45 protein-coding genes (1 of these 45 cut by a window edge) are annotated in these 47,030 nt (G+C 63.3%); 28 read left to right on the top strand and 17 right to left on the bottom strand.

Translation table 11 applies throughout. From position 1 onward, the window contains the following. Positions 1-54: 54 nt before the first annotated feature. Entirely contained in the window at positions 55-1,275 is a 1,221-nt protein-coding gene (locus NTD82_RS26005) for a CaiB/BaiF CoA transferase family protein (protein ID WP_262130799.1), read from the bottom strand. Between the two features lie 14 nt (positions 1,276-1,289). Next, on the bottom strand, positions 1,290-2,471 hold the full coding sequence (locus tag NTD82_RS26000; protein ID WP_262130798.1) for an acyl-CoA dehydrogenase: 1,182 nt from the start codon (positions 2,469-2,471) through the stop codon (positions 1,290-1,292). Positions 2,472-2,636: 165 nt separating this feature from the next. On the opposite strand from NTD82_RS26000, the gene NTD82_RS25995 reads away from it, so the two are divergent. The 10 genes from NTD82_RS25995 (at position 2,637) to NTD82_RS25950 (ending at position 12,375) form a co-directional block, all read left to right on the top strand. After that, positions 2,637-3,563 carry a LysR family transcriptional regulator gene (locus tag NTD82_RS25995; RefSeq protein WP_262130797.1) on the top strand — a complete coding sequence of 309 codons (927 nt, stop codon included), beginning with the start codon at positions 2,637-2,639 and terminating at the stop codon, positions 3,561-3,563. 406 nt (positions 3,564-3,969) lie between these two features. Then, a complete protein-coding gene (locus NTD82_RS25990; protein ID WP_095159014.1) occupies positions 3,970-5,091 on the top strand; it encodes a Re/Si-specific NAD(P)(+) transhydrogenase subunit alpha in 1,122 nt (373 codons plus the stop codon). Between the two features lie 11 nt (positions 5,092-5,102). Next, positions 5,103-5,420, top strand: a complete 318-nt coding sequence (locus tag NTD82_RS25985; protein ID WP_009403440.1) for an NAD(P) transhydrogenase subunit alpha — start codon at positions 5,103-5,105, stop codon at positions 5,418-5,420. A gap of 2 nt (positions 5,421-5,422) precedes the next feature. After that, positions 5,423-6,859 carry an NAD(P)(+) transhydrogenase (Re/Si-specific) subunit beta gene (locus NTD82_RS25980; RefSeq protein ID WP_095159015.1) on the top strand — a complete coding sequence of 479 codons (1,437 nt, stop codon included), beginning with the start codon at positions 5,423-5,425 and terminating at the stop codon, positions 6,857-6,859. A 178-nt stretch (positions 6,860-7,037) separates the two neighbouring features. Continuing rightward, positions 7,038-8,531, top strand: a complete 1,494-nt coding sequence (locus NTD82_RS25975; RefSeq protein WP_262130796.1) for an acetyl-CoA hydrolase/transferase family protein — start codon at positions 7,038-7,040, stop codon at positions 8,529-8,531. 319 nt (positions 8,532-8,850) lie between these two features. Then, entirely contained in the window at positions 8,851-9,066 is a 216-nt protein-coding gene (locus tag NTD82_RS25970) for a DUF1127 domain-containing protein (protein ID WP_095159017.1), read from the top strand. A gap of 278 nt (positions 9,067-9,344) precedes the next feature. After that, on the top strand, positions 9,345-9,662 hold the full coding sequence (locus tag NTD82_RS25965; protein WP_262130795.1) for a DUF2388 domain-containing protein: 318 nt from the start codon (positions 9,345-9,347) through the stop codon (positions 9,660-9,662). A gap of 119 nt (positions 9,663-9,781) precedes the next feature. Further along, the gene (locus NTD82_RS25960) at positions 9,782-10,072 is read left to right on the top strand and encodes a DUF2388 domain-containing protein (RefSeq protein ID WP_262130794.1); all 291 of its coding nucleotides are present in this window, start codon (positions 9,782-9,784) and stop codon (positions 10,070-10,072) included. Positions 10,073-10,099: 27 nt separating this feature from the next. Further along, positions 10,100-10,420, top strand: a complete 321-nt coding sequence (locus NTD82_RS25955) for a DUF2388 domain-containing protein (protein ID WP_095159020.1) — start codon at positions 10,100-10,102, stop codon at positions 10,418-10,420. Next, a complete protein-coding gene (locus tag NTD82_RS25950) occupies positions 10,417-12,375 on the top strand; it encodes a DUF4105 domain-containing protein (protein ID WP_262130793.1) in 1,959 nt (652 codons plus the stop codon). The genes NTD82_RS25955 and NTD82_RS25950 overlap by 4 nt, the downstream gene beginning before the upstream one ends. A 3-nt stretch (positions 12,376-12,378) precedes the next feature. On the opposite strand, the gene NTD82_RS25945 is transcribed toward NTD82_RS25950, so the two are convergent. After that, positions 12,379-12,780 carry a GFA family protein gene (locus tag NTD82_RS25945; RefSeq protein WP_095159022.1) on the bottom strand — a complete coding sequence of 134 codons (402 nt, stop codon included), beginning with the start codon at positions 12,778-12,780 and terminating at the stop codon, positions 12,379-12,381. A 389-nt stretch (positions 12,781-13,169) separates the two neighbouring features. On the opposite strand from NTD82_RS25945, the gene NTD82_RS25940 reads away from it, so the two are divergent. The 9 genes from NTD82_RS25940 to NTD82_RS25900 all read left to right on the top strand — a co-directional run bounded on the left by NTD82_RS25940 (position 13,170) and on the right by NTD82_RS25900 (position 23,348). Beyond that, positions 13,170-14,477 (top strand): CitMHS family transporter, encoded by a 1,308-nt coding sequence (locus tag NTD82_RS25940; RefSeq protein ID WP_095159023.1) that lies wholly within the window; start codon positions 13,170-13,172, stop codon positions 14,475-14,477. Between the two features lie 70 nt (positions 14,478-14,547). Further along, complete coding sequence (locus NTD82_RS25935; RefSeq protein WP_095159024.1) at positions 14,548-15,324, top strand: TerC family protein; 777 nt, start codon at positions 14,548-14,550, stop codon at positions 15,322-15,324. Between the two features lie 227 nt (positions 15,325-15,551). Then, the gene (locus NTD82_RS25930; protein WP_095159025.1) at positions 15,552-17,210 is read left to right on the top strand and encodes a Na/Pi cotransporter family protein; all 1,659 of its coding nucleotides are present in this window, start codon (positions 15,552-15,554) and stop codon (positions 17,208-17,210) included. Between the two features lie 37 nt (positions 17,211-17,247). After that, positions 17,248-18,627: a M16 family metallopeptidase gene (locus NTD82_RS25925; protein ID WP_262130792.1), complete on the top strand. Its 1,380-nt coding sequence runs from the start codon at positions 17,248-17,250 to the stop codon at positions 18,625-18,627. A 124-nt stretch (positions 18,628-18,751) separates the two neighbouring features. Next, positions 18,752-19,774, top strand: a complete 1,023-nt coding sequence (locus NTD82_RS25920; protein WP_095159027.1) for a DUF5924 family protein — start codon at positions 18,752-18,754, stop codon at positions 19,772-19,774. Between the two features lie 80 nt (positions 19,775-19,854). Then, entirely contained in the window at positions 19,855-20,997 is a 1,143-nt protein-coding gene (locus tag NTD82_RS25915) for an ABC transporter permease (RefSeq protein WP_262130791.1), read from the top strand. Next, positions 20,994-21,791, top strand: coding sequence for an ABC transporter ATP-binding protein (locus NTD82_RS25910; RefSeq protein WP_095159029.1), 798 nt, complete (start codon positions 20,994-20,996; stop codon positions 21,789-21,791). The genes NTD82_RS25915 and NTD82_RS25910 overlap by 4 nt, the downstream gene beginning before the upstream one ends. A gap of 1 nt (position 21,792) precedes the next feature. Next, on the top strand, positions 21,793-22,731 hold the full coding sequence (locus NTD82_RS25905) for an MlaD family protein (protein ID WP_262130790.1): 939 nt from the start codon (positions 21,793-21,795) through the stop codon (positions 22,729-22,731). Then, positions 22,728-23,348: an ABC-type transport auxiliary lipoprotein family protein gene (locus tag NTD82_RS25900; RefSeq protein ID WP_262130789.1), complete on the top strand. Its 621-nt coding sequence runs from the start codon at positions 22,728-22,730 to the stop codon at positions 23,346-23,348. Before NTD82_RS25905 ends, NTD82_RS25900 begins: the two co-directional genes overlap by 4 nt. On the opposite strand, the gene NTD82_RS25895 is transcribed toward NTD82_RS25900, so the two are convergent. The 5 genes from NTD82_RS25895 to NTD82_RS25875 form a co-directional block, all read right to left on the bottom strand. Further along, on the bottom strand, positions 23,330-24,559 hold the full coding sequence (locus NTD82_RS25895; RefSeq protein ID WP_095159032.1) for a nucleoside recognition domain-containing protein: 1,230 nt from the start codon (positions 24,557-24,559) through the stop codon (positions 23,330-23,332). The two genes, NTD82_RS25900 and NTD82_RS25895, sit on opposite strands and share 19 nt — an antisense overlap. 195 nt (positions 24,560-24,754) lie before the next feature. After that, positions 24,755-26,086, bottom strand: a complete 1,332-nt coding sequence (gltP, locus tag NTD82_RS25890; RefSeq protein ID WP_095159033.1) for a glutamate/aspartate:proton symporter GltP — start codon at positions 26,084-26,086, stop codon at positions 24,755-24,757. Between the two features lie 728 nt (positions 26,087-26,814). Then, entirely contained in the window at positions 26,815-27,285 is a 471-nt protein-coding gene (locus NTD82_RS25885) for an inhibitor of vertebrate lysozyme family protein (protein ID WP_262130788.1), read from the bottom strand. A gap of 4 nt (positions 27,286-27,289) precedes the next feature. Then, on the bottom strand, positions 27,290-27,454 hold the full coding sequence (locus NTD82_RS25880; protein ID WP_042127667.1) for a DUF1328 domain-containing protein: 165 nt from the start codon (positions 27,452-27,454) through the stop codon (positions 27,290-27,292). Positions 27,455-27,499: 45 nt separating this feature from the next. Beyond that, a complete protein-coding gene (locus NTD82_RS25875; protein ID WP_095159035.1) occupies positions 27,500-27,772 on the bottom strand; it encodes a hypothetical protein in 273 nt (90 codons plus the stop codon). Positions 27,773-28,096: 324 nt separating this feature from the next. Between NTD82_RS25875 and algB the strand changes: the two genes are divergently transcribed. After that, the gene (gene algB / locus NTD82_RS25870) at positions 28,097-29,443 is read left to right on the top strand and encodes a sigma-54-dependent response regulator transcription factor AlgB (RefSeq protein WP_095159036.1); all 1,347 of its coding nucleotides are present in this window, start codon (positions 28,097-28,099) and stop codon (positions 29,441-29,443) included. Beyond that, entirely contained in the window at positions 29,440-31,227 is a 1,788-nt protein-coding gene (locus NTD82_RS25865; RefSeq protein ID WP_262130787.1) for an ATP-binding protein, read from the top strand. Before algB ends, NTD82_RS25865 begins: the two co-directional genes overlap by 4 nt. Before the next feature lie 6 nt (positions 31,228-31,233). On the opposite strand, the gene NTD82_RS25860 is transcribed toward NTD82_RS25865, so the two are convergent. The 7 genes from NTD82_RS25860 to NTD82_RS25830 form a co-directional block, all read right to left on the bottom strand. Then, positions 31,234-32,856, bottom strand: coding sequence for an EAL domain-containing protein (locus NTD82_RS25860; RefSeq protein ID WP_262130786.1), 1,623 nt, complete (start codon positions 32,854-32,856; stop codon positions 31,234-31,236). Positions 32,857-32,940: 84 nt separating this feature from the next. Continuing rightward, on the bottom strand, positions 32,941-33,726 hold the full coding sequence (locus NTD82_RS25855) for an N-acetylmuramoyl-L-alanine amidase (protein ID WP_262130785.1): 786 nt from the start codon (positions 33,724-33,726) through the stop codon (positions 32,941-32,943). Positions 33,727-33,790: 64 nt separating this feature from the next. After that, a complete protein-coding gene (locus NTD82_RS25850) occupies positions 33,791-35,791 on the bottom strand; it encodes a GGDEF domain-containing protein (protein ID WP_262130784.1) in 2,001 nt (666 codons plus the stop codon). Between the two features lie 23 nt (positions 35,792-35,814). After that, complete coding sequence (locus tag NTD82_RS25845) at positions 35,815-36,669, bottom strand: endonuclease/exonuclease/phosphatase family protein (protein WP_095159041.1); 855 nt, start codon at positions 36,667-36,669, stop codon at positions 35,815-35,817. A 12-nt stretch (positions 36,670-36,681) separates the two neighbouring features. Further along, positions 36,682-37,314 (bottom strand): thiol:disulfide interchange protein DsbA, encoded by a 633-nt coding sequence (gene dsbA / locus NTD82_RS25840; RefSeq protein ID WP_095159042.1) that lies wholly within the window; start codon positions 37,312-37,314, stop codon positions 36,682-36,684. 171 nt (positions 37,315-37,485) lie between these two features. Beyond that, positions 37,486-38,103: a c-type cytochrome gene (locus NTD82_RS25835; RefSeq protein WP_262130783.1), complete on the bottom strand. Its 618-nt coding sequence runs from the start codon at positions 38,101-38,103 to the stop codon at positions 37,486-37,488. A 46-nt stretch (positions 38,104-38,149) separates the two neighbouring features. Then, positions 38,150-38,440, bottom strand: coding sequence for a c-type cytochrome (locus NTD82_RS25830; RefSeq protein ID WP_110969918.1), 291 nt, complete (start codon positions 38,438-38,440; stop codon positions 38,150-38,152). A 193-nt stretch (positions 38,441-38,633) separates the two neighbouring features. On the opposite strand from NTD82_RS25830, the gene yihA reads away from it, so the two are divergent. Then, positions 38,634-39,266 (top strand): ribosome biogenesis GTP-binding protein YihA/YsxC, encoded by a 633-nt coding sequence (yihA, locus tag NTD82_RS25825; protein ID WP_095159045.1) that lies wholly within the window; start codon positions 38,634-38,636, stop codon positions 39,264-39,266. Between the two features lie 302 nt (positions 39,267-39,568). On the opposite strand, the gene polA is transcribed toward yihA, so the two are convergent. Further along, complete coding sequence (gene polA, locus NTD82_RS25820) at positions 39,569-42,382, bottom strand: DNA polymerase I (protein WP_262130782.1); 2,814 nt, start codon at positions 42,380-42,382, stop codon at positions 39,569-39,571. A gap of 74 nt (positions 42,383-42,456) precedes the next feature. Between polA and NTD82_RS25815 the strand changes: the two genes are divergently transcribed. Together NTD82_RS25815 and NTD82_RS25810 are read left to right on the top strand one after the other, a co-directional pair. Continuing rightward, complete coding sequence (locus NTD82_RS25815) at positions 42,457-42,744, top strand: DUF2782 domain-containing protein (RefSeq protein ID WP_262130781.1); 288 nt, start codon at positions 42,457-42,459, stop codon at positions 42,742-42,744. 63 nt (positions 42,745-42,807) lie between these two features. Next, positions 42,808-43,758 (top strand): homoserine kinase, encoded by a 951-nt coding sequence (locus NTD82_RS25810; protein WP_262130780.1) that lies wholly within the window; start codon positions 42,808-42,810, stop codon positions 43,756-43,758. A gap of 54 nt (positions 43,759-43,812) precedes the next feature. Here the strand turns inward: NTD82_RS25810 and NTD82_RS25805 are convergent, their stop codons facing one another. After that, positions 43,813-44,757, bottom strand: coding sequence for a zinc ABC transporter substrate-binding protein (locus tag NTD82_RS25805; RefSeq protein WP_262130779.1), 945 nt, complete (start codon positions 44,755-44,757; stop codon positions 43,813-43,815). Between the two features lie 57 nt (positions 44,758-44,814). Here NTD82_RS25805 and zur point away from each other — a divergent pair, with 57 nt between their 5' ends. The 4 genes from zur to NTD82_RS25785 form a co-directional block, all read left to right on the top strand. Then, the gene (zur, locus tag NTD82_RS25800; RefSeq protein WP_262130778.1) at positions 44,815-45,297 is read left to right on the top strand and encodes a zinc uptake transcriptional repressor Zur; all 483 of its coding nucleotides are present in this window, start codon (positions 44,815-44,817) and stop codon (positions 45,295-45,297) included. After that, positions 45,297-46,076, top strand: a complete 780-nt coding sequence (gene znuC, locus NTD82_RS25795) for a zinc ABC transporter ATP-binding protein ZnuC (RefSeq protein ID WP_175652522.1) — start codon at positions 45,297-45,299, stop codon at positions 46,074-46,076. The genes zur and znuC overlap by 1 nt, the downstream gene beginning before the upstream one ends. Continuing rightward, the gene (znuB, locus tag NTD82_RS25790; RefSeq protein WP_262130777.1) at positions 46,069-46,851 is read left to right on the top strand and encodes a zinc ABC transporter permease subunit ZnuB; all 783 of its coding nucleotides are present in this window, start codon (positions 46,069-46,071) and stop codon (positions 46,849-46,851) included. The genes znuC and znuB overlap by 8 nt, the downstream gene beginning before the upstream one ends. Positions 46,852-46,986: 135 nt before the next feature. Beyond that, a protein-coding gene (locus NTD82_RS25785; protein WP_262130776.1) for a PA5502 family lipoprotein crosses the window boundary here: on the top strand, positions 46,987-47,030 show its beginning. 673 nt of this gene lie beyond the right edge of the window; 44 of the gene's 717 nt are visible here — the first part of the coding sequence; it begins with the start codon at positions 46,987-46,989; its stop codon lies beyond the right edge, outside the window.

The following is a 47,030-nucleotide window of genomic DNA, read 5'->3' as shown; positions in this document are numbered from 1 at the left end:
CCAAATCAGCTTTTGAGGCCCCGTTTTATTGCTTCTATATATAGAAGCGCTGCCTTAAAGAACCTTGGCCTCGCGCAAACGCAGGATATCGTCCGCCCCCAGCCCCAATACGCTGCTCAGGACCTGCTCGGTATGTTCGCCCAACAGCGGCGGAGCATTGCGGTACTCCACCGGTGTCTCGGACAGTCGAATAGGACTGGCCACCTGCGGAACGCTGCCCCCCAACGGATGAGGGATATCGATGGCCAGACCTCGAGCCTTCACTTGCGGGTCCGCGAACATCTGCGCCAGGTCGTTGATCGGCCCACAAGGGACACCTGCCTGCTCCAACTGACTAACCCACTCGGCCGTAGTCTTAAACACCGTGGCCTGGCGAATCAGCGGGATCAGCTCGGCGCGGTTGGCTACCCGCAGCTTGTTGGTAGCGAAACGCGGATCGTCCGCCCACTGAGGCTGACCCGCAACCTCAGCGAACTTGCGGAATTGGCCGTCATTACCCACCGTCAGGATGAAGTCTCCATCTGCCGTGGGAAAGTCCTGATAAGGCACGATGTTCGGGTGTGCGTTACCCAGCCGCCGCGGAGGCGTACCCGTGGTGAGGTAGTTCATTGCCTGGTTGGCCAGACAAGCCACCTGCACATCCAGCAACGCCATATCGATGTGCTGCCCGCCGCCATGCTGATCGCGGTGGGCGAGGGCGGCCAGGATGGCGACCGTGGAATACAGCCCGGTGAGGATGTCCGTCAGCGCTACGCCGACCTTCACCGGCCCGGCGCCATCTTCGCCCTCGGGGCGCCCGGTCAGGCTCATCAGCCCGCCCAGGCCCTGAATCATGAAGTCGTAACCGGCGCGCTTGGCATATGGCCCGGTCTGGCCGAAGCCGGTGATCGAGCAATAGATAAGCTGCGGGTTCACCTGACGCAGGCTTTCATGATCCAGCCCATAGGCTTTCAGCCCGCCCACCTTGAAGTTCTCGATGACGATATCGGACTTCGCTGCCAGCTCGCGCACCAGGCGCTGACCCTCTGGCTGGGTGAAGTCGATGGTCACCGAGTGCTTGTTACGGTTGGCGGACAGGTAGTAAGCCGCTTCGCTGGTGTTCTCGCCGTTGACGTCCTTGAGGAAGGGCGGGCCCCAGGCCCGGGTGTCATCGCCCGCACCCGGACGCTCGACCTTTATTACCTCCGCCCCCAGGTCCGCGAGGATCTGGCCGGCCCATGGCCCGGCCAACACCCGGGACAGATCCAGCACCCGCAAATGAGAAAGCGCGCCCATGGGCTGGCTCCTTATTAATAGAAGGCCTGGATACCGGTTTGTGCGCGACCGAGGATCAGCGCGTGCACGTCATGGGTACCCTCGTAGGTGTTGACCACTTCGAGGTTGACCAGGTGACGGGCAACACCGAACTCGTCGGAGATGCCGTTGCCGCCCAGCATGTCCCGCGCCAGACGGGCAATCTCCAGCGCTTTGCCGCAGGAGTTGCGCTTCATGATCGAGGTAATCTCCACCGCAGCGGTACCTTCGTCTTTCATGCGGCCCAGACGCAGGCAGCCTTGCAGGCCCAGCGTGATTTCGGTCTGCATGTCGGCCAGCTTTTTCTGGATCAGTTGGTTGGCCGCCAGCGGGCGACCGAACTGCTGACGATCCAGGGTGTATTGACGAGCGGTGTGCCAGCAAGCTTCGGCGGCACCCAGGGCGCCCCAGGAAATGCCGTAACGCGCCGAGTTCAGGCAGGTGAACGGACCTTTCAGGCCGCGCACGTCCGGGAAGATGTTCTCTTCCGGCACGAACATGTTGTCCATGACGATCTCACCGGTGATCGACGCCCGCAGGCCAACCTTGCCGTGAATCGCTGGCGCGCTCAGACCTTGCCAGCCTTTCTCCAGGACGAATCCACGGATATCGCCGGCATCGTCCTTCGCCCAGACCACGAACACGTCAGCGATCGGACTGTTGGTGATCCACATTTTGCTGCCGCTCAGGCGATAGCCGCCGTCGACTTTCTTCGCCCGGGTAATCATCGAGCCTGGGTCGGAGCCGTGGTTCGGCTCGGTCAGGCCGAAGCAGCCAATCCATTCACCGCTGGCCAGCTTGGGCAGGTATTTCTGTTTCTGTGCTTCAGTACCGAACTCATTGATCGGCACCATCACCAGCGAGGACTGCACGCTCATCATCGAGCGGTAGCCGGAATCGATACGCTCCACTTCACGCGCGATCAGGCCGTAGCACACGTAGTTCAGGCCACTGCCGCCGTACTGCTCGGGGATGGTCGCACCCAACAGGCCGACTTCGCCCATTTCGCGGAAGATCGCAGGATCGGTCTGTTCATGACGGAAGGCTTCCAGCACGCGTGGCGCCAGCTTGTCCTGGGCGAAGTGGAAAGCGCTTTCACGCACCATGCGCTCTTCTTCGGTGAGCTGCTGATCGAGCAGCAGCGGATCGATCCAGTTGAAGCTTGCTTTGCCGGCCATGAGGGAATCCTCGAAGTAGGGAAGGGAGATGTTTTTGTCGTGCATTGATCCTAGGCCTGAACGGGCAGGGCGACAAACGAGGATTGCGCATACTCTTGTGATGTTTTCTCACTCCGTGGCAGGCTGAGAGGCCATTTCCACCGGTGATTAGTGAGGTTGACGTATATGCGGCGCAAGATCCCCAGCACTACGGCCCTCGTCTGCTTCGAGGCCGCGGCCCGCCACGAGAGCTTCACCAAGGCGGCGCAGGAACTGTCACTCACCCAAGGCGCCGTCTGCCGACAGATCGGTGGCCTGGAGGAGTTCCTCAATGTCGAACTGTTCCGCCGTTCGCGGCGCGGGGTGAAGCTCACTGAAGCGGGTTTGTCCTACAGCCGGCGAGTGGCGACACAACTGGATGCGGTGGAGCGCGACACCCTGTCGGTGATGGGCCAGCAAGGTGCCAACGTGATCGAGCTGGCGGTCGTGCCGACCTTTGGCACGCAATGGTTGTTGCCGCGACTGAAGGACTTCCAGCAGCGCCACCCGGAGGTGACGGTCAACCTCACGAACCGGACGCGGCCCTTCCTGTTTGCCGACACCCATTTCGATGCCGCGATCTACTTTGGCGATGCCGACTGGTCCGGTACGCAATCCCACCGCCTCATGGGAGAAAACCCGGTGCCGGTGTGCAGTCCGTCGCTGCTCGGCCCGCATCCTCACCTGACGCCACAAACCATCGCGCAATTGCCCTTGCTGCAGCAGACCACCCGACCCTACGCATGGCGCCAGTGGTTCGACAGTGTGGACATGAATGTCGCCCGGGACATGACAGGCCCACGCTATGAACTATTCTCGATGTTGGCCCAGGCAGCGATGCATGAGATGGGTGTGGCGCTGATTCCACCCTTCCTGATCCAGCGCGAACTGGGGGAGGGCAGCCTGGTGATCGCCAACCCGCACGCGCTGTCCAGTATCAAGGCGTATTACCTGATGATCCCGGAAAGGAAGGTGGAATCGGCTTCCTTGCGTGCTTTTCGCGATTGGCTGGTGAGCGAGGCTCAGCGCTACGCCGCGGCCCACAAGGACGAAACAGGATTACTGACCCAGTAGTCAATAAACACGAGGCCCTACAGATGTATGTAAATGTCGCATAGGCGACAACTGTTTCAGTCACGTTCAAAACCCCGTCAAACCCCACTGTTTTCGGGGCTTTCCTGCCATTCAAACGACGTTTTTCATGGCCAACATGAAAATTGTCAGAAAATTTTTAATTTTTCTTTTAATGTCGCTAAAGCCCGTATTTGACGGGCTGGAGCCGAATCGTTGCGACATACGGTCACAGGGTGACTTGTAGTTTGTTTGTCGTTTCCATTCAGAACCCATTGAAGCGATTAAGGATCGCTTGCAAAATGCCGCGCCCCGCCTCGTTCAGGCGGGATCGTGCTGATCGGCCGCCCAGACGCACCATCCGTAGTGCGCTGGTTCAACTACAAAAGATCACGCAGGAGAATACGACGTGCACATTGGTGTTCCTCTCGAAACGCAGACGGGCGAAACACGGGTCGCTGCCACTCCCGAAACCATCAAGAAACTGGTGGGACAGGGTCATCAGGTCACTGTGCAACGTGGAGCCGGCCTGAACGCCAGCATCCCGGACAGTGCCTATGAGGCTGCCGGCGCCGTCATGGGAAGCGCCGCCGATGCGTTTGGCGCGCAGCTTGTCCTGAAAGTTGTAGCGCCCGACGACAGCGAACTGGGCCAGATCAAGAGCGGTACCGTGCTCGCGGGCATGCTCAACCCGTTCAACAACGAACTCATCGCCAAGATGGCCGAATGCGGCATTACCGCCTTCGCCCTCGAAGCCGCGCCACGCACTTCCCGGGCCCAGAGCCTGGACGTGCTGTCCTCGCAGGCCAACATCGCCGGCTACAAGGCTGTGTTGCTCGCCGCTCACCACTATCCACGCTTCATGCCGATGCTGATGACCGCCGCCGGTACGGTGAAAGCCGCCCGCGTGCTGATTCTCGGTGCCGGTGTGGCCGGCCTGCAGGCCATTGCCACGGCCAAGCGCCTGGGTGCAGTGATCGAAGCCTCGGACGTGCGTCCGGCGGTGAAGGAGCAAATCGAATCGCTCGGTGCGAAGTTCCTTGATGTGCCGTATGAAACCGACGAAGAACGCGAATGCGCCGTAGGCGTCGGCGGCTATGCCCGACCAATGCCAGCCAGCTGGATGCAGCGCCAGGCGCAAGCCGTACACGAACGCGCGAAGCAGGCCGATATCGTCATCACCACCGCACTGATCCCGGGCCGCAAGGCACCGACGCTGCTCAGCGCCGAGACCGTGGCGCAAATGAAGCCAGGCTCGGTGGTCATCGACCTCGCCGCAGCGCAGGGTGGCAACTGCCCGCTGACCGTCGCCGACCAGGTGGTACAGGTGAACGGCGTCACCATCGTCGGCCCGACCAACCTGCCCGCGCAGGTCGGTGCCGATGCTTCGGCGCTGTACGCCCGCAACCTGCTGGACTTCATGAAGCTGCTGTTCGACAAAGACGGCGCGCTGACGATCAACCTCGAAGACGACATCGTCGCCGCGTGCCTGATGTGCCGCGACGGCCAGGTCATCCGCAAGAACGGATAAGGAGCCAGACAATGGAAGACATGCTGATCTCTCACGGCGTCTATAACCTGATCATCTTCGTGCTGGCGATCTATGTCGGTTACCACGTGGTCTGGAACGTCACGCCCGCGCTGCACACCCCGCTGATGGCCGTCACCAACGCCATCTCCGCCATCGTCATCGTCGGCGCCATGCTCGCCGCCGCCCTGACCGTCACCCCGCTGGGCAAGGTCATGGGCACCCTCGCGGTCGCCCTGGCAGCGGTGAACGTATTCGGTGGATTCCTCGTCACCCGGCGCATGCTGGAGATGTTCAAGAAGAAGGCCGCGAAGGCTGAGGGGCAGAAGTAAAAATGAGCATGAACCTGGTAACTCTTCTCTACCTGGTCGCTTCGGTGTGCTTCATCCAGGCCCTGAAAGGCCTGTCGCACCCGACCACGTCCCGCCGCGGCAACCTGTTCGGCATGCTCGGCATGGCGCTGGCGGTGGTCACCACCGTCGGCCTGATCTACAAGCTTGGCGCCGAGCTGGCCACCGACGGCATCGCCTACGTGCTGGTCGGCCTGCTGGTCGGCGGCAGCGCTGGCGCGATCATGGCCAAGCGCGTTGAAATGACCAAGATGCCGGAGCTGGTGGCGTTCATGCACAGCATGATCGGCCTGGCGGCGGTATTCATCGCCATCGCCGCGGTGGTCGAGCCGCAATCGCTGGGCATCGTCAGCAGCATCAGCGACCCGATCCCCGCCGGTAACCGCCTGGAGCTGTTCCTTGGCGCGGCCATCGGTGCGGTCACCTTCTCCGGTTCGGTCATCGCCTTCGGCAAGCTCTCGGGCAAGTACAAGTTCCGCCTGTTCCAGGGCGCACCGGTACAGTTCGCCGGCCAGCACAAGCTCAACCTGGTGCTGGGCCTGGCCACTATCGGCCTGGGCCTGGTGTTCACCTTCACCGGCAACCTCACCGCCTTCGCGGTCATGCTGGCCCTGGCGTTCGTCATGGGCGTGCTGATCATCATCCCGATCGGCGGCGCGGACATGCCGGTGGTGGTGTCGATGCTCAACAGCTATTCGGGCTGGGCGGCGGCCGGTATCGGCTTCTCGCTGAACAACTCGATGCTGATCATCGCAGGCTCGCTGGTGGGTTCGTCCGGTGCGATCCTCTCGTACATCATGTGCAAGGCGATGAACCGTTCCTTCTTTAATGTAATCCTCGGCGGTTTCGGTGGTGCGGCGGATGCCGGCGGCCCGGCCGGCGCGCAGGAGGCCCGTCCGGTGAAGTCCGGTTCGGCCGACGACGCGACCTTCCTGCTGAGCAACGCCGACACCGTGATCATCGTTCCCGGCTACGGCCTGGCCGTGGCCCGTGCCCAGCACGCACTGAAGGAACTGACCGAGAAGCTGACCCACAACGGCGTGACTGTGAAGTACGCGATCCACCCGGTGGCGGGCCGTATGCCTGGCCATATGAACGTGCTGCTGGCGGAAGCCGAAGTGCCGTATGACCAGGTGTTCGAGATGGAGGACATCAACTCCGAGTTCGGCCAGGCCGACGTGGTGCTGGTGCTCGGCGCCAACGACGTGGTCAACCCGGCGGCGAAGAACGATCCGAAGTCGCCGATCGCCGGCATGCCGATCCTGGAAGCCTTCAAGGCCAAGACCATCATCGTCAACAAGCGCTCGATGGCCAGCGGCTATGCCGGCCTGGACAACGAACTGTTCTACCTCGACAAGACCATGATGGTCTTTGGCGACGCCAAGAAGGTCATCGAGGACATGGTCAAAGCGGTGGAATAAGCCCCTCGCGGTACTGTGACAAAAAGCCCCAGCGCGGTAACGCCTGGGGCTTTTTCGTCCCCGGCCCGCCGACGGAAGGCTCTATTTCCGGGCTTCGCCTACGACCTTGGTCGCGCGACGAACATTTGCGAAATCACTAGACTGCGCATCTAGCTTCAGTAGCCCGAGATAACAATCCATGTACCGTGATCGCATTCGCTTGTCCTCGCTGCACAGTAAAGTCATGAGCGCGGAAGACGCCGCCGCCCTGATCCAGGACGGCATGACCGTCGGCATGAGCGGTTTCACCCGTGCTGGTGAAGCCAAGGCCGTTCCCCACGCGCTGGCCGAACGGGCCAAGCAGTCGCCGCTGAAAATCAGCCTGATGACCGGCGCCAGCCTGGGCAATGACCTGGACAAGCAACTGACCGAAGCCGGCGTATTGGCCCGGCGCATGCCGTTCCAGGTCGACAGCACCCTGCGCAAGGCCATCAACGAAGGCAAGGTGATGTTCATCGACCAGCACCTGTCGGAAACCGTCGAACAACTGCGCAACGCCCAGCTCAAGCTGCCGGACATCGCCGTCATCGAAGCCGTGGCGATCACCGAGCAAGGCCACATCGTGCCGACCACTTCCGTGGGCAACTCGGCCAGCTTCGCGATTTTCGCCAAGCACGTGATCATCGAGATCAACATGGCGCACAACGCCAACCTCGAAGGCCTGCACGACATCTATATCCCGACCTACCGCCCGACCCGCACGCCAATCCCGCTGGTCAAGGTCGACGACCGCATCGGCAGCACCGCGATCCCGATCGACCCGGCGAAGATCGTCGGCATCGTCATCACCAACCAGTCCGACTCGCCGTCCACCGTGCTGCCGCCGGATGAAGAAACCCAGGGCATCGCCAACCACCTGATCAACTTCCTCAAACAGGAAGTCGATGCTGGCCGCATGACCAACAAGCTCGGCCCGCTGCAGGCCGGTATCGGCAACATCGCCAACGCGGTGATGTGCGGCCTGATCGAGTCGCCGTTCGAAGACCTGACCATGTACTCCGAAGTGCTGCAGGACTCGACCTTCGACCTGATCGACGCCGGCAAGCTGAGCTTCGCCTCGGGCAGTTCGATCACCCTGTCGAGCCGCCGCAACGCCGACGTATTCGGCAACCTGGAGCGCTACAAGGACAAGCTGGTACTGCGTCCGCAGGAAATCTCCAACCACCCTGAAGTGGTCCGTCGCCTGGGCATCATCGGCATCAACACCGCGCTGGAATTCGACCTGTACGGCAACGTCAACTCCACCCACGTCTGCGGCACGCGGATGATGAACGGCATTGGCGGCTCGGGCGACTTCGCCCGCAACGCGCACCTGGCCATCTTCGTCACCAAGTCGATCGCCAAGGGCGGCGCGATTTCCAGCGTCGTTCCGATGGTCAGCCATGTGGACCATACCGAGCATGACGTCGATATCCTGGTGACCGAGCAGGGTCTGGCCGACCTGCGCGGCCTGGCGCCACGCGAGCGAGCCCGGGTGATCATCGACAACTGCGTGCACCCGGATTACCGCGAGGCGCTGAACGACTACTTCATCCGCGCCTGCGAGCGTGGCGGTCATACCCCGCACATCTTGCGTGAGGCCTTGGCCTGGCACGAAAACCTGGAAGAAACCGGTCGCATGCTCGCCGGTTGATCCATGACAGTTGGCAGCCGGTGACGCGCAATGCGCACCGGCTGTACAGTTGCCTCATTCAAATCCACAAAAACTGTTCTACTGTACCGGTAATGTCCCACAGCTTTTCCACCTCACGACCCTCCCCTTGACTATAAATGCACCAAAAGTGCGCAGACCAGTACAGTTGCGCGTATTTTGAGTGCAACAGCACCCTTAAACAGTTAACTGGACCCTCACAATCAAGGTGAACTGTATCTACTGTTATGGACGGCGGAGGAGGATCATTGGCATCAGTTAAACCACTAGCCAATGCCGCCATAAGCGGAAGGAAGACATCATGGAACGTACCCTCAGTTCCGATCTGATTTTCGAAAACAACGCTCAACAATCCCAAGCCGCTCTGCCTCTGCGCCTGCTGGCTAACCTGATGCTGTGGCAGCGCCGCATCTCCAGCCGCCATCAACTGGCCCGTCTGGATGCCCGCCTGCTGGCCGACGCCGGTATCAGCGAAGCACAGCGCTACGAAGAGCTGAGCAAGCCTTTCTGGCGTTAAGCCAGGAGCGCCGGCCAATGCCGGCACCGAATTCCGAGAAACCCGTCGCAGGTAACTGCTGACGGGTTTTTTCGTTCTGGAAGGTGCGAAATAGAGCGCCTAGCCCCAAGAGCAGTACAATTTACACAAATCAAAAAAAGACCATAACAGTTACATCCGACGCCGTTTCGCTTACCCCGTGTTACGCTTGCTTCACGCAGCTTGACTCACCCGTAGCGCAATAAGCTGAGCGCGCGTCTGACATTCAGATGACCAAAGCCCTACTCAGGAGATCGACCATGTTCCGTACCCGCTTGCTGGGCGCCGCCGTCTTGCTGGCCCTGGCCTCGACTGCCCAGGCCACCAGCTTCGTTGTCACCACCGACGCCGTTGTAGGTGCCGTGGCCGCTTCCACCGATGCCACTTCCGATGTGTCCTCCTCGTTCCGCGACGACAAGATCGTCCGCGCCGCGCGTGACGACGCCGCAAGCTTCGTTGCCAGCAACGGCGATATCCGTGGTGCGAAGCTGGAAAGCGCCTTCATCCACATCCGCCAGCAACAGCCAACGCTGCAGGCCAGCGACGCACAACTGGCCCAGGCGATTCTGGCGATCTGATCCGACACGGGTCGTCCGCCCTCGAAACACCAGGCAAAACACCCGGGCCAGCCGCTCTGGCCCGGGCTTGCACATTGGGATAGCCTTTGCCGCCTCGATTCCGAAGGCACTGTTTCCCCATGCGTTATCTGCCATTGCTGCTTGTGCTGTTCGGGCCCGGCACCGCCCTGGCCTTCGATATGACCACCGCCACACTCGTCGTCAGCGGCTATGCCACCAGCCAGGTGACCACCGCGCCGTTCGACCGCAAGTGGATTCTGGCCGCCCGCGATGACGCCGCGGCCTTCATTGCCAGCGACGGCCAGTTGCGCGGCGCGCAGTTGGAGGCGGTCATCCAGCGATTGCGCCATGAAAACCCCGAACTTCATGCTGGCGACCTTGAACTGGCGCAGGCAATTCTCGTCCAATGACCACACCTGTTTTTCCGGAGATGTTCCATGCGTAATCCGCTGATTGCCGCCACCCTCGGCTTCCTGCTGCTGGCCGACGTAGCCCAGGCACACACCGTGGTCGCCACCAGCAACATCATCGTCCGCGCCTTTGGCCGTTCGATCGATTTCACGTCCGACACCACCACCTCGATTCGCGACTCGAAAGTCGTCCGCGAAGCCCGCGACGATGCCGCCAGCTTCGTCGCCAGCAACGGCGACATCCGTGGCGCGCAACTGGAAGCCGCTTTCGACACCCTGCGCCAGCGCGTCCCGGAAGCGCGCCAGGCCAGTGATCAGGTCCTGGCCGAAGCCATCCTGGCCCTGTGAAATCCCTGCGTAACTGGCTGCTGAGCGGTGCACTGGCACTGTTCAGCGTCCCTGCGTTGGCCGACCTGCAACTGGTGTTGCAGGACGACAGCCTGACTTCATCCCAGCGCCAGGCCACCCAGGCGCTGCTGGATGAAGCGATGGAGAAACTTCCGCCCAGCTTCAAGACCCGCCTCGACCGCACCATCACGGTCAGTTGGGACGCGCGCATGCCCGAAGACGCCTACGGCCAGGCCTCGCTGGTGTCCACACTGGCGCTCAATCGCCGCCTGCTGCCCAGCCTCACCGACGGCAGTGCCGTCACACAGAAGACCGGTCGCCCCCATGGCACCGTGCGCCAGGAATTGCTGGCCACCGTCCTCCACGAAACCACCCATATCTACGACCGTGCCCGGCTTTGGCCCGACGACGAGCGGCGACTGATCGTCCGCTGCAAACGCCAGAATGACAGCCAGGGCAAGGTGGGGCTGCGTGATGAATGCCGCGGCCAGCCCGAACGCCGCTTCACCCTCAGCGATGATCCGCGCCTGCTCGACCTTGCCGGCTGGCCGCAATACGTTGGCCGTCGCGGCGAACGCGAGCAGCACAATCGCCAGATCGCCCGCAGCCCGGACAGCTATGAGCTGAGTAGCCCCAAGGAATTCATCGCGGTCAACATGGAGTACTTTCTCCTCGACCCGAGCTATGCCTGCCGCCGCCCGGCCTTGCAGGCTTACCTGAGCAAGCACTTCGGCTGGGCGCCGGCGCATCCGGCCTGCGAACCGGCGCTGCCGTTCCTCAATGCCGGCAACGACTTCGCCAAGCAACCGCTGGGGCAGATCGACCCGGAGCGCGTCTATGCGGTCGATTACCTGCTGGCCGAAGCCAACCAGAACTGGGTCAGCCGCTGGGGCCACAGCATGCTGCGCCTGGTGATCTGCGCCCCTGGCCGGCCACGCGGGCCGGACTGCCGTCTCGATCTGGACCAGCATCTGGTGCTGTCGTATCGGGCGTTCGTCAACGATGTTCAACTGTCCAGTTGGGATGGCCTGGTCGGTGCCTACCCGTCGCGACTGTTCGTACTGCCGCTGGGACAGGTCATCGATGAATACACCAAGACCGAGCTGCGCAGCCTCGCGTCGATCCCGCTGAAGCTGTCCCGCGAGGAGCTCGAGGCCCTGGTGCGTCAGGCACTGGAGATGCACTGGAGCTACGACGGCAACTACTTCTTCCTGTCCAACAACTGCGCGGTGGAAACCCTCAAGTTGCTGCGCAGCGGCACCGCCAACCCGCGCCTGACCAGCCTCGACAACATCATGCCCAACGGCCTGCTGGAAGTGCTCAGGGGCCGCGGTCTGGCCGATACCAGCGTGCTGGACGACCCGCGCGAGGCGCTGCGCCTGGGCTATCGCTTTGATTCCTACCGTGATCGCTACCAGGCGATGTTCCAGATTCTCAAGAAGCAGTTGCCGGTCCCCGCCGACAGCGTCGAAAGCTGGCTGGAACAGAGCGCCGAACAGCGTCGCCCGTGGTTCGACCGCGCCGACCTGCGCACCAGCGCCGCCTTGCTGCTGCTGGAACAGGCCGGACTGCGCCGGCAGTTGCTGCTGGCCCAGGACGAGGTCAAGCAACGCTACCTGACCGGGCGCGCGCTGGAGGACGGCAGCGTGGCCAAGGCCAACAACACCTTGCAGCAGATCCTCGCCAACAGTGGCTTCCTGAGCAAACCGGCGGAATTGCTGGGGGAGGGCGGCTATGGCCTGCCGCAGCCCGCCGAGCGCCAGCAACTGGAGCAGAGCAGCAGCCAGCGCCAGCAACAGTTGCAGGCGTTGAGCGTGGACCTGGACACGGAAGTGCGCGCCTTGCTCGGGCCGGAGCGGGCGGCGCAGATCAAAGCGGTGGAGGCCAATATCAAACAGCTCGGCGAGCACCTGCGGGCCTTGCACAAGGCCGCGGGCGGGCTAGAACTGCCTTAGGCCTCAGAGTGATTCGTGCCGCTCGCTGGGCAACTGTTCGTCCAGGTGCAGCCAGGGCAAGCGGCTCTCGGTCCAGATATGCCGGTTTGGCGGCACGGATTCCGGATCATCCAGCGTGGTGACGGTGATATCGATGGTTTCCGGGCTCAGGTCGGTGGTCAGGGCCAGATGCGCGCCACAACGGCTGCAGAAATAACGCACGCAACTGGCGGACGAGTCGTAGCGCTGCGGGGTTCCGGTCAACCACTGGAAGCCACCGCAGGGCACGGTGACCCAGGTGACCAGCAAACCGCCGGTGACCCGTCGGCAGATCGAGCAATGACAGTGGGCGACATCGGTGAGCGGGCCTTCGGCCCGGTAGCGCAGGGCGCCGCAGTGGCAGCCGCCCTCGTGGAATTGAGTCATTTGTTCAGCACTCCTTGTTGATGCAGATTCAGCCGTTGTTCTTGGGGCCTCATCGCGAGCGAGCTCGCTCCTACAGGGTAACCATTGCCTTGTAGGCGCGAGCTTGCTCGCGAAGGCAGTCCCGAAAAATACCTCTCGTCACCTTTCAACCCTCGAAAGCTGGCTGAAAGCTTAGCCCCTTAGCATCGCCTCACCACCGGCATAGCGACCGGCGCGCCAGGGCATCCGATTTACCGAGCCCGGCCCAATCAACAAGAACAATGGTGATTCTGATGTCCTTCCGTACCTTCCTGCGCCCTGATTTCCCCCCGCTACTCCAGACACAGCGCCTCGCCCGCTGATCCGTCCGTCACGTCCCTGTCCCGACGCACTACGCCTGGAGTACCCCCATGCTGACCTTCCTCGGCTTCGCCATGGTCATCACCTTCATGTACCTGATCATGACCAAGCGCCTGTCGGCCTTGATCGCGCTGATCCTGGTACCGATCCTGTTCGCCCTGTTCGGCGGCTTTTCCAGCAAGATCGGCCCGATGATGCTGGAAGGCATCAGCAAGCTCGCCCCAACCGGCGTGATGCTGATGTTCGCCATTCTCTATTTCGCCCTGATGATCGACTCCGGCCTGTTCGACCCGGCCGTGCGCAAGATCCTCAAGCTGGTCAAGGGCGACCCGCTGAAAGTCTCGGTCGGCACCGCGGTGCTGGCCCTGGTCGTCTCGCTCGACGGTGACGGCGCCACCACCTACATGATCTGCTGCGCCGCGATGTTGCCGCTGTACAGCCGCCTGGGCATGAGCCCGCGGATCATGGCCGGCCTGATCATCCTCGCCGGCGGGGTGATGAACATGACCCCGTGGGGCGGCCCGACCGCCCGTGCCGCCAGCGCGCTGCACGTGGACCCTTCGGACATCTTCGTGCCGATGATCCCAGCCATGCTCGCCGGTGTCGTGGCGATCCTGGCCATTGCCTACATGTACGGCAAGCGCGAGCGCGCCCGTCTCGGCGAGTTGCACCTGCCGGGTGACGAGATCGACCACAGCGAAATCACCGTTTCCCAATACCCGGACGCCCGCCGCCCGAAACTGCTGTGGTTCAACGGCGCCCTGACCGCCGCGCTGATGGTCGCGCTGATCGCCGGCCTGCTGCCGCTGCCGGTGCTGTTCATGATCGCCTTCAGTATCGCCATGATCGTCAACTACCCATGCCTGCAACAGCAGAAAGACCGCATCGCCGCCCACGCCGGCAGCGTATTGGCGGTAACCGGGCTGATCTTCGCCGCCGGTATCTTCACCGGCATCCTGTCCGGCACCGGCATGGTCGAGGCCATGTCCAAGAGCCTGCTGGCCGTGATCCCGGACGCGCTGGGCCCGTACCTGGCGGTGATCACCGCGATCGTGAGCATGCCGTTCACCTTCTTCATGTCCAACGACGCCTTCTACTACGGCGTGCTGCCGGTACTCTCGGAAGCCGCCAGCCACTACGGCATTTCGCCAGTGGAAATGGCCCGCGCCTCGATCGTCGGACAGCCGGTTCACCTGCTCAGCCCGCTGGTGCCGTCGACCTACCTGCTGGTCGCCCTGGCCGGCATCGAGTTCGGCGACCACCAGCGCTTTACCCTGAAGTGGGCAGTGCTAGTCTGCCTATGCATAATGCTCGCCGCGCTGCTCATGGGAATTTTCCCGCTGTTCAGTAGCCTCTAGTAAACAGATCCACCCAACCCGTTTGCGCGCCTGATCCGGCGCGCAACGTCATACACCTGAAGGAACAAACATGGAATGGCTGACCAACCCGGAAATCTGGGTTGCCCTTTTCACCCTGACCGCACTCGAAATCGTGCTCGGGATCGACAACATCATCATGATCTCGATCCTGGTCAGCCGCATGCCCAAGCACATGCAGCAGCGCACCCGGATCTTCGGCCTCGCCCTGGCGATGGTCACCCGCATCATGTTGCTGCTGTCGATCACCTGGGTCATGCGCCTCACCGCCGACCTGTTCGAAGTCTTCGGCCAGGGCATTTCCGGCCGTGACCTGATCCTGTTCTTCGGTGGCCTGTTCCTGCTGTGGAAAAGCTCCCAGGAGATCTACCACGGCCTCGAGGGCGAAGACGAAAGCGCCGACGAGACTACGACGAGCGCCGGCGGCAAGTTCCTGTACACCATCATCCAGATCGCCATCATCGACATCGTGTTCTCCCTGGACTCGGTGATCACCGCGGTTGGCATGGTGTCCCACGTGCCGGTCATGGTCGCGGCAATCATCATCGCCGTACTGGTGATGATGCTCTGCGCCAAGACCATCAGCGATTTCATCGACAAGCACCCGTCGCTGAAAATGCTCGCGCTGTCGTTCCTGATGGTGGTCGGTACCGTGCTGATCGCCGAAGCCTTCGACGTGCATGTGCCGAAGGGCTACGTCTACTTCGCCATGGCCTTCTCGCTGGCCGTGGAAGCCGTCAATATCCGCATGCGCACGGCGATGGCGAAGAAACGCAAAGAAGCACAGAGCGAACCGGTGAAACTTCGCAAGGACATCCCGGGTCAGTAATACTGGCCAGTTGCTGAATCAAGGCCCCTTCCGGGGCCTTTTTTCATTGTGGCGGCAACAGCGGCGGTTTCTCGGCTTTATCTGCCAGAACCCGCCAACCCTGCTGGCGCCAAGGCCTCTGGCGAACTAAAGCTTAAGTGAGCACTGGAAAAAACCGCCGTTGCCAACGGCCAGGCTCCGCGCACATTCATTGGCCCCGCTGGGGCAGACACACAGGGGGCCCGTTCATGCTGACCCTGCTCAATCTATTGTCAGCCGTCGCCCTGCTGATCTGGGGCACACACATCGTCCGTACCGGCATCCTGCGGGTCTATGGTTCAAACCTGCGCCGGGTAATCAGCCAGAACATGTCACGCCGGCCACTGGCGTTCATCGCCGGCATTCTGGTCACCGCCATGGTGCAAAGCAGCAACGCCACGGCGATGCTGGTCACTTCGTTCGTCGGCCAGGGCCTGATGGCGCTGACCCCGGCCCTGGCGATCATGCTCGGCGCCGACGTCGGTACCGCGCTGATGGCGCGGGTGCTGACGCTCGACCTGTCGTGGCTGTCGCCGCTGCTGATCTTCCTCGGGGTGATCTTCTTCCTGTCGCGCAAACAGACCCGCGCCGGTCAGCTCGGGCGCGTGGGCATCGGCCTTGGGCTGATCATCCTGGCGCTGCAATTGATCGTCGAGGCGGCGACGCCCATCACCACCGCGCAAGGAGTGAAAGTCCTGTTCGCCTCGCTGACCGGCGACATCCTCCTCGATGCCCTGATTGGCGCGATGTTCGCCATGATTTCCTACTCCAGCCTCGCCGCCGTGCTGCTGACCGCCACCCTGGCCGGCGCCGGGGTGATCGGCCTGCCGGTCGCCATCGGCCTGGTCATCGGTGCCAACATCGGCAGCGGCCTGCTGGCCTTTATCAGCACCAGCATGCGTAACAGCGCCGGGCGCCAGGTGGCGCTGGGCAGCCTGCTGTACAAGCTGATCGGCCTGCTGGTGACCATTCCGCTACTGACCCCGCTGGTCGCCTGGATGGACAGCCTGACGTTCAGCCCGGCCGAACTGGTGATCGGTTTCCACCTGCTCTACAACAGCCTGCGCTGCCTGACCCTGCTGCCCACGGTCAAGCTGATGGCCAGGGCCTGCAGCTGGCTGCTGCCCGAACGCCCGGAAACCAACGGCCACACCACCCCGCGCCACCTCGACCCGACCGCCCTCGCCACACCCAGCCTGGCCCTGGCCAACGCCGTGCGCGAAACCCTGCGCCTGGGCGATCTGGTGGACACCATGCTCGAAGCCATGAACAGCGTGCTGCGCGGCACCCAGACCGCCGTGACCCAGGAAATCCGCGTCCTGCATGACGATGTCGAGTCGCTGTACAACGCCATCAAACTGTACCTGGCGCAAATGCCGCGGGAAGACCTCGGCGAACAGGACAGCCAGCGCTGGGCCGAGATCATCGAGCTGGCGATCAACCTGAAGATGGCCAGCGACCTGATCGAACGCATGCTGCGCAAAATCCAGCAGCAGAAAACCTCGCAGCGCCGCGAGTTCTCCGAAGTGGGCCTGGAAGAACTGACCGGCTTGCAGGGCCAGTTGCTGGCCAACCTGCGCCTGGGGCTGTCGGTGTTCCTCAGTGCCGACCCGGAGAGCGCCCGCCAGCTACTGCGGGAAAAACGCCGCTTCCGCGCCCAGGAGCGGCGCCTGGCTCACGCCCACGTCAGCCGCCTGCAACGCAAGGTGGTGCAGAGTATCGAGACCAGCTCGCTGCACCTGGAACTGATCGCCGACATGAAACGACTGAACTCATTGTTCTGCAGCAGTGCCTATGTGGTACTGGGTGGACACGACACCGGCGGCTTGCTGATCGACGCCGTGCCGGACGAGATCCACTCGCCGTGACCCTTTACTGCGTCGACACTCTGCAAGGAAGCCCTGCATGCGTTGCCTGATGTTCGTTTGCCTGTTGCTGGGCGCCATGCCCGGCTTTGCCCTGGACCGCACGCAAGTCGAGGGCTATCTGCTGCCCAATGGCCTGCAAGTGCTGCTCAAACCGGGCTACGAACGGGACCATGTGTCGATCCGCCTGGTGGTCGGCATCGGCTTCGATGATTTTCCCTGCGACCGGCAAGAACTGCCGCACCTGCTCGAACACTTGCTGTTCAGCGGCATTGACGACAGCGGCGAAGGCGGCCTGGAACAACGCCTTCAGGCCCTCGGCGGGGAATGGAACGCCTACACCAGCAGCGCCGACACCACCTTCGTCATCGAAGCGCCGGCCCGCAACCAACGCAAAGTGCTCGACCTGCTGCTCGCCTTGCTGCAGCAGACCCAGTTCGATGACGACGCGCTGGCGCAGTCCAAGCGCATCATCGAGCGCGAAGACGGTGGCCACTACTCCCACCTGCAACGCTGGCTCGACCGTCAGGCCATCGGTCACCGCGCCAGCGACCAGTTGGCGGTGGAGCTTGGCCTGAAATGCGCCGAGCGCTCCGATCTGGACGACATGACCCTGGAACAGGTCGACGAGATCCGCCAGCGCTGGTACGCGGCCAACAACATGACCTTGATCATCGTCGGCGGCCTCGACCGTCTGCTGCCGGCTTATCTCGAGCGCTCCTGGGCTGAGCTGGAGCCCGTGGAGCCGGCCGAGCGGCGGGCGCTGGATGGCGTCAGCCGGCAGGCCGAGGAAAACCGCACGCTGGTGCGCGGCCTGCTGGGCAACGGCGCGCGGCTGAGTTGGTTGTTCCTGGAGCCGGTGCTGGACAACGAGCACGACCAGACCCTCGATCTGGTCCAGCGCTATCTGGACTGGGCGCTGTACAGCGAACTGCGCCTCAAGCACGGCCTGTCCTACGGACCGTGGAGCCAGCGTGAGACCTTTGGCGACAGCGGCATGCTCAGCTTGAATGCCGACCTGGAGCGCGATCAGGTCGAAGAAGCGGAAGAGGTGATGCAGGACCTGATCAAGCGCCTGCGTGACGAGGGCCTCGACCCGTCTACCTTCGAACGGATCAAGGCGGCGGCCATCGACCGCGAATCCTGGACCACCCAGGGCAACAGCGCGTTGGCGGACTATTACTGGGGCGCGTTGAACACCTATGCCGATGGGCATTTCGTCGACCCGAAACAGCGCCTGCGCGGGGTGAGCCTGGAAGAGGCGAACCAGGCGATGCGGGAATTGTTCAAGACCACCGGGTATGTGCGGGTGGAGAAGCCGTTGCTGGGGTATGACGAACTGTTCTGGTGGGGCGTGTTGGGGTTGGTTGTGGTGGTGGGTGGCGGGGTTGCCTGGTATCGGCGCAGGTCCGCTGGATAGGCGGGCATCCATCGCGAGCAAGCTCGCTCCTACGCGCGTCTTTGTATGCCGCTCTGCCGCCCCAAAATCGACCAAACCGGAGTATTCTTGTAACCGTTTCTTACAGCCCTCTGCGAATGTCCCCATGCCTATCTACGTCCAGCGCCTCATCGAACTGATCAAGCGCTATCCCGGGGTCATCGCACTCGGTGGTTTCCTCTCCGGTATCGGCAGCTTCATCCTGGTCGATCGCCAGGAAAGCCTGGCCAGTTGGGTCGCGATCCTGATGCTGGTGAGCTGGGTCTGGCTGATGCTGGAAAACAGTTTCACCCAGTTGTTCGCCCGCCTGTTCAAGCGCGAAATCCCGCAACCGCTGCTGCGCTACGCGACGCAGATGATCCACCAGGAAAGCCTGTTCTTCGTCCTGCCGTTCTTCTTCGTCACCACCACCTGGAACAGCGGCCAACTGATCTTCACCGGTCTGCTGGGCGCCGCCGGGCTGGTGTCGATCATCGACCCGCTCTACTACCGCTGGGTCGCGCCCCGGCGCTGGCTGTTCCTCGCCCTGCACACCCTGACGCTGTTCGCCGCGATGCTCACGGCGCTGCCGATCATCCTCCACCTGACCACCGCCGAGAGCTTCAAGCTCGCGCTGGGGGTGTCGATGTTGCTGTCCTTCCCGAGCCTGGCCAGCAGCTTCCCGATCAACAATGCGCGCCGGGCGATCGCGTTGGTGCTGGTGACCCTCTCGATCGGCGGTGCCGGCTGGTTGCTGCGTTCCTGGGTGCCGCCGGCGACCCTGTGGATGACCGAGGTGGCGATCAGCAGCCAACTGCAGAACCGCACCCCCGGCGACAGCCTCAAACAGGTCAGCGCCAGCCAGATCCGCAGCGCCGGACTTTATGCCTACACCGCGATCAAGGCGCCGCGCGGGCTGAACGAGCGCATCTATCACGTCTGGCAATTCAACGGCAAAGAGGTCGATCGCATCGCCCTCGATATCAATGGCGGGCGTAAGGAAGGCTACCGCGCCTGGACCCACAAACAGGTGTTCCCGGCCAACCCGGTGGGGCGCTGGCAGGTCCGGGTGCTGACCGAGGATGGCCAGGTGATCGGCGTCCTGCGCTTCCGCGTGGTTGATGATGGTCAAGCATCCGCCACACAGTGACGCTATGCTCAGGGCTTTGTAGGAAAAGTGCCTGCGCGACGATCAGGCTGCGTTCAAGCGCCCATGGACCTCCGGAGCCTATGACCCGTATTACCAGCCCCGCCAGCGCCATTCTCGACACGAGCCAAAGCCCGCCGCGCTTGCGGCTCAGCGGTGATTGGACGCTGGCCAACTACGCCAGCCTCAAGCAGAGCACTGCGGCCCTCAGCGGCCAGTACGACAGCAACACCCCCGTGGACCTGGACCAGCTCGGCAAGCTCGACACCGCCGGCGCCTCGCTGCTGGTGGAGTTGCTCGGCCCCGAGCGTCTCGCGCAACTGGAAAGCGAAAGCCCGCTGCCGGCCGCCAGCCGCCACCTGCTGCACAGCGTGCAAGCCTCGCTGACTGAATTCTGCATCCCGCCGCGCCACACCCAACTTCCGGTCCTGACCCAACTGATGGCGCGCATCGGCGCGGCGGTGGATACCCTCTGGCAGGACAGCCGCCAGTTGCTCGGTTTCATCGGCCTGATCATCACCACCCTGGCCCGGCGCGCGCTGCAGCCCAAGCGCTGGCGCATCACGTCGGTGGTTGCGCACATCGAGCAGACCGGCCTCGACGCCGCGCCCATCGTCGCCCTGCTGACGTTCCTGGTGGGCGCGGTGGTGGCCTTCCTCGGCGCCACGGTGCTGGCCAGCTTCGGCGCCAGCATCTTCACCGTCGATCTGGTCGCCTTCTCCTTCCTGCGCGAATTCGGCGTGCTGCTGACCGCCATCCTCATGGCCGGCCGCACCGCCAGCGCCTTCACCGCGCAGATCGGCTCGATGAAGGCCAACGAGGAAGTCGACGCGATCCGCACCCTCGGCCTGGACCCGGTGGAGCTGCTGGTGATCCCGCGCGTGCTGGCGCTGCTCATCTCCCTGCCGCTGCTGACGTTCCTGGCGATGCTCTGCGGCATCGTTGGCGGTGGGGTGGTCTGCGCGCTGTCGCTGGACATCTCGCCGGCGATGTTCCTTTCGCTGCTGGAAGACGACATCGGTGTGCAGCACTTCCTGGTGGGGATGGCCAAGGCGCCGTTCTTCGCCTTCCTGATCGCCGCGATCGGTTGCCTGGAAGGCTTCAAGGTCAGCGGCAGCGCCGAGTCGGTGGGCGCCCACACCACCTCGGCGGTGGTCCAGTCGATCTTCGTGGTGATCGTCCTCGACGCCGTGGCCGCGCTGTTCTTCATGGAGATGGGCTGGTGAGCCGGCCCGACGCCCGCGAGGCGGTGATCGAAGTACGTGGCCTGTGCAACCGCTTCGGCAGCCAGAGCGTGCACGAGCAGCTCGACCTGGACTTGTACCGCGGCGAGATTCTCTCGGTGGTCGGTGGCTCCGGCAGCGGCAAGTCGGTGCTGCTGCGCAGCATCATCGGCTTGCGCCGGCCCAACGAAGGCACGGTGCGGGTGTTCGGCCAGGACTTGTCCAACGCCAACGCGAACGAGCGCTCGCTGATCGAACGGCGCTTCGGCGTGCTGTTCCAGAAGGGCGCGCTGTTCTCCTCGCTGACCATCACCGAAAACGTCGCCCTGCCGCTGATCGAACACGCCGGCCTGAGCCGCGACGACGCCGAGCACCTGGCCGGGGTCAAGCTGGCCCTGGCCGGCCTGCCGCAATCGGCGGCGGACAAGTTTCCCGCCTCGCTGTCCGGCGGCATGATCAAGCGCGCCGCCCTGGCCCGCGCGCTGGCGCTGGACCCGGACATCCTGTTCCTCGACGAACCCACCGCCGGCCTTGATCCCATTGGCGCCGCGGCCTTCGACCAATTGATCCTGACCCTGCGCGATGCCCTCGGCCTGAGCGTGTTTCTCATCACCCACGACCTGGACACGCTCTACACCATCAGCGACCGGGTCGCGGTACTGGCACAGAAGAAAGTGCTGGTGGCCGCGCCCATCGACGAAGTGGCCCAGACTGACGACCCGTGGATCCACGAGTATTTCCATGGCCCGCGTGGCCGGGCGGCGTATCAGGCCGCCACAGCGCTGAAGGAGAAGTGAAATGGAAACCCGCGCGCACCATGTGCTGATCGGTATGGTCACCGTCCTGGTGGTGGCCGGCGCCATGCTGTTCGGCCTGTGGCTGGCCAAGTCCAGCGTCGACAGCACCTTCAAGGACTACGAGGTGGTGTTCAACGAGCCGGTCACCGGCCTGTCCAAAGGCAGCGCCGTGCAATACAGCGGGATCAAAGTGGGCGATGTCACCAGCCTGCACCTGGACCCCGCCGATCCGCGCCGGGTACTGGCGCGCATCCGCCTGAACGCCGAAACCCCGGTGAAACAGGACACCCAGGCCAAGCTGACCCTGACCGGCGTCACCGGCACCTCGCTGATCCAGCTCAGCGGCGGCACCCCGGAAAGTCCGCCGCTGGTGGGCAAGGGCGGCAAACTGCCGGTGATCATCGCCTCGCCATCGCCCATCGCCCGCCTGCTGACCAACAGCAGCGACCTGGTGACCAACATCAACCTGCTGCTGCACAACGCCAACCGCCTGTTCTCCGAAGAAAACGCCACGCGCCTGGGCTCGACCCTGGAACACCTGGAGCAAACCACCGGCGCCATCGCCGCGCAGCGCGAGGACATCAGCCATGCCATCCGCGAACTGGCGACCATCGGCCAGCAGGCCGGCGCCACGCTGGAGCAGACCAGCGAGCTGATGCGCAACGCCAACAAGCTGCTTGGCAGCCAGGGCCCGCAGATCGTCAACAGCGCCGACCAGGCGATGCGCTCGCTGGCGCAGAGCACCGCGACGCTCAATGCGCTGCTGGAAAGCAATCGCGACGCCATCGACAGCGGTGCCCAAGGCTTCCGCGAGCTGTCGCCGGCGATCCGCGAACTGCGTGACACCCTCAACTCGCTCAAGGGGATTTCCCGTCGCCTTGAAGCCAACCCCAGCGGCTACCTGCTCGGCCGTGATCAAAACAAGGAGTTCGAGCCATGAGCCTCGCCAGCCGCCTGACCCTGGCCCTGCTGATCAGCCTGAGCAGCGCCTGCTCGATCCTGCCCCAGGCCGAGAACGCCGAGGTTTATCGCCTGCCGGCGGCGGTCGCCACGCCGTCAGCCAGCACGCCGGTGAGATGGTCGTTGCGGGTGAACAAGCCGCTGGCCAGCGACGTCTACAACGTCCCGCGCATTGCCGTGGTGCCGCAGGGCGACCAGATCAGCAGCTACAAGGGCGCGCGCTGGACCGACCCGGCCCCGACCCTGCTGCGCAATCGCATCCTCGATGCCTTCCAGCGCGATGGCCGGGTGCCGCGTCTGAGCGCCGACGACAGCAACCTGCAAGCCGACTACGAACTGGTCGGCGAGCTACAGGCATTCCAGAGTGAATACAGCGCCCAGGGCATCAGCGTGGTGATCCGCCTGGATGCGCGGCTGGTGGAGGGGCGCACCCAGCGCATCCTCGCCAGCCGTCATTTCGAAGTCCGCCAGCCACAGGCCAACAAGGAAATCCCGGCGGTGGTCAGTGGCCTGGGCCAGGTCACTGACCGGTTGATGGCGCAGTTGCTCGACTGGACCGTAGCCGAGGGCAACCGCTATCAGGCGAAGAACCAGTAGCAGACCGCAATGGCCGACAGCACGCCGGCCAGTTCAGCCAACAGCGCACAACCCACCGCGTGGCGGGTGCGCTGGATACCGACGGCGCCGAAGTACACCGCCAGCACGTAGAAGGTGGTTTCGGTGCTGCCCTGCACCGTCGCCGCTACCAGCGCCGGGAAGCTGTCCACGCCGTGGGTCTGCATGGTTTCGATGAGCATGGCCCGCGCCGCGCTGCCGGAGAACGGTTTGACCAGTGCGGTGGGCAGGGCATCGACGAAACGGGTGTCCCAGCCCAGCCATTCGACCGTATGGCGAATCCCGTCCAGACCAAATTCCAGCGCGCCGGACGCCCGTAGCACGCCAACCGCGCACAGCATCGCCACCAGATACGGCAGGAGGTTCTTGGCGACGTCGAAGCCTTCTTTCGCGCCTTCGACGAAGGTTTCGTACACCTTCACCTTCTTCAGCGCGCCAACCAGCAGGAACAGCATGATCAGGCCGAACAGGGTCAGGTTGCCGAGGATCGACGACAGGTTGGCCAGCGCGGTGGCGGACAGCCCGGCCAGCAGTGCCATGAACGCGCCCAGCAGCAAGGCGCCGGGCACCAGATAGGCGAGCACCACCGGATCCCACAGGCGCAGGCGCTGCATCACCGCCACCGAGAGCAGGCCGACCAGGGTCGAGCCGGTGGTGGCGATGAGGATCGGCAGGAACACCAGGGTCGGGTCCATCGCGCCTTGCTGGGCGCGGTACATGAAGATGGTCACCGGCAACAGGGTCAGCGACGAGGCGTTGAGCACCAGGAACAGGATCTGCGCGTTACTGGCGGTGGTCGGGCTGGGGTTCAGCTCCTGCAAAGCGCGCATGGCCTTGAGGCCGATGGGCGTGGCGGCGTTGTCCAGGCCCAGGCCGTTGGCGGCGAAGTTGAGCGTAATCAGGCCCAGCGCTGGATGGCCGGGCGGGACTTCCGGCATGAGCCGGCGGAACAGCGGGCCAAGCACCTTGGCCAGCCACTCGACGATCCCGGCTTGCTCGGCGATCTTCAGAAAGCCCAGCCAGAGGGTGAGGGTGCCGAACAGCAGGACCATGACCTCGACCGACAGCTTGGCCATGGCGAAGATGCTCTCGACCATCGCCGCGAAGACCCCGGCGTTGCCGCCCACCAGCCATTGCACCAGGGCCGAAATGGCCGCCACCACGAAAAAACCAAGCCAAAGGCCGTTGAGCATCCGTTAACTCCCCCAAAGATGGGCTGAATGATAGCGGCCGGCAGAACCAGTGTCCTCTGTTGCGACCCCTTCAGGGCCTTATCGCGAGCAAGCTCGCTCCTACCGATACGCTGCCTCGCGATAAGGCCCCTACAAACTCACAGAAAACAAAAAGCCCCGACGAATCGGGGCTTTTTCATTCAGCAGGAAAACGACTCAGGATTTGACGGCCTTGCCAGCCACCGCCACTTCCTTGCTGCGCCAGTGCGGCAGCGAATCCCAGTACTTCTTGCCCTTGGCATCGTCGTACATGCCTTCCCAACGGGAGATGACCAGGACCGCCAGAGCGTTGCCGATCACGTTCAGGGCGGTACGCGCCATGTCCATGATGCGGTCGACACCGGCGATGAATGCCAGGCCTTCCAGCGGAATGCCAACGCTGCCCAGGGTGGCCAGCAGGACCACGAAGGAAACGCCCGGCACGCCAGCGATGCCCTTGGAGGTGACCATCAGGGTCAGCACCAGCAGCAACTGCTGGCTGATGGACAGGTCGATGCCGTAGAGCTGGGCGATAAAGATCGCCGCGATGCTCTGGTACAGGGTCGAACCGTCGAGGTTGAACGAGTAACCGGTCGGCACCACGAAGCTGCAGATGGCCTTCGGCGCGCCGTAGGCTTCCATCTTCTCGATCACTCGCGGCAACACGGTTTCCGAGCTGGCGGTGGAGTAGGCCAGGACCAGTTCGTCCTTGAAGATGCGCATCAGCTTGATGATGGAGAAGCCGAACAGGCGCGCCACCAGGCCCAGCACCATGAAGGCGAAGAAGGCGATGGCGAAGTACACCAGCAGCACCAGCTTGGCCAGCGGCAGCAGCGAGGCGAAGCCGAAGTTGGCGACGGTCACGGCGATCAGGGCGAACACACCGATCGGGGCGTAGTTCATGATCATGTGGGTGACCTTGAACATGGCTTCGGAAACGCCCTGGAAGGTCTTCACCAGCGGGTCGCGGATTTCCGCGTTGAGGCTGGACAGGCCCAGGCCGAACAGTACCGAGAAGAAGATGATCGGCAGCATTTCACCGCGCATCAGCGCCGCGAAGATGTTCGATGGAATCAGGTTGAGGATGGTCTCGATGAACGCGTGTTCATGCTGCACCTCGGCCGCGGTGGCCTGGTACTTGGAGATGTCCACGGTGCCCAGGGTGCTCATGTCGATGCCGGCGCCCGGGTGGAACAGGTTGGCCAGGACCAGGCCGACGACGATGGCGATGGTGGTCACCACCTCGAAGTAAATGATGGTCTTGAGGCCGATACTGCCAAGTTTCTTCGCATCGCCAACCCCGGCGATACCCACGATCAGCGACGAAATCACGATCGGGATGACGATCATCTTGATCAGGCGAATGAAGATGTCACCGGCTGGCTGCAGCACATTGCTGATCCACCATGCCTTTTCTGCACTGAAATGATTCAGCAGTGCTCCGATGGCGATACCCAGTACCAGACCGATGAGGATCTGCCAGGCGAGGCTCAGTTTTGCCTTCTTCATGTCATTACCTTTTTGTTCAAGTGGACACGGGCATTGCGCTGTAACCAGCATTCCAGAGCTATTAAAAGGGGTCTGGAAGACTTCTTCGGCAACAGTCAAAGGCACCGCAGAAGGTCATCGCGAGCGAGCGGTAATGAGCGCTGGCAGGCGAAAAAAGGCGCAACTATTCAGGCGTGGAGGGGCCTAGTCTAATGCCGGAAACGAGTACCCCATGCCGAATCGGCATGAGTTTTTCGGCAAAAAACGGTCGTCAAGGAGGGTTGCGAAAGGGGTGTTCGGGATTCCGAATACGATCAATCCGCCATATTGCGGCAGATTCGGAGGGTAATCGGCAGGTGCGGAAGGCAGGTGTTCGACAATCCGAATGGATGAAAATCGCATCGGCGCATGTAGGAAAAAGCCGAAAATATTTTTTCCGGACAGACGAGCGGGTGGCGGATTTGCCATCTGTCGGGAAGAAAGGGCTGCCGGAATGGATACGGCCGGGAGAGCCCGTCAAAGGTATCCCGGATTACGGGACACCCTGACAGACCACTCCCGGCGTTGCTTCCTGACCCGGCCCTCGACGGAGGCACTCCTTGTACCCCTAGGCCCCTCCGATCCTGTAGCAATCAGAGCAGCCCGGCCCCTTGGTCATGCGCCTGCCCTCCTCGAGTGGGCGCAACATAGAAGCTTGAACGGTGAAAAGGTTCAGCTTCTGTCTCTGTCCCGAAGCACCCGGCGGCGCGTCAGTACCAGTTCGGATCACGCTTGAGTTGTTCCTTGAGCATGGCCTGCATGCCCGGGTCGGGGTCACCCAGCCAGCGATAATCGGCGTGGCGGGTCGGTGACTTGTCACCGGGCAGACCCTCAGGCACCTCAACCAGCATTCCGTAGGCTTTTTCCTTATCCCAACGGAAGGCCACGATCAGACGCTTGTTCAGGCATTTGCCTTCGCTTTCGCACAACGGTCCGACCAGATACTTGTCGCCGTCTTCCTCGACCGCTGACATCTGTTGCTCGGAAACGCCGCTGAGGTTGAGCACCCACTCGGGCAACCGCTCCTCTTTTTTGACCATGTCCTGCCAGGTTTCCCGATACTCGGGGTCCGCACCGAGAATGTCGGTGGCCCGGACCTGGCCGTCATTGGCCGCCATTGCCGCCGTGCAGCCGCCCAGCAACAGGGCGGCGGCCAGGGCGTTGCGTATCACGCCTTTCATTGGTTCAACCTCGACCGCGACGTCCGAAGAAGAAGGAAGCCACGAACAGCACCAGGAAGATAATGAAGAGGATCTTCGCGATACCGGTAGCGGCGCCGGCGATACCACCGAAGCCCAGCACGGCAGCGACAATGGCGATAATCAGGAAGGTAATGGCCCAACTCAACATGGTGATTCTCCTTCTGTTATGGAAAGGGTCCTTGGCCGTTCGCCGTTAAAACACCCAGCGTTCTTGTGGAACATGGGCAGCGGCGGTGGCGGCTGGCAGCGCTTTGGAGCGCATCAGCGGAGCGGTTTGCAGGGGCACGGCACGGCTTTCATGCAGGCGCTCGACCTGGATTGCGAGTTGGCTGTCGACCTGTTTGACCTGCCAGGCGTGATACACCTGGCCGGCAATCAGTGTCAGCAGCAGCGCCAGCGAGAGAAACAAAAGCTGGCGCAGATGTAATGGCGATATAAGCACCAGGGCGGCGGGTGTGCGGTTCATGCCGGGCTCCTCTTGCTGCATCTTGTTATGACCTGGAAGGGTCATTGCAGCCTGCATGCCAGCCCGCATCTAATAATATTTTCTATATAAATCAATAATTTACGTATGTGGCAAATACCATTGGGAAAGCATCCTGCACGATGCCCCCTGGCGGCGTCGTGCTTTTTGCATGGTCAGAGACTATTTTTCCGTAGGAATTTTCCCAAATTTAGGTCGGCAAGCAGGGAGCTAGCATGCAAGGAAAGGAATGAATCAGAATTGACCATGCAACTTGCCCGATTTTTCCGACACTAACCAAGATAATTCCTAAGGAGCGCATGGAAAATGGAGTCAGCCCCAGATCCTCAAGGCCGCATTCTGCTGGTGGACGATGAGTCCGCCATCTTGCGTACCTTCCGTTATTGCCTGGAGGACGAGGGCTATACCGTCGCCACCGCCAACAGCGCTGCGCAGGCCGAAACCCTGTTGCAGCGCCAGGTGTTCGACCTGTGCTTCCTCGACCTGCGCCTGGGCGAGGACAACGGCCTCGACGTCCTCGCACAGATGCGTATTCAGGCCCCGTGGATGCGCGTGGTGATCGTCACCGCCCATTCGGCGGTGGATACCGCCGTTGACGCGATCCAGGCCGGCGCCGCCGATTACCTGGTCAAGCCTTGCAGCCCCGACCAGTTGCGTCTGGCCACCGCCAAGCAACTGGAAGTGCGCCAGCTTTCGGCGCGCCTTGAAGCCCTCGAAGGCGAAATCCGCAAGCCCAAGGACGGCCTGGACTCCCACAGCCCGGCCATGATGGTGGTGCTGGAAACCGCCCGGCAGGTGGCGACCACCGACGCCAACATTCTTATCCTCGGCGAGTCCGGCACCGGTAAGGGCGAGCTGGCCCGGGCCATCCATGGCTGGAGCAAGCGCGCGCGCAAGGCCTGCGTCACCATCAACTGCCCGTCCCTGACCGCCGAACTGATGGAAAGCGAACTGTTCGGCCATAGCCGCGGCGCCTTCACCGGCGCCAGCGAAAGCACCCTGGGCCGGGTCAACCAGGCCGACGGCGGCACGCTGTTCCTCGACGAAATCGGCGACTTCCCCCTGGCCCTGCAACCCAAGCTGCTGCGGTTCATCCAGGACAAGGAATACGAGCGGGTCGGCGACCCGGTCACGCGCCGCGCCGATGTGCGCATCCTCGCCGCGACCAACCTCAACCTTGAGGACATGGTCCGCGAAGGCCGTTTCCGCGAAGACCTGCTCTATCGCCTCAACGTCATCACCCTGCACCTGCCGCCGTTGCGCGAGCGCAGTGAGGACGTCCTGACCCTGGCCGACCGTTTCCTCGCCCGCTTCGTCAAGGAATACTCGCGTCCGGCGCGGGCCTTCAGCGAAGAAGCGCGGGCCGCGCTGCTCAACTACCGCTGGCCGGGCAACATCCGCGAGCTGCGTAACGTGATCGAGCGCGCGAGCATCATCTGCCCGCAGGAAAAAGTCGAAATCGTCCACCTCGGCATGGCCGAGCAACCCGCCAGCAATGCACCGCGCATCGGTGCCGCGCTCAGCCTGGACGAACTGGAACGCGCGCATATCGGCGCGGTACTGGCCACCAGCGACACCCTCGACCAAGCCGCCAAGACCCTGGGGATCGACGCTTCGACGCTGTACCGCAAGCGCAAGCAGTACAACTTATGAAATGGGCGATGAAGTTGCGGACAAGGCTGTTTCTCAGCATTTCGGCGCTGATCACCGTCGCCCTGCTCGGCCTGCTGCTGAGCCTGGTCAGCGTTCAGCAGATGGCCAGTTCGCAGGAAGCGATGATCCGCAACAACACCTATGTCCTCGACATGGGCCTGAAGATGCGCCAGAACCTCAGCGAGCAACTGACGCAGATTCTCGACGAGAACAGCGATGCGTCGGTCCTGAGCCAGTTGCAGAGCGAGTTCCAGCGGTTGCTGGACGAGGGCCTGAGTCATGAGCAGCAGGCCGACGGCTTCGATGACTTCACCCGCGCCAACAGTGAGTTTCAGCACTTCCTCCGCGAACTGCGGGCTACCTCGGCGCCGGCGCGCAACCTGAGCGTCGATCAGCCACTGGGGCAAGCCTTCAGCGCGCTGCGCAGCAGCCTGATCGAATCCCACAAACAGGCCGTCGAGCAGATTCGCGGAGCGGAGAAAGTCTCGCGGGAAAAAGCCGTGCTGATGTCCGGGGTGCTGGGCTTCGTTGGCCTCGCCGTGCTGGGGCTCGGCTTTCTCACCGCGCACGGCATCGCCCGTCGCTTCGGCCAGCCGATCGAGGCGCTGGCTACCGCCGCCGACCAGGTCGGGCGCGGTGATTTCGAGGTGACCCTGCCGGTGACCTCGGCACTGGAAATCAACCAACTGGCCCGGCGCTTCGGCCTGATGGCCGAGGCGTTGCGCCAGCATCAGGCGACCAATGTCGATGAACTGGTCGCTGGCCAGCAACGCTTGCAAGCCGTGCTCGACAGCATCGACGACGGCCTGCTGATCATCGACCGCCAGGGTCGCCTGGAGCACCTCAACCCGGTGGCCCAGCGCCAATTGGGCTGGGACGACTCCCGCGCCGGCAGTCGCCTTGGCGAAGCCATGCAGCGCCCCGAGCTGGACCAGCAACTGCATCTGGTCCTGCGCGGCGGCAATCTGGAGCGGGTGCCGGAAGACCTGCACCTGGAGATCGAAAAGGAAAACCGCGTGCTGACCTACAGCCTGACGCCGGTCTGCCGCCCGGACGGGCAGATCCTCGGGGCGGTGATGGTGCTTCACGATGTGACGGAGCAGCGCGCGTTCGAGCGGGTCCGCAGCGAGTTCGTGCTGCGCGCCTCCCACGAACTGCGCACGCCGGTGACCGGCATGCATATGGCGTTCGGCCTGTTGCGTGAGCGGGTCAAGTTTCCCGAGCAGTCCCGCGAGAGCGACCTGTTCGACACCATTGGCGAGGAAATGCAGCGCCTGACCCAACTGATCAACGACCTGCTGAATTTCTCGCGCTATCAAAGCGGCCAGCAGAAGCTGGAGCGCAGCCTCTGCCCCCTTGATGAATTGCTGGAGCGGGCGCGAGCGCGTTACGCCAGTGCGGCGGCGGCCAAGCAGATCGACCTGCAACTGGAGCTGGGCAACCCGTTGCCGCGGATTCAGGCCGACGTCGCCCAGCTCGACCGGGTGTTGGACAACTTGCTGGACAACGCCATTCGCCACACCCCGTCGGGCGGGCGAATCCGCCTGCAGGCGAGGCGACATGGCGAGCGGGTAATCATCAGCGTCGAAGACAACGGCGAAGGCATTGCCTACAGCCAGCAGGGCAGGATCTTCGAGCCTTTCGTCCAGGTCGGACGCAAGAAAGGCGGCGCCGGCCTCGGCCTGGCACTGTGCAAGGAGATCGTCCAGTTGCATGGCGGGCGCATGGGGGTTTATTCGCGGCCCGAGCAGGGTACCCAGTTCTACATGGCGCTGCCGGTCTGAGGCGTTTCAGGCTTCGTCGTCGATGCGCCGTGGGCCCAGGCGCCGACCGCGAGTAATCAGCTCGACGAACTGGCGAGCGCTCAGCGGATGGGCGAACAGCCAGCCCTGGCCATAATTCACGCCCTCGCTGTTGAGCAGCAGCGCCTGGTCTTCGTATTCGATGCCCTCGGCGATCACCCGCAGTTGCAGGGCATGGGCCATGCGGATGATGTGCGGGGCGACGCCACTGCTGGCGGCGTCATGGCCCAGGGCATCGATGAACGCCTTGTCGATCTTCAGGCAATCCACCGGCAGGGTCTGCAAATAGGCGAGGCTGCAATAGCCGGTGCCGAAGTCGTCGATCAGCACTTGATGGCCCATCGCCCGCAGCGCCTGGAGGTTGTCCCGGGCCACTACCACGTCTATCAGCCCACGCTCGGTCACCTCGAACGCAATCTGGCTCGCCGCCACATGGTGCGTGGCCAACAGCCGCGCCGCCACCCGGCCGATGCGCGGCACCATCACGTCGCAGGCGGCAAGGTTGACCGAGATGTACAGCTTCGGATTGGCGCGCAAGAGCTGGGCCAACTGGTCGAACACCCGTTGCAGGACAAAGTCGGTGATCTGGCGAATCTGGCCGGTGTTCTCGGCCAGCGGGATGAACAGGTCGGGGCTGGTCAGCGAGCCGTCCGGACGGCGCCAGCGCACCAGCGCCTCGGCGCCCACGCAGTTGCGGCTGGTGAGTTCGAAGATCGGCTGGTAGAGCACCTGCAATTCACCCCGGCGCAAAGCGCCTTGCAGTTCCGAACTCATGGAGCGGCTCTGCCGCACCAGTTGCAGCACCGCCCAGCCGATGCACCAGGCCAACAGCAGGCTGCCGGGGAACAGCAGCCAGAGCACTCCGTTCATTTTCAACGGCAGACTGGCGCGCGGCGCGATCAGCACCAGCTGGTAATCCGGCGACTTGGTCGGCATGCGGTAAACCAGGCGATCCGGCAGTTCCACCAGCGCTTTCGTGGAAACCGGCGGCCAGACGTCTCCGGGCGGCGGCCATGCCTGCACCGGGCCCAACACCGGCACGGCGCGGGCGCCGCGGTCGAGCACCACCAACAGGCTGCCGCCGGCGGGCAGGTCGACCACATCGGTGAGGTGACCGCGCGACGTGGACACGCGAAACGGCCCACGCCCCAGCACCAGGGCGGCGCGGTTGTCATCGGGTTCGGTGCTGGTGTTGAGCCAGTAACTGTAGGTGGGGCCCTGAATGTCCGGGGGCGGCAGGGATTCGAAGGTGCGATCGCCAAGACGGTTGGAGCAGGTTTGCTGGCCGTCCACATAGGCGGCCTCGAAGACGAAGCGATTGTTGAAGGCCACCTGCTGCAAGGCAGCGAGCATAGTGGCGTCGCAACCGCGCGCCGGCTGCGCCTGGAGTTCATCGACGCCTTCACGCAATTGCCCGAAGATCTGCTCCAGCCGGTCGAGGAAGCGCTCGCCGCGGGCATTCATCTGCTCGCTTTCGTTGACCTGCAACTGATGCATCGCCACGCCGAGGCTGGCCAGCAGCAACAAGATCGCACTCGCCGAGGCCGCAAGCGTGGCCAGTAGCCAGGGACGATAGAGCAGGCCGCGCAACATCAGGAGGGCAGATGACATCAAAAATATCCCGTCGAGTACCAAGAGGTATAGCAACAGGAGGACGACTCAGCCTGCCCGTTGGGCGGCGGCCTTCAGGCCCCATCAGCGGGCGTTGTTGAGCACCTGCAGGATCGCCGCCGTCTGCGCGTCGGGCTGGCCGTCGAAACGCTGCGCACGGAAGCGCATCTGGAAGGCGGCAAGGACATGACGGGTGGCGACATCCAGCTCGCCGCTCTGCTCGATCGCATAACCGAAGCGGGCGAGTTGCTGCTGATACCAGGTCACGCTGGGCGGATTGACCGCGAAGCGCGCTTGCACCTGCGCCACCGCCCGCGCGTCGGGCCAGATGCCCAGACCGGCATCAGCCAGGCGTTTCCAGGGGAACAGCGGGCCGGGATCGAGCTTGCGCAGCGGGGCAATATCGCTGTGGCCAATGATGTGCCGCGGCTGGATGTTGTTGCGTTGGACGATGTCCTTGAGCAAGACGATCAGCGACTGGATCTGCGCCTCGCTGTACGGGTGCCAGACCCGCCCGGTTGGCGTGTCGGTAAAGCCGGGATTGACGATTTCGATGCCGATGGAGGTGGAGTTAAGCCAGGTGCGGCCTTCCCACTGGCTGTCACCGGCATGCCAGGCCCGGCGGCTTTCATCGACCAGTTGGTAGATGGTGGCGTCGCGATCATCGCCGATCAGGTAGTGGCTGCTGACTTCGCCATGGGTCAGCAGTGCCAGCGAGCGGTCGAGTGAGGCATTGGTGTAATGCAGCACGACGAACTGGATGCGGCTGTCCTGGTTGGCCGAGACATGGCTGCGATCGATGCGCAGTTGCGGGCCGCTGCTGCAACCTGCCAGCACGGCCAGCAGGAGGAGGGAGAAAAACGCTTTCATGAAAAAGGGGCGACGCCTGGGAAGTCTGTAATGCAATAGCATAACGTACCTCACTGAAGGCCGCTCACCCCTGTTCGACGCGGTTGCGACCCTGGTGTTTGGCCCGGTAGAGCGCTTCGTCGGCCCGCTTGAGCACCGCGTCGCTGCGTTCACCGGAGCGGAATGCAGTGATGCCCACCGACAGGGTGATGGTGACCCGCTCGCCCTTGAAGTGGAACGGGCAGGCTTCCACCGCCGCACGCAAGCTCTCCGCCAACTGTAGACCACCGGCGATGCCCGTCTGCGGAACCAGCAGGACGAACTCCTCGCCGCCGAAGCGGGCGATGAAGTCGCGAGTGCGCAGGCGCTTGCGCAGTTCGTTGGCGACGATCTTCAACACCTTGTCGCCCGCCAGGTGGCCGTAGTTGTCGTTGATGCGTTTGAAATGGTCGAGGTCGAGGATGGCCATCAGCAGGTGACCGCCTTTTTCCTGCCAGTCGGCGACTTCCAGGTCCAGCCGCTCGGACCACGCCGCACGGTTCGGCAAGCCGGTCAGCGGATCGATCAAGGCTTTCTGCCGCTGCTCTTCGAGGTGCTCGCGGTAGCCCTGGGCTTCCTGCTCCATGTGCGCGACACGCTCGGCCAGGCCCTTGAGGCGGGTGGACATTTCCTGCTCGCGCTTGTCGCGCTCGCTCTGGTGCTCGTCCATGGTGCCGAGCAGGCCTTCCAGGCGGTTTTCCAGAATGTGCTTGAGGCTGTCGACGTCTGCCGCACCCTGAACGCTGGTTTGCAGGCCGTCGACCTGTTCGCGCAACTGGCTGTTCAGGTCGCGTTCGGCGGTCTGGTTGTCGGCGTGCCCTTCGCTGGCTTCCTGCAGATGGCTCTGGAATGACTCCAGGCGCTCGTTGAGCTGTTGCAGGTACGCCTCGAATTCGTGCTGGCCACTGTCGGTGATGGCCAGCATCAAGACGGCCAGGTCGTCCAGCACCGGCAGCAGTTCGTACCAGTTCAGCCCGTGTTCGAGACGATCACGCACGGACTGCGCCTGCGGCTGGTGGCGTTCGGGCAGCGTCAGGTCGTCGAGCAGGCCAAGCAGGGTTTCTTCGATGTGCGTGGCGACCGAACTGTAGGTCGGCTCGGTGCCATCGGGGAGCGAATACAAAAGCTCTTCCGGGGTCAGCTCCTGAGCGGGCTCTTCGGTCGTTTCCGGGGTTTCGTCCGTGGGACGTTCCGCTTCCGGGCTTTCGACGGGCTCTGCAGGTGCTTGCGGCTGATCCTCGGCCGGGGCTTCGGCGGCCGCAGTGACCTCGACAGGCTCGACTACGGCGACAGGCTCGGCGGGCGTCTCGATCTCGGCAGTTGGCGGCGGCGCTTCGACAGGCGCAGGTTGCGGCGCGGGTGTCGGGGCGCGGTGCTCCGTCACCTCAGCGGCAACCGGAAGCGGCCGCAGCTCATCAACATCCGCCAACGGCGCGTCTTCGACCTTCCGCGCCGGCGGTGGCGCAGCTTCGACAGGGCGCTCATCGGCGACGGCCGGGGCGACATCCGCTTCGGCCTCGGCATCGCGGCCACCGAACAGGCGCTGCAACAAGCCCGGCTGCTTGTGCTCCTCGGGATTGTTCAGCAATTCCAGCGCCTGGCCTTGCAGCTTGCTCAGTTCGCCGAGGAGCAACGGCACCTCGCGCGACTGGCTGGCGCGGGCTTCCACCTGCTTGGCGAACTTCTTCAGCGGACGGCGCACTTCGCTGGGCAGCGACAGCGACTGCAACTGGTTGACCAGCGCGGTGAGCGCAGTGCTGACCTGGGAAACCCGGGTGGCACGGCGCTGCTCGGAGTCGAGCACAGCTTTTTCCAGGCGCGGGATCAAGCCGGCGAGGGCGGCGTCCATGTTGTCGGTGCGGATGACGTCGCGCATTTCCTTCATGCACTCGTCCACCACGCGGTCGCTGCCTTCAGCGGCGAGGGTGCTGCGCACGAGGCCACGGCGCAGCAAGTCGAGGCGGGCATCCCAACGGCGCTCCAGCTTCTCCTGCTGCTCGATACTCTTGAGGTACTTCTCTTTCCAGCGCTGGGCTTCGTCGGTCATGCCTGGGTCCGCAAAGGAGGGGACTAACGCAAAACCGGAAGCGTATCCACAGTCAGTGCATCAGGCAAACGAATCTCAACGGCCACCGGCAAATGATCGGAAATTGGCTGGGAAAGGACTTCGACCCGTTCCAGGGTCAGGGTCGGACTGAGCAGAATGTGGTCCAGACAGCGCTGCGGGCGCCAACTGGGGAAGGTCGCCTCGACCTGCGGGGCGATCAACCCAAGGTCACGCAGCGGCGAGTGTTGCAGCAGGTCAGTGGCGTGGGTGTTCATGTCGCCCATCAACACCTGATGGCGATAACCACTGATCAGTTCACGGATATAGGCCAGTTGCCGCGCCCGGGTCTTGGAACCGAGGGCCAGGTGCATCATCACCACGACCAACGCGTCCTCGCCTTCGCCAAAGCGCACCAGGATCGCGCCGCGCCCTGCCGGGCCGGGCAGCGGGTGATCTTCCAGCAACTGCGGCTTCAGCCGGCTGAGTACGCCATTGCTGTGCTGGGCGAAACGCCCTAGGTTGCGGTTGAGCTGCTGGTACCAGTAGGGAAAGGCACCAAGGTGGGCGAGGTGTTCGACCTGATTGACGTAGCCCGAGCGCAGGCTACCGCCATCGGCCTCCTGCAGTGCCACCAGATCGAAGTCGCTGAGCAGGTCGCCGATCTTCTGCAGGTTTCCGGCACGCCCGGTGTGCGGCAGCAGGTGTTGCCAGCCGCGGGTCAGGTAGTGCCGGTAGCGCTCGGTGCTGATACCGACCTGGATGTTGAAGCTGAGCAGGCGCAGACGACCGTCTTCCGGGAGACTGTTCTCCACCAGATGATTTTCGTTGACCCGTGGATCACACAGGCCGGCAATCCGCTCGCTTCTCCAACGTCTCATGGTGATCGCCGCTTACTTGGCGGCACGCTCCTTGGCGATCAGTTGATCGGCAACGTTCAGCACGCCTTCCGGGCCGCCAGCAGTGCCCAAGTCGAAGCGGTATTTGCCGTTGACCACCAGGCTCGGAACACCGGTGATTTCATACTTCTTCGCCAGTTCCTTGGCCTGGTTGATCTGGCCTTTGATCGCGAAGGAGTTGAAGGTCGCCAGGAACTTGTCCTTGTCCACGCCTTGGGTTGCCAGGAAGTCGGCCATTTCGTCCGGCTTGGTCAGGTGTTTCTTCTGGTTCTGGATGGCATCGAAGACGGCGGCATGAACCTTGTGTTCCACGCCCATGGCTTCAAGAGTCAGGAACATCTGGCCGTGAGCATCCCACGGACCGCCGAACATGGCGGGAATGCGCTTGAAGTTGACGTCGGCCGGAAGTTTTTCGGACCACGGATTGATGGTCGGCTCGAATGCGTAGCAGTGTGGGCAGCCATACCAGAACAGCTCAACGACCTCGATCTTGCCCGGCTGGGACACCGGCACCGGGTTGCTCAGCTCGATATATTGCTTGCCCGCCTCGATTGGCTCGGCAGCCTGTGCAGTCATACCGAAAGCGCTGGCAGCCACCAACGCGGCGCTGAGAATCAGTTTACGCATGCTTTACTCCTGAGCAGTCATGGGTCGCCCTGAAACGACCTATCTTCTGACAGGCCAAGGCGGGTGCGAGTTCGTAAGTGTAACGGCAGTAGAACGAAAAAAGGGCGGCCGAAGCCGCCCTTTTCATGTTCGTGACGCACCATTAACCCAGCGTTAAGGTGCGTCCCCGGATCAGTGCAGACCCTGGATGTAGCTGGACAGCGCTTCGATGTCCTTGTTGCTCAGCTTGGCGGCGATCGAGCGCATGGCCATGGCGTCGCCGTCGTTGGTGCGCTCGCCTTCGCGGAACGCGGTCAGTTGCTTGGCCACATAGCTGGCGTGCTGGCCGCCCAGGTGTGGGAAGCCGGCGGCTGCGATACCCGAGCCATTCGGCGAGTGGCAACCGGTGCAGGCCGGCAGGCCCTTGCTCAGGTCACCGCCGCGGAACAGTTCTTCGCCACGCTTGACCAGTTTCGGATCGGCGGCACCCACGCTGCCTTTCTGGCTGGAGAAGTACGCGGCGATGTCGGCCAGGTCCTGATCGGAGAAGGCGGTGAGCATGCCGGTCATTTCCAGCACCGTGCGCTTGCCCGCCTTGATGTCGTTGAGTTGCTTCAGCAGGTATTTGTCACCCTGGCCTGCGAGCTTCGGAAAGTTCGGTGCCAGGCTGTTGCCGTCCGGATTGTGACAAGCGCCACAAACAGCGGTTTTGCTCTGACCGGCAGCGGCATCGCCAACGATAGTGCCTGCGGCATTGGCGCCGCCTGTAACGCCCAAGGTCAACAGCAGACTCACGAGTAGTTTGTTCATCAGCTAATCCAACTACGGCTAAGGGTGAAAGAGTTATGTATCGGGCCTACTGGCTCATCCAGAGGATGATTGCCTGGTAGTCCTCGGCACTGCAGTCCATGCACAATCCACGCGGCGGCATAGCCTTGAAACCCTGGGTTACATGCCCGACCAACATCTCCATACCCTGCGCCAGTCTTGGCTCCCAAGCCGCACTGTCACCCGCTTTCGGTGCCTGTGGCAGCTGCCCGGCGTGACAAGCCGCACACGTGCGGTTGTACAACGCCTCGGGATCCTGTGTAGCCTGAGCGCTGAAAAACGGTATCAAGACACCGAATGCAAGCAGCCATTTCGTCATGCGAACGACCTTTCAGGGTTGGGGGTTGCACTGCGTTCTGTCGCGCAATCTGTAATTCTAGGCCCCCGTGCACATCGTCCTACGCTGGGATAATGCGCACACAAAATCTAGGGCATTATATACTCCCGTTACCGAAACGGAAACGACACCGCTTGCCGAGCCAGCCTCTGGCAACACCCAAACCGGACATCCCATGCAAGTCAAAAACCCCATCCTCGGACTTTGCCAAACGGCGAAATTCGCCATCAGCGCGGCAAAAGTCGATCAATGCCCGCCCGATGCAGGTTACGAAGTCGCCTTCGCCGGGCGTTCCAACGCCGGCAAATCCAGCGCCCTCAACACCCTGACCCACGCCAGCCTGGCCCGCACCTCGAAAACACCGGGGCGTACCCAGTTGTTGAACTTCTTCAGTCTGGACGACGATCGGCGTCTGGTCGACCTGCCGGGCTACGGATATGCAAAGGTTCCGATCCCGCTCAAGCAGCACTGGCAGCGCCACCTGGAAGCCTACCTGGGCAGCCGCGAGGCCCTGAAGGGCCTGATCCTGATGATGGATGTGCGTCACCCGATGACGGACTTCGACCGGATGATGCTCGACTGGTCGATCGCCAGCGGCATGCCGATGCACATCCTGCTGACCAAGGCCGACAAACTGACCTTTGGCGCAGCCAAGAACACCCTGCTCAAGGTGCAGTCGGAAATTCGCAAGGGTTGGGGCGAAAGCGTCACGATCCAGCTGTTTTCGGCGCCCAAACGCCAAGGCCTGGAAGAGGCCTACGCGGTGCTGGCACGCTGGATGGAATTGGCTGACAAGCCCGCAGAATAAGGCTTCGGTGGCTTTTGCCCGGCAAACGCCGGGCAAAAAAAACCCCGGACTTCGTATGGGGAGGGGGAAGTTCGGGGTTCAAGTTCCGAACCGCTAGGGCGGGGTCCGGATATCTGCCAACACTTAACACAACATAGGAGCATTGAAGGGCTTCACCAGCCATTCAGTACCTCTGAGTAGCGATTCACCGGTTTAGTTCCTGAGCCGTGAAAACTATTTGCGATAAGTAGGAAAATTCTTAAGACCAACCCCGCCAGCGAGACAAATGCCGCGACCTTATGCCGCAGCATTTCCCTGCATTTTCAATGCGCTTCGTCCCAATTCGCGCCAATTCCGACGTCAACCAGCAGCGGAACATCCAGTTGCGCAGCGCCGCTCATGTGCGGGCGAATTTCTTCACGAACCTGTTCCACCAGGTCTTCGCGCAACTCCAGTACCAGTTCGTCGTGTACCTGGAGGATCACCCGGGCATCCAGCCCCGAGTTTTGCAGCCAGTTGTCCACAGCAACCATGGCGCGCTTGATGATGTCGGCGGCCGTGCCCTGCATCGGCGCGTTGATCGCGGTGCGCTCGGCGCCGGCACGTTCCTGCGGGCGGCTTGAATTGATGGCCGGCAAGTACAACCGGCGGCCGAACAGGGTTTCCACGTAGCCCTGTTCCGCGGCCTGCTTGCGGGTGCTCTCCATGTATTCGCGAACGCCGGGGTAGCGGGCGAAATAGGCATCGATGTAGGCCTTGGCCTGCTTGGTTTCGACGCCGATGTCCTTGCCCAGCTTCTTCGCGCCCATGCCATAGATCAGACCGAAGTTGATCGCCTTAGCGCTGCGCCGTTGGTCGGAAGTCACCGCCTCCAGCGGCACGTTGAAGACTTCCGCGGCGGTGGCGGTGTGCACGTCCAGGCCGTTGCGGAAGGCGTTCATCAAGCCCTCGTCGCGGGACAGGTGCGCCATGATGCGCAATTCAATCTGCGAGTAGTCCGCCGCCAGCAGCTTGTAGCCCTTGGGCGCGACGAACGCCTGGCGAATACGCCGGCCTTCGGCGGTGCGCACCGGGATGTTCTGCAGGTTCGGATCGCTCGACGACAGCCGACCAGTGGCAGCCACCGCCTGCCCGTAGGAGGTATGGATGCGACCGGTGCGCGGGTTGATCTGCTCCGGCAGGCGGTCGGTATAGGTGCTCTTGAGCTTGCTCAGCGAGCGGTACTGCATCAGCACCTTCGGCAGCGGATAGCCTTCCTCGGCCAGTTCGTCCAGAACCTCTTCGGCGGTGGACGGCTGGCCCTTCGCGGTCTTTTTCAGCACCGGCAGGCCGAACTTGTCGTAGAGGATCGCGCCAAGCTGACGCGGCGAACCGAGGTTGAACTCCTCGCCAGCCAGTTCGATGGCTTCGCGTTCCAGCTCGGCCATCTTGTCGCCCAGCTCCTGGCTCTGGATTTTCAGCAGCTCTGCATCCACCAGCGCACCCTGGCGCTCGATCCGCGCCAGTACCGGCACCAGCGGCATCTCGATGTCGGTCAGCACGCTGGCCAGGCTCGGGATGGCCTGCAGTTGCGGGAACAGCGCCTGGTGCAGGCGCAAGGTCACGTCGGCGTCTTCGGCGGCGTAAGGCCCGGCCTTCTCCAGCGGGATCTGGTCGAAGGTCAGTTGCTTGGCGCCTTTGCCGGCGATGCCCTGGAAGGTGATGGTGGTGTGTTCCAGGTACTTCTTCGCCAGGCTGTCCATGTCGTGACGGATGGCCGTGGAATTGAGCACGTAGGATTCGAGCATGGTGTCGAACGCCACGCCGCGCACTTCGATGCCATTGGCCTGATCACCCTCGATGGCGCAGTTGGCGAGGATGTTCATGTCGAACTTGGCGTGCTGGCCGACCTTGAGCTTGGCCGGGTCTTCCAGCAACGGCTTGAGCGCACGCAACACCTGACTGCGGTCCAGTTGCACTGGCGCGTCGGGGTAGCTGTGGGTCAGGGGGATGTACGCCGCTTCATGCGCCTTCACCGCGAACGAGACGCCGACCAGTTGCGCCTGGTGGGCGTCGATCCCGGTGGTTTCCGTATCGAAGGCGAACAGCGGGGCATCCTTGAGTTTCTGCAGCCAGACGTCGAAACGCGCCTGGTCGAGGATGGTTTCGTACTCTGGAGCGGCCGGCGCTACGACCTCGGCAGCGACCGCCGCCTCGGGCGTGGCAGCCGCCGCCGTCAGGTTCAGCGCAGCCGCTGGCGCTGGTTGCGCTGCACGGCGGACTTCCCGGTCGAGGTCGTCGATCCAACCCTTGAACTCCAGCAGGGTGTACAGCTCCCGCAGTTTCTCGCGGTCTGGCTCGCGCAGGTGCAAGTCGTCCAGGCCCACGTCCAGCTCGACGTCGCACTTGATGGTCGCCAGTTGATAGGAGAGGAAGGCCATCTCCTTGTGCTCCAGCAGCTTGGCCGGCAGGGTCTTGGCCCCGCGGATCGGCAGGGCCGGAACCTGGTCGAGATTTTCATAGAGTTCTTTCAGGCCGCCGTTCACCCCGACCAGCAGGCCGACGGCGGTCTTCTCGCCGACGCCCTTGACCCCGGGAATGTTGTCGGCGGTATCGCCCATCAGCGCCAGCAGGTCGATGATCTGCTCCGGCGCGACACCGAATTTCCCTTTTACGCCTTCGATGTCGAGCACGGTTCCGGTCATGGTGTTGACCAGCGTAATGTGCTCGTCGACCAGTTGGGCCATGTCCTTGTCACCGGTGGAAACCACCACCGGACGGGACGCCGCCGCACTGCTGCGGGCCAGGGTGCCGATCACGTCGTCAGCCTCGACGCCTTCCACGCACAGCAGCGGGAAACCCAGGGCGCGGACCGCGGCGTGGAGGGGCTCGATCTGCACGCGCATGTCGTCGGGCATGCTTGGGCGATTGGCCTTGTAGTCGGCGAACAGTTCATCGCGGAAGGTCCCGCCCTTGGCGTCGAACACCACCGCGAACGGGCTTTCGGGGTATTGCTTGCGCAGGCTCCTGAGCATGTTCAACACCCCCTTGACCGCGCCGGACGGCATGCCTTTCGAGGTGGTCAGCGGCGGCAGCGCATGGAAGGCGCGGTAGAGGTAAGAAGAACCGTCCACCAGGACGAGGGGGGTTTGGCTCATGAGCGGAATCAACCTTTTCGACGGGCCCGGCGCTAGAATGTCCGGAACATTGACGACAAAGGGACAAGGTTATCATGGGTACATTAAATCGCCTGTTGTTGCTCGGCCTGCTCGCTGCCGCTCCTGTCGCGGCCATTGCAGCAGACGACGCGCCCTCCGCCGACCCGGACGTAACCATTCGCCAGGAAGGTGACAAAACCATTCAGGAGTACCGTCAGAACGGGTTCCTGTACGCAATCAAGGTCACACCGAAAGGGGGCAAGCCCTACTTTCTGGTGCGCGCGGACGGCACCGATGCCAACTTCATCCGCTCCGACCAACCCGACATGCTGATTCCGGCCTGGAAGATCTTCGAGTGGTAACGCGGACCTTTAACATCCACCCGGTACGTCGATACGACGTGCCCGTATGAGCAGTTTTTGACCATGTCTGTCTTCACCCCCCTGACCCGGCCCGAGCTGGAAACCTTTCTGGCCCCTTACGGACTGGGTCGCCTGCGGGACTTCCAGGGCATTGCCGCCGGCACCGAGAACAGCAACTTCTTCATCAGCCTCGAACAGGGTGAGTTCGTGCTGACGCTGGTCGAACGCGGGCCGATCCAGGACCTGTCGTTCTTCATCGAACTGCTCGACGTGCTGCACGAAGCCGACCTGCCGGTGCCCTACGCGCTGCGCACCACCGATGGCGACGCCCTGCGCGAACTGGCCGGCAAGCCGGCGCTGCTACAACCCCGCCTGGCCGGCAAGCACATCAAGGTCACCAACAACCAGCATTGCATCCAGGTCGCCGCGTTCGTCGCGCATGTTCACCTGGCAACCTGCGGCAAAGTGCTGGAGCGCAAGACCGACCGCGGCCTGGACTGGATGCTGGAAACCGGCAACGAACTGATGGGCCGGCTGACGCCAGAGCAGCAGGCGCTGCTGCAGGCCAGCCTGGACGAGATCGTCGCCCACCAGCCACAGATCATGGCGCTGCCACGGGCCAACCTGCACGCCGACCTGTTCCGCGACAACGCGCTGTTCGAAGGCACACACCTGACCGGCGTGATCGACTTCTACAACGCCTGTTCCGGGCCGATGCTCTACGACCTGGCGATCGCCCTGAACGACTGGTGCTGCGACGAAGCCGGCGAAATCGACCCGGCCCGCGCTCGCGCCTTCCTCGGTGCTTACGCGGCGTTGCGGCCGTTCACCGCGGCCGAAGCCCAGCTCTGGCCGGTGATGTTGCGGGTGGCGTGCGTGCGGTTCTGGCTGTCGCGGCTGATTGCCGCCGAGTCCTTTGCGGGGATGGATGTGTTGATCCATGACCCGGCGGAGTTCGAGGTGCGCCTGAAGGCGCGGCAGGAAGTGGGGCTGGCGTTGCCGTTTGCGCTTTGAGCCTCTAAAAGCATCGCTGCGGTTCGGGGCGCCGAACCGCAGCGATTGCAGCCGCTACAGACTTTCCAGACACCCCGCCAACCCATTCCCCAGGTTATCCAGCAACTGCTCATACCCCTGAGCAGTCACCGGCAGCGTGCCGCCCAGTGCATCCAGTTCCGCCAGTTTCACCGGCAACCCCGCCGTCAGGGTCTCGGCCAGACGCGGCCGCAGCGGCGGTTCGCTGAACACGCAGGTCTTGCCTGCTTCCTGAAGGCGCTTGCGCATCGCCGCGACATGCTGGGCGCCCGGCTGGACTTCCGCCGCCACGCTGAACACGCCCGCGTGCTTCAGGCCATACGCCGACTCGAAGTAATCGAACGCCTCATGGAAGACGAAGAACGGCTTGCCCGCCACGCCCGCAACACGGTCTTTCAAGCGCTGGTCCAGCGCGTCGAGGCGCTGTTCGAAGGCATTCAGGTTGCTCTGGTAACGCGCGGCGTTGGCCGGATCCGCAGCACTCAGGTCGGCACTCATGCGCCCGGCGATCACCCGCGCATTGACCGTCGAAAGCCACAAGTGCGCATCGAGGCTACCGGGGCGGTGGTCGTGATCGTGCTCATCGGCATCGTCGCCGTGTTCTTCGTGCTCGTCATGTGACTGGCTGTCCTCGCCAAAATGGCGCAGGTGCATGCGCGGCAGGCTCTGCACCGCGACGGTCGGCTTGCTGCGGCCATTCAGCACCCGCGGCAGGAAACCTTCCATGTCCGGGCCGATCCAGTACAGCAGGTCGACCTCGGCCACCCGCCGCACATCCGACGGACGCAGCGCGTAGTGATGCGGCGACGCCCCCGGCGGCAACAGCACTTCAGGCTTGCCGACACCGTCCTGGACCGCCGCGGCGATCAGTTGCAGGGGCTGGATGCTGGTCAATACACGGACCTCGGCGTGCACCGGGAGGACGACCAGGGTTGAGACAAAAGCGACAAAAAGGGCAAAAAATCGGGACACGATGACCACTCAATGAGGCAAAGACAGGTAACATAATAACGTCTCTCCTCAAAACCGTCGCCGCCCATGCCCAATACTCCGCTGGCCAACCGCCCACACGACCATTCCCATTGCGTCCACACCGCCCTGGCCGAAGCCGATGCGCTGTGCGCGCGCCAAGGGGTGCGCCTGACCGCCCTGCGCCGTCGCGTGCTGGAGCTGGTCTGGCAAAGCCACAAGCCGCTGGGCGCCTACGACATCCTCGGCGTGCTCAGCGAGCAGGACGGCCGCCGCGCCGCGCCACCGACCGTCTATCGGGCGCTGGATTTCCTGCTGGAAAACAGCCTGGTCCACCGCATCGCCTCGCTCAACGCCTTCATCGGCTGCAACCACCCCGAGCACGCCCACCAGGGTCAGTTCCTGATCTGCCGCGAATGCCACGTGGCGATCGAGCTGGAACAGGCCGTGATCAGCGATGCGATCATCGACAGCGCCAAGGATGTCGGCTTCAGCGTGGAAGCGCAGACCGTCGAAGTGGTCGGCCTCTGCGGCAACTGCCGGAGCGCCTGATGAGCAACGCCTTGATCCGCCTGCAGCAGGTGGGCGTCTCGTTTGCCGGGCAGACCATCCTCGACAGCATCGACCTGACCGTCGAGCCCGGCCAGATCGTCACCCTGATCGGCCCCAACGGCGCCGGCAAGACCACCCTCGTGCGCGCCGTGCTCGGCCTGCTCAAGCCTGGGACCGGCAGCGTCTGGCGCAAGCCGAAGCTGCGTATCGGCTATATGCCGCAGAAACTCCAGGTGGACGCCACGCTACCGCTCTCGGTGCTGCGCTTCCTGCGCCTGGTGCCGGGTGTGGACCGCGCCGCCGCGATGAGCGCGCTGGAAGAAGTGGGCGCCGAACAGGTCATCGACAGCCCGATCCAGACCATCTCCGGCGGTGAAATGCAGCGCGTGCTGCTGGCCCGGGCGTTGCTGCGCGAACCCGAGCTGCTGGTACTCGACGAACCAGTGCAAGGCGTCGATGTCGCCGGCCAGGCCGAGCTGTACAGCCTGATCACCCGCCTGCGCGACCGCCACGGCTGCGGCGTGCTGATGGTGTCCCACGACCTGCACCTGGTGATGAGCACCACCGACCAGGTGGTCTGCCTCAACCGCCACGTCTGCTGTTCCGGGCATCCGGAACAGGTCAGCGGCGATCCGGCCTTCGTCGAGCTGTTCGGCAAGAACGCGCCCAGCCTCGCGATCTATCACCACCATCACGATCACAGCCACGACCTGCATGGCTCGGTCGTCGCACCCGCCAAGGGCGGACATGTTCACGGAGACAACTGCAAGCATGGCTGATTTCCTGCTTTACGCCCTGCTCGCGGGCCTGGCCCTGGCGCTGGTCGCCGGCCCCCTGGGATCGTTCGTGGTCTGGCGGCGCATGGCCTATTTCGGCGACACCCTATCCCACGCCGCGCTGCTCGGCGTCGCCCTCGGTTTCATGCTCGACATCAGCCCGGCCCTGGCCGTCACCGTCGGCTGCCTGCTGCTGGCGCTGCTGCTGGTGACGCTGCAACAACGCCAGCCGCTGGCCTCGGACACGCTGCTGGGGATCCTCGCGCCCAGCACGCTGTCGCTGGGCCTGGTGGTGCTGAGTTTCATGCACGACGTGCGCATCGACCTGATGGCCTACCTGTTCGGCGACCTGCTGGCGATCAGCCCCAGCGACCTGGCCTGGATCCTCGGCGGCAGCGCCGCAGTGCTGCTGTTGATGGTCGTGTTGTGGCGGCCGCTGCTGGCGGTCACCGTGCACGAGGAACTGGCCCGGGTCGAAGGCCTGCCGGTCACCGGCCTGCGCCTGGCGCTGATGCTGCTGATCGCCGTGGTGATCGCCGTGGCGATGAAGATCGTTGGCGTGTTGCTGATCACGTCGCTGCTGATCATTCCCGCCGCCGCGGCCCAGCGCCACGCCCGCTCGCCCGAGCAGATGGCCCTGGGCGCCAGCCTGCTGGGCGTGCTCGCGGTGTGCGGCGGACTGGCCATGTCGTGGTTCAAAGACACCCCGGCCGGCCCGTCGATCGTGGTCTGTGCCGCGGTGCTATTCTTGCTGAGCCTGGCCATTCCCAAGCGTTGACCGGCGTCCGGACGCCACCTGCGCGACGGGCGTCCGGCAGCACGATTTACCCGCCAGCCTTCGAAGGAATGATGTTCGACGCCATGGACTGGGTGTAGACTTGCTCGTTTTTTGCGCAAATAGAGAGTCGTAGGAATGAAGCCGTTCGCGTCCCGTTATCTGCTCCTTGCCGCGTTTTC

Origin of the sequence: Pseudomonas sp. 5P_5.1_Bac1 (assembly GCF_025466015.1) — a bacterium.
GTDB lineage: Bacteria > Pseudomonadota > Gammaproteobacteria > Pseudomonadales > Pseudomonadaceae > Aquipseudomonas.
Note: the sequence above shows the minus strand (reverse complement) of the source record. Positions and strands in the feature narration are given on the sequence as shown.

Bases quoted from the DNA above. Each gene is read 5' to 3' on its own strand.
- NTD82_RS26005 (WP_262130799.1), bottom strand. From the start codon at position 1,275: ATGGGCGCGCTTTCTCATTTGCGGGTGCTGGATCTGTCCCGGGTGTTG.
- NTD82_RS25945 (WP_095159022.1), bottom strand. From the start codon at position 12,780: ATGACTCAATTCCACGAGGGCGGCTGCCACTGCGGCGCCCTGCGCTAC.
- NTD82_RS25925 (WP_262130792.1), top strand. From the start codon at position 17,248: ATGCGTTGCCTGATGTTCGTTTGCCTGTTGCTGGGCGCCATGCCCGGC.
- NTD82_RS25845 (WP_095159041.1), bottom strand. From the start codon at position 36,669: ATGAGACGTTGGAGAAGCGAGCGGATTGCCGGCCTGTGTGATCCACGG.
- NTD82_RS25850 (WP_262130784.1), bottom strand. From the start codon at position 35,791: ATGACCGACGAAGCCCAGCGCTGGAAAGAGAAGTACCTCAAGAGTATC.
- NTD82_RS26000 (WP_262130798.1), bottom strand. From the start codon at position 2,471: ATGGCCGGCAAAGCAAGCTTCAACTGGATCGATCCGCTGCTGCTCGAT.
- yihA (WP_095159045.1), top strand. From the start codon at position 38,634: ATGCAAGTCAAAAACCCCATCCTCGGACTTTGCCAAACGGCGAAATTC.
- NTD82_RS25885 (WP_262130788.1), bottom strand. From the start codon at position 27,285: ATGAAAGGCGTGATACGCAACGCCCTGGCCGCCGCCCTGTTGCTGGGC.
- NTD82_RS25855 (WP_262130785.1), bottom strand. From the start codon at position 33,726: ATGAAAGCGTTTTTCTCCCTCCTCCTGCTGGCCGTGCTGGCAGGTTGC.
- NTD82_RS25965 (WP_262130795.1), top strand. From the start codon at position 9,345: ATGTTCCGTACCCGCTTGCTGGGCGCCGCCGTCTTGCTGGCCCTGGCC.
- NTD82_RS25810 (WP_262130780.1), top strand. From the start codon at position 42,808: ATGTCTGTCTTCACCCCCCTGACCCGGCCCGAGCTGGAAACCTTTCTG.
- NTD82_RS25980 (WP_095159015.1), top strand. From the start codon at position 5,423: ATGAGCATGAACCTGGTAACTCTTCTCTACCTGGTCGCTTCGGTGTGC.
- NTD82_RS25960 (WP_262130794.1), top strand. From the start codon at position 9,782: ATGCGTTATCTGCCATTGCTGCTTGTGCTGTTCGGGCCCGGCACCGCC.
- dsbA (WP_095159042.1), bottom strand. From the start codon at position 37,314: ATGCGTAAACTGATTCTCAGCGCCGCGTTGGTGGCTGCCAGCGCTTTC.
- NTD82_RS25995 (WP_262130797.1), top strand. From the start codon at position 2,637: ATGCGGCGCAAGATCCCCAGCACTACGGCCCTCGTCTGCTTCGAGGCC.
- polA (WP_262130782.1), bottom strand. From the start codon at position 42,382: ATGAGCCAAACCCCCCTCGTCCTGGTGGACGGTTCTTCTTACCTCTAC.
- zur (WP_262130778.1), top strand. From the start codon at position 44,815: ATGCCCAATACTCCGCTGGCCAACCGCCCACACGACCATTCCCATTGC.
- NTD82_RS25915 (WP_262130791.1), top strand. From the start codon at position 19,855: ATGACCCGTATTACCAGCCCCGCCAGCGCCATTCTCGACACGAGCCAA.
- NTD82_RS25955 (WP_095159020.1), top strand. From the start codon at position 10,100: ATGCGTAATCCGCTGATTGCCGCCACCCTCGGCTTCCTGCTGCTGGCC.
- NTD82_RS25865 (WP_262130787.1), top strand. From the start codon at position 29,440: ATGAAATGGGCGATGAAGTTGCGGACAAGGCTGTTTCTCAGCATTTCG.
- NTD82_RS25905 (WP_262130790.1), top strand. From the start codon at position 21,793: ATGGAAACCCGCGCGCACCATGTGCTGATCGGTATGGTCACCGTCCTG.
- NTD82_RS25930 (WP_095159025.1), top strand. From the start codon at position 15,552: ATGCTGACCCTGCTCAATCTATTGTCAGCCGTCGCCCTGCTGATCTGG.
- NTD82_RS25970 (WP_095159017.1), top strand. From the start codon at position 8,851: ATGGAACGTACCCTCAGTTCCGATCTGATTTTCGAAAACAACGCTCAA.
- NTD82_RS25830 (WP_110969918.1), bottom strand. From the start codon at position 38,440: ATGACGAAATGGCTGCTTGCATTCGGTGTCTTGATACCGTTTTTCAGC.
- NTD82_RS25835 (WP_262130783.1), bottom strand. From the start codon at position 38,103: ATGAACAAACTACTCGTGAGTCTGCTGTTGACCTTGGGCGTTACAGGC.
- NTD82_RS25815 (WP_262130781.1), top strand. From the start codon at position 42,457: ATGGGTACATTAAATCGCCTGTTGTTGCTCGGCCTGCTCGCTGCCGCT.
- NTD82_RS25940 (WP_095159023.1), top strand. From the start codon at position 13,170: ATGCTGACCTTCCTCGGCTTCGCCATGGTCATCACCTTCATGTACCTG.
- NTD82_RS25935 (WP_095159024.1), top strand. From the start codon at position 14,548: ATGGAATGGCTGACCAACCCGGAAATCTGGGTTGCCCTTTTCACCCTG.
- NTD82_RS25860 (WP_262130786.1), bottom strand. From the start codon at position 32,856: ATGTCATCTGCCCTCCTGATGTTGCGCGGCCTGCTCTATCGTCCCTGG.
- NTD82_RS25975 (WP_262130796.1), top strand. From the start codon at position 7,038: ATGTACCGTGATCGCATTCGCTTGTCCTCGCTGCACAGTAAAGTCATG.
- algB (WP_095159036.1), top strand. From the start codon at position 28,097: ATGGAGTCAGCCCCAGATCCTCAAGGCCGCATTCTGCTGGTGGACGAT.
- znuC (WP_175652522.1), top strand. From the start codon at position 45,297: ATGAGCAACGCCTTGATCCGCCTGCAGCAGGTGGGCGTCTCGTTTGCC.
- NTD82_RS25880 (WP_042127667.1), bottom strand. From the start codon at position 27,454: ATGTTGAGTTGGGCCATTACCTTCCTGATTATCGCCATTGTCGCTGCC.
- NTD82_RS25920 (WP_095159027.1), top strand. From the start codon at position 18,752: ATGCCTATCTACGTCCAGCGCCTCATCGAACTGATCAAGCGCTATCCC.
- gltP (WP_095159033.1), bottom strand. From the start codon at position 26,086: ATGAAGAAGGCAAAACTGAGCCTCGCCTGGCAGATCCTCATCGGTCTG.
- NTD82_RS25895 (WP_095159032.1), bottom strand. From the start codon at position 24,559: ATGCTCAACGGCCTTTGGCTTGGTTTTTTCGTGGTGGCGGCCATTTCG.
- NTD82_RS25985 (WP_009403440.1), top strand. From the start codon at position 5,103: ATGGAAGACATGCTGATCTCTCACGGCGTCTATAACCTGATCATCTTC.
- znuB (WP_262130777.1), top strand. From the start codon at position 46,069: ATGGCTGATTTCCTGCTTTACGCCCTGCTCGCGGGCCTGGCCCTGGCG.
- NTD82_RS25900 (WP_262130789.1), top strand. From the start codon at position 22,728: ATGAGCCTCGCCAGCCGCCTGACCCTGGCCCTGCTGATCAGCCTGAGC.
- NTD82_RS25875 (WP_095159035.1), bottom strand. From the start codon at position 27,772: ATGAACCGCACACCCGCCGCCCTGGTGCTTATATCGCCATTACATCTG.